Origin of the sequence: Nostoc sp. UHCC 0252 (assembly GCF_034931145.1) — a bacterium.
In the GTDB taxonomy this organism is placed as follows: Bacteria; Cyanobacteriota; Cyanobacteriia; order Cyanobacteriales; family Nostocaceae; genus Nostoc.
Window position 1 is genome coordinate 1 of the sequence record NZ_JAYGHE010000033.1, and the last position, 57671, is coordinate 57671.

Below are 57671 nucleotides of genomic sequence, written 5' to 3' on the forward strand. Positions count from 1 at the left end.
AAAGATTTCGTTCGACTTGCATGTGTTAAGCATACCGCCAGCGTTCATCCTGAGCCAGGATCAAACTCTCCGTTTTGAAGCGTTTGTAAGCTCATTAGCTGCTCTTTTTTAACTTCAGCTTAGTTATTCTTATTTTCTTTGACGCAAACTACTTGCTGTCTTTTCGCTTTCAAACTATAATATTTTCAAGGTTCTGTATCCCAAAAAGCGTTGCTCTTTCGCGCTCCGCTTCCGGCACTTATTCAATATAGCGAACCCAACTCTTTGTGTCAACTATTTTTTCCAAAATTATTTTGGACTGCGTTTTCGTCCCCTTGAAACTCCCCACAGTACCGGGTTGTAGGCAACAATGGTTTATAAACTGTGCCAACCAATGAAGGGGGAAGTATGAATTTTCAATCCGTTATAGCTTTATTGCATCACTTCTGGGGCAAGCGGGTCTTCCCGAAATGAGTGAAGCTCCTATCTATGCTGTTATGACTCGTGTTATTTTACGTAGTCTTGTTGTCTAAAGATTTACTTTATAAATGGCTTTTTAGCATTTATGTCATCCGATATATATGCATGAGCCGTAGTAGCGATTAACTTAAACATTAGGAAAATACGCGAATTAGCTGGGTTTAGGTTAAAGGGAACTATAAAACCCCTTTGACTTATTTTTGAATGTATTTATGTACAGCCTCACTGCCTGCGTTTCTTAGTATTAGGAGTTTTTAACAAGCTCACTAAGCTATTATGCTGCCGTCTTCAGGCAAAAATTTTTAGTAAAAATCAACCTGTATTAGGAAGTGGGCGATGCACATTGGATTTCTCAACCCTCAAGGCAATTTTGATTCAGGCAACAGTCACATAACGAAACACCCAGATTTTGGGGGTCAGCTGATCTATGTTAAGCAAGTCGCCATAGCTATAGCTCAAAAGGGACACAAAGTTGATATTCTCACTCGTCAAATCATTGACCCGGAGTGGCCGGAGTTTGCCCAAACGTTTGACACTTATCCAGGGATCGATAATGTCCGCATTATTCGTTTACCAGCTGGGCCAAAAGAATTTCTCTCTAAAGAGTTGTTATGGCCTCATCTGGTTATTGATTGGGTACCTAACATCTTGAACTTTTATCAACAGCAAGGTGGCTTACCTGATGCTATGACTGCTCACTATGGCGATGGAGGACTGTGTGGCGTTCTAATTGAAGAGGAGACAGGCATACCTTTTACCTTTACCGCTCATTCTCTGGGTGCCCAAAAGATGGACAAACTGGAAGTGACCCCAGAAAATCTCACAGAAATGGACGAGCAATTCCGTTTCAAATATCGCATTTTAGCCGAACGCCTGAGCATGAATCGCTCGGCCATCAATATCACCAGTACACGACAAGAACGCTTTGAACAGTATTCTCATCGAGTCTATGGTGGTGCAGTGGATGTAGACAACGATAATTCCTTTGCAGTGATTCCACCAGGAGCAGATTTCTCAGTTTTTGGTGCAAAGGCGCATTCCGAAAATGAGGAGGCTATCGAAGAACTCATTCAAAAGCGATTTACACGGGATATTGCAGAAGCCCGTCGAAATTTACCTGTCATCCTAGCATCCAGTCGATTAGAGCTTAAAAAAAATATATTAGGGCTGGTGCAAGCCTTCGCAATGAGTCCAACACTTCAAGAACGAGCTAACTTGATGCTAATTACAGGTGGGCTGGACGCTCCTTTACGAGAAGAGGCTAGTGACGGCATAGCTGAAGAGGTGTTGGCTCCGATTCGAGAGGTGGTCAAAGAAAACGACTTGTGGGGTAAGATCGCTGCATTTGGTTTGTTAGATCAATCTCAAGAGTCACTGGCAGCAGCTTATCGGTTTATGGTTAAACGCCGCTCAATATTTGCACTGACTGCACTCTATGAACCCTTTGGGCTTGCTCCTTTAGAAGCAGCTGTTGCAGGTTTACCAGTGGTAGCAACTAAGAACGGTGGCCCTAGCGAGAGCTTGCGAGAGAAAAATAAGGAATATGGCGTACTTGTTAATCCAGAAGATCCTGCTGATATTGCACGAGGTTTGGAGCGGTTGCTATGTGATGCTCACGAGTGGGAGTATTTTGCCCAAGCTGGTCAACAACGAGTCCTGAAAACGTACACTTGGGAATCTACTGCCGAAAACTACCTGACTTTGCTTGAGCAGATTTTATCTTCACCAAAAGCAGATTATGGGGCAGAACTCCTTCCCATCCATCCGTACTTTCGTAATCCAGAATCGCAGACCGATGTTTTTTTGGAAGAATTGAGCGACCTCTACTTTGGATCTAACCAAAGGTTACTAAGTAAATATAGCCTTTGAAGAAGCTTCAGGTAGTCATCCCAAAATAGCGATCTCAGCTATGAGCAGCCAGCACAAAACGTACTAACTGGTTCGGCAAACTGCTGGTTTTGCTCCATCAATGTAATTCTCAATTGTTTATCACTGATATCAAGTTCGGGTGATTACTTATAATAAAACTTATCAATGTAGGTTGGGTTGTAGCAAGATCCCCGTAGGGGTAGGGCAGTGAAACCCAACATGAACAAGGATCAAGCGTTGGGTTTCGTTCCTCAACCCAACCTACAGATGTTATAAGTATTTAACCGAGCCGGATATGATATCATACATGGTTAAATAATTGTCATTGCGAGTGCAACAAAGCAATCCTAAAAGCCTTGCGATTGCTTTGTTGCACTCGCAATGACGTATCACAAGTAATTTGCCAGACATGATATGACTATACGGCAGTATGTCGAGGACTATCGAGGGTTTTGGCTGGTATTATCGCTCAGGGCGAACATCTTCAAATCTAAATCAGCGATCGCATTGTTCATCAGATATTAATAACCCGCGATCGCACTATTGATACAATAGGTGAGCATTTCAAATTTACAAGCTAGCAAGATAGCTGCGCCAGCCACCATACTGGGAAATGTTTTGTGCATCAGGAATCACATAGGATTCACATAAAAATCCTTTAACCGAAGAACCGTCTTCTAGGTCTAAGGTTCCAATTACCAGGGGTGGCGGGACTGCGGCGACAAAAGTACCAAAGCCTTCTGCACTCAGTTGCCAAACTTCTACTTCAATACCTACCTCAGAACCATCAAGAACTTTTATTAATCCAGGTTTGGCTGGTTGGGTATTGGCAAGGGCATAAAAGCAGTATGTGGGGGCGGTTTTGCAGGTTTTTAGTAAGGTGGCATGGCGTTCTTGCAGTTGGTAGTTTAAGGGCTGCCCGGTGAGATGAGCGCCAACAACAGCAATATTAATCATGTTAGTGGATGCAGTTGTCATGGAGAGATCCTTACAGAAGTTGTTTTGCCATAAGTAACGCCCATCTGATGGTGATAGCGGATACCTAATTCACACAGTGCTGCGTCTTGAAATGCTTGCCCGATTAAGGTAATGCCAAAGGGTAAACCATTCGCACGAAAGCCACAGGGAAGGGCGATCGCACACAAGTCCATCAAGTTGACAAAATTGGTGTAGTAGCCCAAGTTGGTGTTGAGAGCGATCGCATCAGCTTCTACTTCCGCTTTGGTGTAGATAGTCCCTGTGGTAGGCAATGCCAGAATGTTGACTTTTTGCCACTGCTGTGCAGCTTGTTGTTTGAGTGCTTCTAAAGCGTAAAAACTCTTGAAAGTATCTACTGCTGTGTAGCGCAAACCATTGCTAATGATTTGGCGGACAACGGGATGAATGGCATCCGCTTGAGTTTCAAAGAAAGATTGAATAGCTGCTAGCCGTTCTGCCACCCAAGCACCGGAGTAGAGTAAATTAGCAGCTTGGTGGAAGGGCTGAAAATCAATTTCTACAAGATTCCCGCCGATCGCTTTTAACCTCTGCAATCCTTGTTCATATAAATCTGCTGCGGCTGCATCACCGAAGAACTGCAATTGCTCTGCCTTGGGAACTCCAAAGGAAAATGATGATGGAATTGCTGGGGTTTGTGGTGGAATTTGGCGGGAATAACTATCGCTGAAATCAAAGCCACGGGCAACTTGCCATAATATTGCAGCATCTTGGCAATTCAATGTGAAAATGGAAACGCAATCGAGCGAACGACAAGCAGGTACTACGCCGGACGTACTTAATACACCTCTGGTAGGCTTGAGTCCGACAATATTGTTAAATGCTGCTGGAACTCGTCCAGAACCGGCTGTGTCAGTGCCTAGTGAAAAGCTCACCAATCCTGCCGCGACTGCCACGGCGGAACCAGAACTAGAGCCACCGGAAATATAATCGTCATGGAAAACACTGCTACAGGCTCCATAAGGCGATCGCACTCCGACTAATCCTGTGGCAAACTGATCGAGATTGGTTTTACCGATCAAAATTGCCCCAGATTGGAGTAAGCGATCAACTACCGTTGCCGTTTTTTCTGGGATGTAGCTGTAGGCTGGACAGGCAGCAGTCGTAGGCATTTTTGCCACATCAATGTTATCTTTCACAGCGAAAGGGATGCCGTAGAGGGGCAAGTCATCAATATTCCTGTTAGCAAGAACTTGAGCTTGAGCGATCGCTTCTGCTTGTGGTAATAGATGAATCCAGACGGCATCGTTTCCTCGTGCAGCAATCCGGCGGTAAATTTCTGCAATAAGATCACTGGGTTGCAATTGCGCCGTTCGGTAAGCTGTAAGTAGTGATGCAATATCCAGGCTGATCGATGTCATCATGTTTCTCCTCGGACGATCGCTAATATCTGACCGGCAGTGACAAGTTGCCCCGGTTCGCAGAGGACTTCTACCACCGTTCCTGGATCGTCGGGTAACAGAGTCATTTCCTGCTTCATCGCTTCCAACACGATCGCACCTGTATCTTCGGTAATGCGATCGCCCACTTTGATTAACACCTGCCAGACGTTTGCTGTCGTTGGGGCGCTGAGAGCGTAGCAATCATCGGGAATAGTCGTTGCTGCTGCTGGTGGAAGATCGGCTGTAACAACACCGCTTTCATCTTCGGCTGTAACTTTCCAGCGATCGCGTTCTTCTCGAAAGGCAATTCGCTGACGGGTTTGGCATATCGTCGTCTCTTCGGTAATTTCTTGCAAGAACTGTTGATAGTCGCGGAATTTAAAGGTGGTTTCTTCAACTTTTAGTTTGAACTTGCCTTCAAGAAAATCCTCTCGATGGCGCATTAACTCCTCGTGGGAAACTGGATAAAATCGAATTTGATCGAAGAATCGCAACAGCCAAGGTTTACCATCTTGAAAATCTACGGTTTGTTTATAGCGGTTCCACATTTGTACAGTGCGTCCGACAAACTGATAGCCACCCGGCCCTTCCATCCCATAAACGCAGAGATATGCACCACCGATGCCGACTGCATTCTCAGGAGTCCAGGTACGCGCCGGATTGTATTTTGTGGTGACGAGACGATGACGCGGATCAAGGGGCACTGCTACTGGCGCACCGAGATAAACATCGCCTAAGCCCATCACTAAGTAACTCGCATTAAAGAGAATTTCCTTAACCTCTGCGATACTGCCCAATCCATTAATCCGCCGAATAAATTCAATATTGCTAGGACACCACGGTGCATCTTTTCGCACCGACTGCATATATTTTTGAATTGCTAGTTGAGTAGATTCATCATCCCAGGACAAGGGTAGATGTACAATTCGGGTTGGTACTTCCAACTCAGAAATATCTGGTAGATAAGATTCAATCTTTTGTAATGCAGTAACTAAATTTGATTGCGAAATCACACGACTATCATAGTGAATTTGTAGCGATCGCATTCCCGGCGTTAATTCCAAAACCCCATCAATCGAGTGCGTTTGCAGATGAGTCATTAACTCATGCACTCGGAAACGCAATTTCAAATCCAGTACCAAATCTCCGTATTCAATCAGCAAGTATTTATCACTCGCTTGGCGATAGGTAACGGCAATTTGCTCATCAGTTGCGAGAATTTCTGCCACAATTGCCTTGTACTGGGAACTGGGAACTGGGGACTGGGTAAGAAATTCTTTTGAGATTTGGTTAGGGTTTGAATCCACAAACTGATCTTCCCAGTACCCAATCCCTAGTCCCCAATCCCCAGTCCCCACTTCCAACGTTTCGATTTGCCGATCTAACTGGAATTCTTGTTGCAATGCTTGCTCAAAGGTGAGGCGACAGAACTGAATCGTGTTCCCCGGTTTGAGTTGCCCAATTTTCCAGAGTTCTGCTTCTGCGATCGCAGCAGGACATACAAAACCGCCCAAACTCGGCCCATCCAAACCCAGGATAATTGGCATATCTCCGGTGAAATCCACTGTCCCAACGGCATAAGCATTATCGTGAATATTAGAAGGATGTAGCCCCGCTTCACCGCCATCTTGCCGTGCCCATGTCGGTTTTGGCCCAATCAACCGAATACCTGTCCGCGCCGAGTTGTAATGTACTTCCCAATGAGTATTGAAAAAAGTCTCGATGTCTGCATCAGTGAAGAAATCCGGCGCACCGTGAGGCCCATACAAAACGCCAATTTCCCAATGATTGGAGTAGGTGGGAATCAATTCGGGGGCAATAGACTGCGACTCTTGGAATGCAGAAGGATTCAATTTGAGGACATCGCCCACCTGTAACGCTCTCCCACCGTGTCCACCAAACCCGCCCAGAGTAAAAGTTGCTTTACTGCCTAAATAGTCGGGTACATCAAATCCGCCTTGCACGCTAATATATGTGCGGAAACCATCGCCCTGAATATTGCCCAACCGTAGCGTACTTCCTGCTTTCACCGGAACTGCTGCCCAATAAGGAATCGGCTGTTTATCTAGAGTAGCTTTCATCTGCGCTCCCGTGAGGCAAATCACAGTGTCGCAATTGAAGCGCACAGAGGGGCCAGTTAGTGTACACTCTAACCCGGCTGCCGATTCAGGATTGCTTAAAATCCGGTTGCCCAACCGAAACGCTAGAGAATCCATTGGGCCAGAAGGCGGGACACCAACATTCCAATAACCCACCCGTCCCGGATAATCTTGAATGGTGGTCATTGTACCTGGAACCAGCACATCAATTGTATGCGGGTGATAGGTAAAGTTATTAGTAAATTTAGTGGTAATATTACCTTCGCTAAACGTAGAATCGGCAATAATTTGGCGCAGGTATTCCAAGTTAGTTTCAATGCCGTCGATGCGAGATTGAGCTAGAGCAGTTTGCAAAGTAGCGATCGCATCTTCTCTAGATTCACCATGCACAATTATCTTCGCCAACAATGGATCGTAAAACGGCGAAACTTTTGTGCCAGTAGCAATCCAGGTATCGCAGCGAATATCAGGCGCAAACTGCACTTGAGTTAACTCACCCGAACTCGGCTGAAAATTTTTATTTGCATCTTCGGCATACACCCGCACCTGAATTGAATGTCCTTGCGGTTGGTACTGATAGGATGGCAACTCTAGCGATTCACCCGCCGCTTGGCGCACCATCCACTCTACTAAATCTACACCTGTAATAGTTTCTGTTACACCATGTTCTACCTGTAGGCGGGTATTTACCTCTAAGAAGTAGAACTGTTGGGTATCCACATCGTAGATAAACTCAACCGTACCCGCCGACTGATAGCGAATTTCCTGACCGAGTTTGACGGCAGACTCATACAAACGCTGCCGCAAACTATCATTAATATTCGGTGCAGGGGCTTCTTCAATTACTTTTTGATTGCGTCGCTGCGTTGAACAATCACGTTCACCAAGGGCGACGACATTTCCTTTACCATCGCCAAAGATTTGCACTTCTATGTGCCGCGCCCGTTCGATGTATTTTTCTAAAAATACTCCACTTTGATTAAAGTTATTGCGACTTAAACGTTGCACATTGTCAAACAAGTCGGGCAAAGTGTCTTCACTGCGGCACAACTGCATTCCAATGCCGCCACCCCCGGCGGTACTTTTGATCATCACAGGATAGCCAATTTCCGCCGCCGCCTGTTTCACCTGTTGCAAATTATCTAGCAACAAACTACCGGGAACGAGTGGTACTCCGGCAGCTTGTGCGATCGCTCGTGCTTCATGTTTGAGTCCAAATTGCCGCAGTTGATCGGGTGTGGGGCCAATAAACACAATTCCTGCTACGGCACAAGCTTCGGCAAATGCGACATTCTCGCTCAAAAAGCCATAGCCAGGATGAATCGCCTCAACACCAGTTGCTTTTGCTGCTGCTAAAATCGCCTCTGTGCGAAGATAACTTTGCGCCGCCGCCGCTTCTCCCACACACACCGCTTCTCCAGCCGCCGCAACATGGGCAGCATGGGCATCAGCTTGGGAGTAAACTGCAACTGAGGCAATACCCAAGCGATCGAGGGTGCGAATAATCCGGCAAGCAATTTCGCCGCGATTGGCAATCAAAACTTTGTTGAACATCAGCGCTAAATCAATTAAGGGACTTCCAGTTAAAAAAACATCCCATCTTTCTTAGAGGTGCAAGTCCTTGCACCCCTATAAATCTACAAAATAATTTGGGATAATTTATTTTTTGCTAGTCCCTAAGAACTGAACCAGCAACTAACAAGCACAGGCAATATCCTATTTTTGCAGAAATAGTCTCTACCATTCATCGTCGTTCTTTTAGAATTTTGAAAATTCCGAGTTTAGAGGCTCAAGTTCCGAGTTCAGAGGTTTAAGTTCCGAGTTCAGAGGCTCAAGTTCCGAGTTCAGAGGTTTAAGTTCCGAGTTCAGAGGTTCAAGTTCCGAGTTCAAAGGCTCAAGTTCCGAGTTCAGAGGCTCAAGTTCCGAGTTCAGAGGTTCAAGTTCCGAGTTCAAAGGTTCAAGTTCCGAGTTCAAAGGTACAACTTCCGAGTTCAAAGGCTCAAGTTCCGAGTTCAGAGGCTCAAGTTCCGAGTTCAGAGGTTCAACTTCCGAGTTCAAAGGTTCAACTTCCGAGTTCAGAGGTTCAAGTTCCAAGTTTAAAGCTGGTAAGAGACTTCCAAAAAAATAAATTATCCCAAATTATTTGTAAATTTGTAGGGGCGCACATCTGTCAACATCTGTCATTAGTATCATGTTCGGTTAAGGCAAGAGACGCGATAAATCGCCGTCTCTACAAAGGACTAATTATTGTAGAGACGGCGATTTATCGCGTCTTCATGACCATCAAACAGCGTCCCAAACAATCAACCGGATTGGTGTGGGATTATAAGCATTGCAAGGATTGTTGATTTGTGGACAGTTAGAAATCAATACCATCACATCCATCTCTGCTTGGAGATCGATGATCTTTCCGGCTTCTGAAATCCCATCGACAATTTCCAATGTGCCGTCTTCGCTAACGGGAACATTCATGTAGAAATTTATATTGCTGACGAGATCGCGTTTGTTCATCTCATACTTGCTTAGTTCCAGCAAGTAATTCTCGACACAAGCGTGCAAATGTTTTTTGTGCAACCCATAACGAACTGAGTTGCTTTCCATACTACAAGCTCCGCCCAATGTATCGTGTTTGCCACACTCATCACGGATGACGGTCATCATCACATTTCCTTCATTGGAAATCAACTGAGTGCCTGTGGTAATGAAAATATTGCCTTGACGGACAATGGTATCAGGAGCGCTATAACGTTCTGAGGTATCGTAGGGGTTGTAAAACAATGTATCAACGGCTTGATTACCTAATAGATCGATAATCCGTAAAATTTGCCCTTTTTTAATTACTCTCGACCAAGGCTGACGGGCAACCAACTCCTGATCGTAAATTGCTTTTGCTGGATCGAGTTCAATGGGTAATGTTGCGACCATAATAAAACTCCTGTTCTATTCAGATATTAAGAAATTAAGTTACAGATTCCAGCCCAACTACTCCTGAGCAAACAAAGCATCAGTGTTAATGAAACCACGAATCACTTCTTCATTTGCAGTGCGACAAAGATCGTCTGGTGCAGGTGCAGGCGATTTCCAAACAGTAAGTTGAATTGGCTTAGGCTTGTAGACTGTATCGGGGTGTAATACATGGGGACAGTTTGAAATAATCACCAACACATTCATTTCCGCCCGCAAATCAATAAAACTGCCCGGTTTCTCATCGCCTGCAATATATTCCAAGTCTCCATTGGGACGCACTACCACCCGGCTGAACAAATTGAGGTTAGGCATTAGGTCTTTGCGGGTTAAACCACGCTTGCCCAACGCTTTAAGAAAATTGTTGCGGGAGTTGTTGTAATCGCTTTGGCCATATTTGTTGTAAGCCGCTTCGCCATACTTTGCAGCGTTGCTGGCAGTATTGCTACAACCACAAATTAGATCGTGATAGCCGCAGGTATCCTCGGTAATGGAGAAAAGAATCCGCCCCATATCAGAGTAAATTACCATACCCTTTTTGAGGAAAGCGTTGAACTGAATCTTGGCGGTATCTGCCACGTTCAGGCGCTCAATCGGGCTATCTGCGTTGTAGCAAATCATCGAAACACCTTGAGAACTTTCCAAATCAGTCACACGCAAAGTATTTCCCCGTTTGATAACGTAATGCCAATAAGCGCCACCAGGCAGCTTTTCATCGAGCAAAATTAGGTTTGGATCAATTGACCCCAAATTCGGCAGAATAGATGTTTGCACCATAAAATTCTCCTTTAACCAATAATCTGCCCAAAGTTGGGTTTTCCAATATTTTATATCCCTCTTCTGTCACTCTCTGAAAACATTTGTCATTTCTGACTTCCAGAGCTTTTGTACAGGAAGCGATCGCCAGATTTTTTCCTAATAACAAATACAATACCAATTTTTTTTCTAATAGTATAGCTTGTATTGATTGCCTCATGGGGCTTCTAGTGATCGCCCTCCCAGAAAGTGACAGAAGCCCTCAAGCAGATCGATAGTAGTCCTACTTTAAAAGCGTGAGTGATTGGTGCAGAAGAAATCAAACGTGAATGTTTAGAGATGTAGGTCAAAAAAAAACAAGATTTGGTTGTGGACGGCAGTTAAATTTTCAATCAGCAACGCCTAATTTTTAGCTCTTGTTGTAAAACAGCTTCAGACATCTGGGAATACTAAATCTGGAAATACTAAGGATTTAGCAGTATGGTCGGCATTCTTGTTAGAGTTCCCGGATATCACATAACTGAAGAACTTTACAACGGTTCCAGAACCCTAGTTTATCGAGGATATAGAGAGACTGACTCATTACCTGTAGTAATCAAACTGCTGAAAAATCCTTATCCCAGCTTCTCTGAACTCTTGTCGTTTCGCAACCAGTACACTATTGCTAAAAATCTCAACTCACCGCTAATCATCCAAACCTACAGCCTCCAAGCGTACCAAAATGGCTATGCGCTGGTGATGGAAGACTTTAGGGGGATTTCTCTAAAAGATTATATTACCTCTGACCAGAGGCAATATATCGCCTCTCTACAAGAGTTTTTACAAATTGCGATCGCACTGTGCAATACCTTAGATATATTATATCGAGAGCGGATTATTCATAAAGATATTAAACCCGCCAATATTTTAATTAATCCCAAAACAAAAGAAGTTAAATTAATTGACTTCAGTATCGCCTCGCTGTTACCACGGGAAACCCAAAATATACAAAACGCCAATACTCTAGAAGGAACTCTTGCCTATCTTTCACCAGAACAAACTGGACGGATGAATCGGGGAATTGACTATCGCAGCGACTTCTATTCATTAGGTGTCACCTTTTATGAATTACTTACGGGACAATTACCATTTATCTCCGACGAACCAATGGAATTGCTGCATTGTCATCTGGCAAAAACTCCCATTGCAGTGCATCAGATAAATCCTAATATTCCATTCATTTTATCTGAAATTATCAGCAACTTGATGGCTAAGAATGCCGAAAATCGCTATCAAAGTGCATTAGGAATCAAGCACGATCTGGAGATTTGTCTAAGTCAATTACAAGCCACTGGTAACATTGAATATTTTCCATTGGGAGAGCGAGATATTAGCGATCGCTTTACCATCCCAGAAAAACTCTACGGTCGAGAAAAAGAAGTTGCTCAACTATTAGCTGCCTTTGAAAAAGTCAGTACAGGTAGTACAGAAATGATGCTAGTGGCAGGTTTTTCTGGCATTGGGAAAACTGCCGTTGTAAATGAAGTTCATAAACCCATTGTTCGCCAACGAGGCTACTTTATTAAAGGCAAATACGACCAGTTTGGGCGCAATATTCCCTTTAGCGCCTTTGTCCAAGCCTTCCGAGATTTAATGGGGCAATTCCTTTCGGAGTCAGACGCACAACTACAAATCTGGAAAACCAAGATTCTCGAAGCCGTCGGAGAAAACGGACAAGTCTTAATTGATGTTATTCCATCGCTAGAGTGCATTATCGGCAAACAACCCCCAGCCACAGAACTATCGGGAACTGCTGCCCAAAATCGCTTCAATCTGCTGATGCAGAAATTTGTGCAAATCTTCACTAGCATTGAACATCCCTTAGTAATATTTTTAGATGATTTACAGTGGGCCGATTCTGCATCGCTGAAATTGCTGCAATTGTTGATGTCAGGAACAGGGCATTTATTAATTTTAGGTGCATATCGGGATAATGAAATATCATCGGCTCACCCATTCATCCTGACTGTAGATGAGATCGTCAAAATAGGGGCAGTGGTTAATACTATTACACTGCGATCGCTAAGTTTAACTGATATGAATCAATTGGTGGCCGATACGCTAAATTCCGAGTTATCTCTAGCTCAACCATTAACAGAATTACTATTGCAAAAAACCAAAGGTAATCCTTTTTTTACCACGCAATTTCTCAAAGCATTATATGAAGGTGGACAGATTAGTTTTGACTTAAAAACACGATATTGGCAGTGTGATATCGCTCAAGTCAGAGCCTTAGCACTCACCGGTGATGTGGTGGAGTTTATGGGGCTGCAATTGCAAAAGTTGCCAAAGGAAACTCAGAATGTTCTCAAACTTGCGGCTTGTATTGGGGCACAGTTTGATTTGAATACGCTGGCGATCGTTTCTGAACAATCATTAGAAGCAACGGCGGCTGATTTATGGAAAGCTTTGCAAGAAGGGTTGATTATTCCGAATACGGAAATTTATAAGTTTTTTATTCAGTTTGATAGTGCATCGGTTTCTAATGCCGCAGCAAATCCGACTTATCGGTTTTTGCACGATCGCATTCAACAAGCCGCCTATTCCCTGATTCCCAACTCTGAGCAACAAATTACCCATCTAGAAATCGGTAGATTACTAGTTTGCAACAGTAGCGAAACCCAGCGTCAGGAAAAAATCTTTGATATTGTAGGTCATTTTAACTTAGCCGCCGAGCTAATTACCCTGCCTCAAGCCCGCTATGAATTTGCCACCCTAAACTTGCAGGCAGGCAAAGCTGCCAAAGCTTCCGCCGCCTTTGATGCTGCCTTCATGTTTGTTAGCAAAGGCATTGATCGGCTGCCAGATGGACAATGGCAAGATAACTATCCCTTGACTTTGGCACTGTATGATTTAGGCGCTGGAGTCGCTTACTTATGCAGCCAATTTGAGCAAACAGATCGACTAATTGCCTCAATTTTGCAAAATGCGAGAAACTTACTCGATAAAGTTACTGCCTACGAAACTAAAATATTGGCTGAAATTGCTCAAAATCAGATGCCAGATGCTATTTGTACTGCCCTAGATGTGCTAAAGCAGTTGGGAATTCAGCTTCCTAAACAACCTACTAAAATTGATGTCTTGCTGGGATTAACCAAAACTAAGCTGATATTGGGGACTAAAAAAACAGCGCAGTTAATCGATTTGCCCAAGATGAACAATCCCCAAGCACTAGCAGCTATGCGAATTTTATCGAGTGCGACATCTGCGACTTTTTTCTGTGCCCCACAATTGATGCCACTATTCGTATTTGAGCGGATTAACTTATCGGTTCGCTACGGTAATACCGCCCTCTCAGCCGTTGCCTACGCTTGGTATGGACTGATTCTTTGTGCGGTGGTGATGGATGTTGAAGCGGGTTATCAGTTTGGACAATTAACTCTGCAAGTATTAGAGCGTTTTAATGCTACTGATTCAAAAGCACAAGCTCTCTTCATAAACTGTACCGCAATCAGCCATTGGCGCGAACCTCTGAGAGACACCATTCCACCCCTGTTAGAGGCTTACCAAACAGGGCTGGAAACAGGAGATTTAGAATATGCGACTTGGGCGGCGTTTATGTATTCTTACAGCCAGTATTGGGCAGGAAAACACTTGAGCGAGATGGAACCAATAATCCGATCGCTGATGGTAGCGATCGCCCCATTGAACCAGAAAAAGGGCTTAATTTACCTGCAACTTATTCATCAACTTGTCTTAAATCTTCTGGGTAATATCAAGAATCCCAGCATCTTATCGGGGGAAAGTTATCAAGCCGCCAAGGTAATTCCTGGACAACAAGCCAGCAAAGATAACTTAGGGTTGTTCATGAGCTATGTTAATCAACAATACTTACATTATTTGTTTGAAGAGTATGCACAAGCCGTTGAAAAAGCGAAGGTAGCAAAACTTTATCTTGACGGTGGTGTATCAACAGTTTTCACAGTCCTGTATTACTTTTATGAATCCCTAGCGCAGTTGGCTGTTTATCCCCAAGTCCCATCTTCAGAACGTCAGCAAATTCTCAAGCAGGTTAAAGGGAATCAAAAAAAACTGAAGAAGTGGGCATTTCACGCCCCAAGTAATTACCAACATAAGTTTTTACTGGTAGAAGCAGAACAATATCGGATACTGAAGAAATATCCAGAGGCGATCGCTCTTTACGATCGCGCCATCGCCCTCGCCAAAGAAAATCAATACCTCAACGAAGAAGCATTAGCCAACGAACTTGCCGCCAAATTCTATCTCGATTGGGGCAAAGAAAAAATCGCTCAAGTCTACATGGCTGAAGCCTATTATTGTTACACCCGTTGGGGAGCCAAAGCCAAAGTGGTTGATTTAGAAACGCGCTATCTTCAGCTACTCGCCACAGTTTTGCAAAAACAGCAACCATCTTTCATGCCCAAGGAAACAATAATTCCTATCTCCTCTTACACGCTGCAAATTTCCACCCACAGTAGTACTAGCTTCTCAGAAGCCTTCGATCTAGCGACTATTCTCAAAGCTTCTCAATCGCTCTCCAGTGAAATTGAGTTAGAGAAATTACTCTCAACTCTACTTGAGATCGTACTCGAAAGTGCAGGGGCTGATAAATGTGCGTTGCTGATGCCTTCATCCAATCGCTGGGTAATTGAGGCATTCTCTCAACTCGAACAGCCTGCCATTATTTTGCGTTCGCTACCCGATGATAATGGTCAAAGAGTACCCGTTACCTTAATCAATCGAGTCAAAAATACCCTCTCCTTGGCTGTAATTGAGAATGCAGTAGTTGATCCAACCCTAGCGGCTGACCCTTATATTATTCGTTTTTCACCTAAGAGTATTCTGTGTGCGCCAATTCTCAACCAAGGCAAATTGATTGGCATTTTGTACCTAGAAAATAACCTGACAGTGGGAGCGTTTACTAGCGATCGCCTACAAGTTCTCAAACTTATAACTACTCAAGCAGCTATTTCTCTTGAAAACGCCCGATTATATCACAAATTAGAGAATTATTCCCATACTCTGGAGCAAAAAGTAGAAGAACGCACCCAGGAAATAACAGAAAAAGCTACTCAGCTAGAATTAACACTGGAGAAGCTTTACTCGACTCAAGCCCAACTTATTCAATCAGAAAAAATGTCCAGTTTAGGACAGCTAGTTGCGGGAATTGCTCATGAAATTAATAATCCAATTAATTTCATCTATGGCAACTTACAGCCAGCGAGTGAATACGTTGTATCCTTAATTGAATTAAATAATTTATATCAACAACTTTATCCGCAACCATTGCCAGAGATTGCCGAGAAAATCGCCGATATTGAATTAGAATTTATGGTGGATGATTTACAAAAGCTCCTGTCATCGATGAGGGTAGGAGCAGATCGCATCCGTCAAATTGTGCTGTCACTGCGAAATTTTTCCCGCTTGGATGAATCAGAAATCAAACCAGTAGACATTCACTCTGGTATTGATAGCACGCTGTTAATTTTGCAGCATCGACTTCAAAATAATAGTAAACATCCAGAAATTACAGTTATTCAAAAATATGGTCAAATTCCTTTTGTTAATTGTTATGCATCTGCTCTCAATCAAGTATTTCTAAATATTATAAATAATGCTATTGATGCTTTAGAAGAATCAGATACAAATTCCCAGCCGACTATTATTATTCAGACGGAATCAAAAGAAACTAAAAAGATACTTATCCGCATTATAGACAATGGTGTAGGGATGAGCAAGTCTGTGCAAAATAAGATATTTAATCCCTTTTTTACGACTAAACCCATAGGCAGTGGTACAGGGTTGGGATTATCAACTAGCTATTCGATTGTCGTAGAAAAACATGGAGGTCAGTTAAGCTGTATTTCCGCACCAGGAGAGGGTACAGAATTTATCATTGAAATTCCGGTGTAATTTTTTATATATACTAAAAATATCTATAGTAAATGCGCCCATCGCTGTGCTTACCTCAATGGATTATTGTCGGTTTGAGCCACTTTAAAAAGTGAGATGCTCCCGGATTAGTAATACCCGGATTTCTCACCACACCTCTTAAAGCCTGCGCTTGTGCAGGGTAGAAGTAATGAGTAAGAAGTAAGAAGTTTTTACTCATTACTCATTACTCATTACTTCTCCCCTGCTCCATCAAACGCCTCGAGCTTGTGAGAAATGCGGGTAATAGCGATCGCCACAGACAAAGCTCTATGGTAAATATGTTAAGAACAAGAATCAGTCAGCAAGTGAAAGTTAATAAGCGAAAATTGCCAGTTTGAACTTGGCAGAAGTTAGATAAAGTTAGTTGATTGTAGATTAAAGGTGAAAATTAAGATTTACTGGCTGAACCGTTACACTAAAACAATTTTACGAGATGTAGGCTTATTACTCCATGTACCAGGTGTAATGGCGCTGCTATCATTACCCGTGTGCTTGATATTTGGTGAGTATTATGCCATTTGGCCGTTTGTATTCACAGCAATAATTTCTTTTAGTTTAGGACAGTTGCTTTATCAAGTATTTCGCCAAGCTGAAGCCGCAGAGATCCAACACGCAATGTTAATCGTGGCTTTGAGTTGGGGAGTAATTCCTCTATTGGGGACGATTCCGTTTGTGGCGATCGCTTCTTATCTGGCTGCATTTCCCGAAACCTCGCAAACTATCCGTGAGTTTCAGCATCCTTTAAACGCTATCTTTGAAGCTGTTTCTGGGTATACCAGTACAGGATTAACAATGGCTCTTGATGCGAGTCAGCTACCTCACACGCTGCAATGGTGGCGATCGTTCACCGAGTGGATAGGTGGTGTGGGAATAATTGTACTCATGCTGTCGGTGCTTGAACCCAATGCAGATCCCGATCAACTCTACCAAGCCGCAGGACGACAGAAAAAAATTGCTCCCACGATTGCTGGAACTGCGCGTAAAATTTGGAAAATTTACCTGCTATACACGGTATTTAGCGTACTGGTATTAGGTTTATTAGGTATGCCTTGGTGGGAAGCTGTTAATCACGCCATGACTGGCATTTCTACGGGTGGTTTTTCCATTACTAGCGATAGCTTGACTGTGTATACACCAATTTTAAAGTTAGCTGCGATCGCAATTATGATTGCTGGAGCAATTAGCTTTTCGGTACACGCACAATTTCTCAGTCAGCGCCGACTCTCTCCCCTGTGGAGAAATCCTTCACATCGGGCGCTATGGCTACTACTAGTATTAGGAACAATATTACTGCTACTTACACATTACTCGTTTACAGGGTCACTTAGTTGGCTCGACAGTTTATTTCAATGGGTTTCAGCCTTAACAACCTGTGGTTTTAATACCGTTAAAATCCAAGATTGGAGTCCCAGTGCCAGATTGTTGATGAGTCTGGGAATGATTTTTGGTGCGGCTTCTGGTTCCACCTGTGGCGGACTCAAACTTAGTCGCATTGTTACTCTATATAAAGCTGTAGTGTGGCATTTACAGCAGATATTTCTCAAATCTGACCAGCATATTAAATACAAGCTTGATGGTCAAGAACTTACGGAAATTGAAGCTCATCGTCAAATTAGAACAGCTACAGTTTTGACAACACTTTGGCTAGGATTTTTAGGAGTGGGAGTATTTGTTTTGCTCCACGTTGTACAACCGCAATATACAGTTCCCGATGTCATTTTAGAGGCAGCTTCCGCAATGGGAACTTCAGGATTATCAGTAGGAATTACCAACCCAGACTTGCATTGGATAGGTAAACTAATTTTAATTTTGTTTATGTGGATGGGACGAGTGGAAATTATTCCGGTGCTAGTGCTGTTTGCTTCCTTTTTACGTCCAGTACGGCAAGTAGTTAAGATTAAAACTGGGCAATAATTATTAATGGGCATTAGGTATAGAACATCTACCTATCGAGTTCAATGGCTCTTATGCCAATTTAATACGATATCTATGTATCTGGTAACGATCGCCAACACTAAATGAATTGCCAATTTACCCTGAAGCGGTTTTGAACTATATATTTTGTGATGCACCTTATGACAAATAAATATAATATTCTTTGCTGGTTAATCTGCGGAATGTGGGATTTAAGTGCGAAGTTTGAAAAAGGTGCGATCGCATCATCAGAAAATCCACACCAAGAAGGTTATTTAGTTGGTACTAATCATTTACCTAGAATGGGAGTAATTTAAGATTCATCTAGTGAATCGCCACCAATAAACAATCTTTTTTTACTGCGCTTCAACTGTTTCCAAAGTGCTTTAATTTGTTTGTAAGCATCTTCTGGTTTAAGCTTTCCAGATGTTTCTAAGCTGGCAATGTAGCCAACTTTGTGAGCAAATTCTTGAAGGTTGGCATTAAATACTAAATTCTCTGGCTTAACTTGACCGTAATAGCGACTACGAACGTAAAGAAATTTGTTTTTGCTGTCAAGATTAGGCTCATCCATTACTTCACCCCCAATTAAGTGACTTTTAGCAACGATAATCACAACAAAGATTAATTGCTTCAATGAAGAAATTGCCGCAATTATTGTTGAACCATGAGCGAGTCTAAAAGGGAACACAAAAATAAGTATACAGCAACTAGCCAGTTGTTAGTTATCTGGGCTAAGTATTTTTTCCTTCGCTCTATATCTGACCACCTCGAACCAAGAGTTTATAGTCTGCACTAGTTTTTCAGTTTTTCAGACTTTACAACTACCCATTGTGTTACACCCGCCATTCCTCGCCAGCCCAAAAATTTACCAATAGGTTCCGCCCTCTGAATGGCAACGCGAATTAAATCTCCACCGACTCGTTCATGCCATTGAAATAAAGTTTGCTCACCCTTTACCGTCACTACATTTGCTACCAAACGTCCACCCGGCGGCAGTGCTTCCCAGCAAACATCAAAAAGTCCCGTTGCTGTAACCCCACCACCAATAAAAATGGCATCTGGTGCTGGTAGATTTTTCAGGGCATGGGGCGCTTTTCCTTCAATAATTTGCAGATTTGGAGTACCGAGAGTGGCGGCATTATCGGCAATATAGAGTAGTCTAGATGAGTTTTGCTCGATCGCGATCGCTCGACACCGAGGATTACTCCGCATCCATTCGATGGAAATTGAGCCACAACCCGCCCCAACATCCCACAACAGTGCGCCTGGTGTAGGTGCTAAAGCTGCTAAGGTAATTGCCCTAACTTCACGCTTTGTTAACTGTCCATCGTGGTGGTAAGCGTTATCTGGTAATCCTGGTAATCTTGGCAAAGGGATAACCCCAGCATCAGCAATACAATAAACTGCGATCGCATTCAACGCAGCAATTTCAGTTTCACTCCAAGATGCAGCCGTCCCTTCTACAATTCTCTCATGAGTGCCGCCCATACGCTCCAGCACGGTAATTTTGCTGCTACCATAGCCGCGATTTGTCAAAATCTCTGCAACAATGGCGGGTGTGTCCTTTCCTTCACTCAAAATCAACAGCCGCGCTTTTGGGTAAATATAAGACTGGAGTAGAGAGGATGGACGACCATTCAAACTCAAGGTTTCCACCTCAGTTAAAGACCATCCCATCCTGGCACAGGCGAGGCTAAAGGTTGAAGGTGCGGGGATAATTGTCATTTCAGAGACGGGAATTCGCCGCATCAAGGTGACACCAATGCCGTAACACATCGGATCGCCGCTTGCGAGTACGCAAATTGACTCACCTCGACGCTGAGTGATTTCGTCTATAGATGCGCTAATAGGGGATGTCCAGACTAGTTTTTCACGTTGATCGTCTGTAGAAAGCATAGCTAAATGGCGATCGCCTCCCACAATTACTTTAGCTTGATCGAGTAAAGAACGAGCGATCGGGCTTAACCCTTGTAATCCATCTTCCCCAATGCCGACGATAGAAAGCCATTTCCCTGTCATGCTAATTCATGATTAATAACTAACTCTTTCTTCTTTCTTTTCTTTGCGTCCTGCCCTGCGGGAAGCCACTCCGTGTCTATGCGTCCTTCTCTAACGAGACGCAGCGCGATAACGGTTCGTTTCTTAATCTATGTTTTTCACAACTTAAATAGGATTGCTATGTAATGTCTAAACTAGTTTTGAAAGTTCGTAGTAAGGACTTTAGCGCTGAAAAAATAAGGACTAAAGTCTTTACTACGAACTTGCTTACTTGATAACTTTTAAACCAACGCTGCTGTTGCTTTCAATGCAAAAATTTTCTCAATCACATCTTCTACAACCTTATCTGGCGTGGAAGCACCAGAAGTAATTCCCACGACAATTTCACCGTCTGGCAACCACTTTTCTGTAGTTATTAACTGCCCATTTAATTGCCGATGTTCTATAGAATCTCCTGATTTAATCCGTTCAACAGTATCAATATGATAAGAAGGAATTCCTCGCTCAAAAGCAATTTGTTGCAATTGCGTAGTATTGGATGAATTAAAGCCACCAATTACTACCATCAAATCTAATTTATGTTCCACCAATTCCAACATTGCATCTTGGCGTTCTTGGGTGGCATCACAAATAGTATTGAAGCTTTGGAAATGCTGATTTAACTCGGTGGGGCCATACTTCTGTAACATAGTCCGCTCAAAAAGCTTGCCGATTTGCTCAGTTTCGCCTTTTAGCATCGTAGTTTGGTTAGCAATACCAACTCTTGCTAAATCTTGATCGGGGTCAAATCCTGCTGAACAAGCTTTAGCAAATTTTGTCAGGAATTCTTCACGGTCGCCACCATTGATAATATAGTCAGCAACATATTGCGCTTCTTGCAAATTCAACACAATCAAATACTTGCCAGCAAAGGAACTAGTTGCAACTGTTTCTTCGTGCTTATATTTACCGTGAATTATTGATGTATAATCGATTTTTTTGTGCTTTTCTACTGTATTCCAAACTTTAGATACCCAAGGACAAGTCGTATCAACAATTTTGCAGCCTTTATCGTGAAGGATCTGCATTTCTTGAACGCTAGCTCCAAAAGCGGGTAATATCACTACATCACCAATACCAACAACAGAAAAGTCTTTATTCTTTCCTTCAATGGGGATGAATTCTACTTCCATCTCCTGCATTCGCCGATTTACAGAAGGGTTGTGGATAATCTCGTTAGTAATCCAGATATGTTCTGTGGGGAAGTGCTGACGAGTTTCGTAGGCCATAGCCACAGCCCGTTCTACACCCCAGCAAAACCCAAAGGCTTGTGCTAGTCGGATGGTAACATCACCTCGTTGCAAGATGTAATTGCGATCGCGGATTTCCTGAATCAAGTTACTCTGATATTCAGATTGCAATTGGGTAGCAACTTCTGCTTGATGGCCAAAGCCCTTGCGATTGTAATTCTCTGAATGTTGCAGGCTGCGCTTAAAAGCTTTTGTATCCATTAGATTTGTCTACTTAAACCACTATTTCTTATTTTCTCGCGCCAAGACGCGATTTATACGGTGTTGTATTCAAAGATATTACTTCTTTTTGTCCTTTAGCCTTTTTCTTGCCAAGGATTTAACGCTGGGGTTTTAATTCGATATTGCTATAAATCTGCAATGCAGAACGCCAAACTATATACCCTTCGGGACTTAAATGTAAGCCATCAGTAGTAAATTCGCGGCGGAGATTTCCTTGCTTGTTGGTAAACAGGGGATATAAATCAAGATATTTGACACCTCTTTTGGTAGATATGCTTTGCAGTTGCTGATTCAACCTCCGAATGCGACTATTGGCAACAGCTAGAAGCTTATCTCGGCCTTTCCAGGTTGCTTCCTGTGCCCCATGTGGCAAAATCGATTGAACAACAATTTGTGCGGTGGGATGCGTCTTTCGGAGGTAATTGATAATTTGTCGTTGATTATCTAAAATTACCTGGTCACTCACCCCCCGAATTAGGTCATTAATGCCAATCATCACAAAAATTACCTCTGGCTTAGTGCGATCAAATATCTTCAATCTTCTCAAGAGTCCATTGCTGGTTTCGCCAGAAATCCCTTGATTAAGCCAATTTTTACCTTCGGGTAATAATTCAGGGGGAAACCACAAACTCAGAGAATCTCCCGCCAGGATGGTTAAATTTGGGGGACGTTGGTCAGCAGCTACCTTGGCTTCTTGTTGGAGGATGTTTACCCACTCTTGGTAAGTGAGTTGGTGACGGCGACCCAAATCAGGTGTAGCAATTTGGGTTGAGTTGTTGAGATTGATTGCTTCTGGGGATGTTACTATCCCAAAAAAAGCGGCTAATTTCTGCTGTTGCCAGATTAGCAGAATGACCGCCAACATTAGGATGCCGTTGGTTAACAGCGAGAAAAATGCCCAGATAGGAAAGGTTTTAAGAGAAGTAGACACGACTAGCGAAATTTACCAATTATTTGAATCAAATTTTAACGCTAGCGATCGCAAATCAGCCCCATTTTGGATTTTAGATTTTTCTTCCAATCCAAAACCCGTCATTGCGAGCGAAGCGAAGCAATCGCAAGGGCTGGGATTGCTTCGCTTCGCTCGCAATGACAATTGAGCATTTTTTTACTTGGAGTACTCTTACCTATTTTATTTAAGTTCTCGGTGCAAACATAATAATGAGAACACTTACTAAAGCTAAACATGCCCCGATGAGGTCGTAGCGGTCTGGAGTTACCCCGTCTATCTTCCAACTCCAAAGCATTGCTATTGCAATGAATACACCACCGTAAGCGGCGTACACTCTGCCAAAATTTGCCGATTGAAAAGTTGCAATAACCCCATAGAAAGCTAAAGCAACTCCTCCCAATACGCCCCACCAGAACGGCTTACCTTCTCGCAACCACAACCAGATTAGGTATCCGCCCCCAATTTCAAATAAACTAGCCCACAAAAAATACAACAGAGACTTAATCATTTAACTGATTTGTTCATAAGGTCGAACTCAGTGAAATTACGCTAACGCTTTTAACTAAAGTGTTGTCATTAATTAAAGTAAGTGTTGAACTGGGCATTGGGCATTGGGCATTGGACATCGGGCATTGGGCATTGGGCATGGTAATCTCCTTGTCTCTCCTTATCTGCCTCATTACCTTGCCTCTTCCCCAGGCTCCAGAATGTAGATAAGGCTTAAGGATGAAAGCACCATTACCTAATAACGAAGCACAGAGAATCGAGACACTTTTGGAGTATAAAATTCTCGACACGCCCTCTGAAGCTGCCTTTGATGACCTCACTCGTTTAGCCTCGTATATTTGTCAGACTCCTATTGCCTTAATTAGCTTAATTGATACAAATCGCCAGTGGTTCAAGTCAAGAGTCGGTTTAGATACCCTAGAAACACATCGAGATTTAGCATTCTGTAGCCATGCTATTTTACAGCCTGACGTTTTTGTTGTATCTGATGCAAAAAATGACGAAAGGTTTGCCACCAACTCACTGGTTACATCTGACCCAAATATTCGATTTTATGCTGGTGTACCTCTGACTAACCCTGAAGGATACGCTTTAGGAACTTTGTGTGTGATTGATTACATCCCACGGGAACTTACTCCAGATCAGATAGAGGCATTACAAGCATTAGGCCGTCAAGTCATCAAGCAACTGGAATTGCGCCGAAATTTAGCAAGTTTGGTACTTGTTACCAAGAAAAGCAAACAGGCACAAAAAGTAAGCAAACAATTTTTCAAAAAGATTGCAGCAGGTTTTGGTGTAGCGTCATTAATTTTAGTTTTGATTGGTGTGGTTTCCTATCAAAATACAACAATATCTACTAACAACCGCAGTGTCCTAAAAAATACTTATAAAACAATTAACAGTTTAGAAGTACTACTATCTCAAATAAAGGATGCGGAGACTGGGCAACGTAATTACATTATTACTGGAAAACAAACTTATTTAAAACCTTATCAAGCATCGCTTACTAACATCGATCAAGCAATTGTCAAATTAAAGAATTTAAGCACAGATCAACCAAAGCAACAAAAGCAGATTGCCAGGCTTGAATTCTTGATTGCAGCTAAATTTACTGAGCTAAACCAGACTATCAACTTACGCCAGAACAAGGGAGAAGAGGCGGCGTTGCAGGCATTAGTGACAAATAAAAGTCAAAATCTCATGGATGATATCCGTAAGGCAGTCAATGAGATAGAGAACGAGGAAAGGACGCGGCGGCAGCAACTTTCACAAACAGCACAAGCCTGGACTCGCAAAACAACTGTGACAATTGCGATCGCAATTTGCCTAAGTTTGATCGTTCTTGCTGTAGTCTACTATTTCATCTATCGTGAGGTGACAGAGCGCAAAAGGACAGAGGAAACCCTAGATCAAGAACGCAACTTTATTTCAGCAGTCCTTGATACAGCCAGCGCGTTGGTGATAGTTCTCGATTCTCAAGGACAAATCGTTCGCTTCAATCAAGCTTGTGAGCAAATAACGGGTTACTCCTTCGAGGAAGTGAGGGGTAGGTATTTTTGGAACTTGTTCTTACTTCCTGAAGAAGTGGAGTCAGCCAAAGCAGTTTTTAAGCAATTGCTAACTGGTAGAGATTTTCTGGAGAACGAAAACCATTGGGTAATGAAGGATGGCAGCCGTAGACTGATTGCCTGGTCAAATACCTTTTTAAAAGACTATGAAGGGTCAGTGGAATATATTGTTGCCACTGGCACTGATATCACCGATCGCAAACGAGTACAACAGCATTTAACTGCACAATACGCTGTAACTCGTGTTTTGGCAGATTCTACCACAATCAACGAGGCTAACCCCCGAATCCTGCAAGGAATCTGTGAGAGTTTGGCATGGGATTTAGGCGAAATTTGGATGGTCGATCAGCAAGCAAATGTGCTGCGTTTTCTTTCTTTTTGGCATCAAGCATCCCTGGAAGTGCAAGAATTTGAGGCACTGAAGAGGCAAACCACATTTATAGAAGGAATTGGGCTACCTGGGCGTGTCTGGGCTAGTTCTGAAGCTGTTTGGCTCACCGATATCGTTAACGATCTGAATTTTCCTCACTTTAAAATCGCGGCTCAAATAGGACTACACACAGCTTTCGGTTTTCCAATTCGCACTGGTAACAAAATCCTGGGCGTGATTACCTGCTTCAATCGTGAAATTAAACCGCCTGACCAAGATTTAATCAACACGATGAATTCTATTGGTGAGCAAGTGGGCCAATTTATTCAGCGTAAGCGGGCTGAAGAGGAATTACAACGCCAAAACTTGCGATCGCAACTTTTTACCGAAATCACCCTCAAAATTCGCCAGTCTTTGCAAATCGAAGAAATTCTTGAAATCACTGTCAAGGAAGTACAAAAAATTCTCCAAACTGACCGAGTTTTGATCTATCAGTTTTTACCAGATGAGTCTGCAACCAGCGTTGTTGAAGCAGTAGTTTCTGGCTTACCAACAATCAAAGAGCAAAATATAACCGCCCCTTACTTGCGAGCAGAATACCTACAACAATACTATCTACAGCAGTACCGTCAAGGACATATTTTAGGACTAGCTGAATTAAATTTACTCGAAGTCCAACAAAGTGACCTGGAATTAATCCAACAGTTTGGGGTCAAAGTCAACTTTGTTGTACCTATTCTAGTAAAAGAAGAACTTCGCGGTTTGCTCATAGTCCATCAGTGTGATGATTCTCACCAATGGTCTAGTTTTGAAACTCATCTCTTGCGGCAAATAGCCGACCAAGTAGGTATTGCTTTAGCCCAAGCTCAACTTCTAAAAGCAGAAACTCGTCAGCGACAAGAACTTGAAATTGCCCGTCACCAAGCTGAATTAGCTTCTCAGACTAAAAGTGCTTTTTTGGCAAATATGAGTCATGAAATTCGCACTCCCATGAATGCTGTATTAGGGATGACGAGTTTGATGTTGGATACTCCTTTAAATCCAGAACAACGAGATTTTATTGAAACAATTCGTATTAGTGGAGATGCCCTTTTAAGTTTAATCAACGAGATTTTGGATCTTTCTAAACTTGAGGCTGGAGAGATGACTCTCGAAACTCTAAATTTTGACTTATCGATTTGTGTTGAAGAAGTGGTGGAATTATTGGCTTCATCAGCCCATAGTAAAGGATTAGAAATTGCTGCACTAATCGATCGCAATGTCCCTACCCATCTTCAAGGCGATGCTAGTAGGTTACGGCAAATTCTGATGAACCTAATCAGCAACGCTATCAAATTCACTAGTGTTGGTGAAGTCGTAGTCCAAGTAGAATTGCGATCGCCTTTGGGAAAACCGTTACTTTCCTCCACTACAGCCACCATTCATTTTGCCATCACAGATACAGGTCTAGGTATTAGCCCTGAAGATCAACGCAAACTCTTTACACCATTTACTCAAGTAGATGCTTCTACCACTCGCAAGTATGGTGGTACTGGTTTGGGATTAGCCATCTGCAAACAATTGGTGACTTTGATGGGAGGAGTTATCGGGGTAGAAAGTCAGATGGGAAAAGGATCTAAGTTTTGGTTTGAGGTTCCCTTTACCAAACAACCTCAGCCTGTTTTACCAAAATGCGATGACTTGTCTGTGGTATCTTCCGCTAACGACGACACCAAGGGCGATCGCAGGCTTTTGAACAATCGCCGCTTATTAGTGGTGGATAAAAATGCTACTAATTACAAAATTATTTACCATCAAGCTACTGGTTGGGGAATGCAGGTAGATCAAGCTGACAGTGTTGAAGCTGCACTCATTGCTATTCAGGAAGCTTGTGAACAGGGAAATTCTTATGATGTGGTCTTGATGGATATAGAAATGCCTCAAACTGGCACAACTTTAGAAGAACAAATTAAAGCCAATTCTGCAATTGCTCACATCCCTTTGATTGTACTTACTTCTATTAATCAACGTGCCCAATTGCAAAGGGCAGCCAAAATAGGGTTTTCTGCTTATTTAGTCAAACCTGTTAAATCCTCTCGGCTCCTCGATACCATCATGACTATTCTAAAAACTCAGCCGAAACCAGGAGAGGCTACCAAAGAAATCCTAAGTACAGATTCCAGTATTCTTACTTCCTCTTACCCTAATCCCTCTACTCAATCTAAGTTAAGAATCCTCTTAGCCGAAGATAATTTGGTGAATCAAAAAGTCGCTCTCAAGCAACTCCAGACTTTGGGTTACAAAGCCGATGTCGTTGCCAATGGAAAGGAAGTATTGCAGCAATTAGAAAAAATTCCTTACGATTTGATTCTCATGGATTGCCAAATGCCAATTCTCGACGGTTTAGAAACCACAAAAGAAATTCATCGTTGGCAAGAGGACGCTTTTGCTTTGCGTCGTCGGCCTGTGGTGATTGCGATGACGGCTAATGCGATGAAAGAAGATGAGCAAATGTGTCTCAATGCAGGAATGGATGACTATCTGAGTAAGCCAGTATTTAAAGAAAAATTGGCTGCAACACTAGAGCATTGGACAGGCGTTATCCTCTCAAAACAGGAGCCAATTGTTGATGAACAGACAGTCACCACAAACAACGACACATCTAACCTAGCAATTGATTGGGAACACTTGCATCGGATATCAGGGAATGACTCAGAATTTGAATTAAGTCTATTGCAAGTATGTGTTAAAGATATTAAACCCCGTTTAGAGATCATTATTGCTGCGATCGCATCTGATGACTTTGGGCAAATTGTGCGAGAAACTCATCATATCAAAGGTGCTACTGCCAACATTGGAGCCACAGCTATGTATGTAGTAGCTGACAAACTAGAAAAGTTAGCTTACCATCAAGACCTTAGAGATGCTACCAACTTAGTTTTAGAGTTAAAAGAATTTGTTAACTCTATTCAAGAATTTTTAGAAAGAAAGAGTTCAGTAGGACTTACGCAAAACTACACAATTCATTAAAATTATTCTTTTCCTTATAAGGCGATAACTCTTTGCCAAAGTCAATTTTTTAATGTAGACGCATTCGCGGAGCGTCTCGTAGAGAAGCGGCTTGTCGCAGGCTACCGCGCAAGGAAGCAAAGAGAAAAAAGAAATAAAAAAATGCTCAACTGAACCGTATTGAGCAATAATCTGGATTTGAGACAAAGTTCTCTACCTTATCAAGTTGTAAACTGCTATAGTTTCCATTGGAGATTTTGGATAATGCGTTCATTTCGCAAGTACCACCGGACTTTGGCGATTATTCTGGCTTTACCACTTGCTGTAACATTATTAACTGGTATTGCAGCTACCTTATTGACACTCCCCACGGCTTTTAGCCGGGGGATTCTTGCTTCAAAGGGATTCCAATGAATTTACCCTCGGCAAGCATCTTGACCGTATGCCCTACGGCTGCAAGTCCCCGATTGAGAACTACTTGAAAAGACCAAAATCTGAATAAGGATTAGTCAAAAGCGATCGCACTCTCTGCAAATAAGATTTAATACCTCACCCTTCCTCTAACCACTCCAAAATACTATCTTTGCTCTCTACTAGACCCTTGTATACTAAAGATTCTGGTGTCATGGACTGAATTGCAGCATACAGTTTAGACCGTAACACTGAGTCTTTTTTAACAAAGCTACAGTCTCTAAAATAAGTACGAATACTAAATAGTGCCGCTTCATACTCCGGTAGCCCCCAAATTACTTGGCGCTCAATTCGCAGATAAAGCCTGGGATGCTGTAAATCAAAGCTTCTACCTTGCCATTGGCTAACTGACACACCAGACGGTGGTTTGGGATGGTGGTTAAGGCGGGTGTCGGTACTTAAACCCCAAGCAAAGCGCACCATTGGTTTATGGGTAATCATTGTATTAGCGATCGCACCTGCACGCCGATTAATTTTTTCCATCCCAGCCACAGGTGCATGGATTGTGGCAAAGTCCTTGCCAATTTTCTCCTCAGCTGACCAATGGTTAGGATAGCAGAGATGAACTGCACCCAACCAGTTGCTAGCATCAGCACGGCAGATAATTGTCAGGTCTTCTTGTACCTGTGTTGCAAGTGCATCAAGGGTAGAGGCGTAAGCTGGAACAACAGTCCCCTCAACTTGCTGTAACTGCAACTCTGAATCTAAATAGAGAGTTTCTTTGGTAAGCTGGCTGTGGAATTTCAGAGTGTTATCTCTTGACCTTTGGCAATGAAAATGCTGTGGGTGTTCTTGGATGAGGCGATTAATTATTAAACGAGCGATCGCACCTGCCACGGCCTGAGAATAATTGCAGGTTTGGTAGTACTTGCTCAAACGTTCCCCACGCGCTAAAAGTTTAATCTGACGGTAGTGGGCAAAATTATCATCAATTTGAAATACCTGCCGATCAGCCTGAGTATTACCACAGGAGCCAAAAGCCATCATCCCCGGCTTTACTTCGTAGCGTCCACTCATCAGAGGGAAATAGCAAGCCGCACTATTAGAGGCTTCGACTGTCCTAGCTTCCTGGAGCAAGTTGTCTAAAGACACAGGTATTACTATCCGTCTTTACATACCCATTTCTAACATACATAAAGATATGAGGGAGAAATAACCCATACCCAATAACCAATGACAAATGACCAATGACTAATACTCAATTTCTTTCCACCCATGCATCGATGCTATACCTTTTGTAATCAATTCGATCAAAATTGGCGGAGCTTCTGATATCAAGATGCTAGGATAAACTGCTGCACCCCATTCAGGATGCACTAGTACACGGCATTGATTTTTAATCACTGGATAGTTGAGTAAAGCTTGGACAACTGCTGTGTCATCGTGGGGAATTGCTCCGGGATGAGACAGTAAAGGATAGCCTGTACGAGGGTCAATTAGGTCTGTTAAATAGCCGCGATCGCGCAGATTAAATGCTAAATCACAGCCAAATCGCATGAATTTTTCTCGTAAGCGTTCTTTCTCTGACTCTACTTTTGCCGTCTTTTTGACTAATTGATAACGCGATTGCTGTAAGACAATCACTACTCTTAAAAATGGCTGCCGTTTCCAATCTGGTAATATCCGTTCGCAGTTGGCACAGATATATTGGCTGGGAGCGTGAATTGAAATTTGAACCGCTTGCCCTGTTTCGCCAACTAAATTAATAGGACAGGCTTGATCCGAAGTGTAAACTTTGGGATAGTTCACTAAATTGATTCGGCTTATACAAGTTTTTTAATTTAATCTCCGGTATAGATGATAGCTCTTAAAAGTTCAGAAAAATCATCGATTTCTTCTTTTATGTTACTTTTTTTAGAAGTATTTGCTAATAATTTGATACTTTTAATCCGAATTTTATCCTTTATTAACCTGTTCTCATCTAATTTGGTGCGATCGCTGTAGGCATTGGCAGAGATGAAGCGTATGGTAGACAAGCGATGCATCTGGCGGGCTACGCCTACGCTCCTGAAATCTGCTCGATCAAAACTTTAAAAAATGAACTCCATTTCACCCAATTAATTGAGTTTTAAAGAATTCACCGGTACTTCATCCCAAGAATCTACCGTCCGCAATTGCGCTATCCAGCCTGCTTCCTTTTGCGCCTCAGTCAAATTATTCTGGAAGGAATCATGACACTCTTTAGCTTGAGATTCATTACAAGTAGCAATACAGGCATGAATCATCCCAGACGGATCAATTTGCTCATTTACCCAAATAGTCATGGAATATTCCCTCAAAAACTGTATTGAAAAAAGCTATTAGTTATTTTAGAACACTATTAGAGATGAAAATTGTAGAGCAAAATCGGTAACAAGTATTAAATTAATCTCAATTACCGATTGCCAATTTACAATTATCTAGTTCCGCTTCATCGTGTAGGCGCATAAGATTTATCGCCTCTTTCGTAGCGACGGCGGTAGAGTAATTCGAACTGTCCACCATATTCTTGAATCCAAGCAATCTGGCGCTGATAGAGTCCCCGGAAGGTATTGGCAAATAATAGTGTAAAGATTGCTACTACTAAACCTGATGCTGTGGATACTAAAGCTTCACTAATTCCAGATGTGACACCTGTTGTTTTAGTACCTCCCACATCTCCAATATTTAGAGAGGCAAAGGAGTTAATTAATCCTAAGACAGTGCCGAGAAGTCCCAACAACGGCGCAAGACCAATAATTGTCTCAAAAATATTTTGCGATCGCTTAAGTAAGGGGATTTCGGCTTGGGCTTCGCTTTCTAATGCCAAACGAAATTCTTCTGGTGTCGGCTCCTCTAATTCTAAAGCTGCTAAAAAAATCCGAGCAATGGGTAAATCAGCATTTTTTTGCAATTTATCTAAAGCACCAACTACATTATCAAGGCGATAAAGCTGTAGCACCTCTCGCACTACCTTGTTTTGCCGATTATTTATCCTTACCCAAAAGATGATCCGTTCGATAATCAGCGCCACCCCTAACAAGGAAAACGCCAGCAGAGGCCACATTACGATGCCACCCGCCGTAAACAGATTACTAATTTCCATCTACTCTTTTTTAACTCTTCAACAACGCTAGGTTAACAGATTGTTGTTTTGGCGAAGCTGATATCAGTAAACCAAAAGGAATTGCTCGTAAGTTTTAAAGTGTGAGCAGCCAGTACGGGTTGCCGAAATTGCATATATGTTTTACAGCAATTATCAAATTTATAAGATACGCTGGATTTAAGATAAAAGTCTTGCTGCTCCGTTAGAGGAGTCGTAACAGCGAGTAGGCTTGTTGCCCTATAACAAGGGTCGTAACAACGAGAAATGTCTAAACACACATGGCGTCAAAGATGGGTAACAAAAATGACAAAAGTTGCAAGTCAAACACTTAACAAAGGTTCAACCAATGCCCAAGTTTCACCACGAGAAGAAATCGTATTGCTTGCACTCTACAACAAAGAACTCTATGGTCTCCAAATTCCGCAGGCTATGGAAGAGGCTAGCGGCGGTAATACTAAGATGGGGATTGGCACCCTTTACCCTGTTCTCCATTCTCTGGAAAAGAAAGGGCTTGTCGAATCCCGTTGGGGAGATGAAGGGCGTGAAGAAAGAGGTGGAGCAAGACGGCGCTATTACAAACTTACAGGTAGCGGCGTTGCGACTCTCGAAGCCGTCCAGTCTTTCCGCTCTAACCTACTTACTTGGCAGCCCAGTTAGTGGAACAGCAGGTATTCAACTTGAAGATAACGATTGGGAATTTACTATAAAAGAAATTCAACTCAAGACACAACACCTGGAAGCCATAACATCTTTAAAATCAGAGGAAGTTATCAAAGTTGTGGAAGAGTTGATAGTTCAGAAAGTGGTGAACGATTTAGAAGACTCAGTAGAAAATCTAGAGAAGCTCTCTAAGTTAAAGAAGAGATTACGCAAGTATAAAAAATCTGATCCTGCTGAAACTTGGGCTAGTAGGTGGATAGCTTGCCCAATTGCTTACCTCTTCCCCTCCGAACGACGTGAAGAATGGCTAGGGGATTTGTACGAAGTGAATTGGGAGATGCTGCACAAAGACTATCCTCGTTGGGTGGTTAATCTTAATAATGTCTGGAAAACTGTCATCCTGGTAATTTCTGCTTTAAAAATCAGGCTGTCAGATTTCTTCTCACTAGGTAAAGTCAGGAGCGAGTAGAGGAAAATCGATTTTTAAGGATGGCGTAGAGTAATTTACCACTACGCCATTTCCCTTTTATCTATTTTGTTCTCTTGGAGATGTCCATCGCGGTGCATCGCAGGTTATTGAGAATTTATTTATAGCAGTAACTTTAACAAATGTTAAGGAGTTCAGATTATTCCTACACCAGAACAAAAAACACAGTGCTACATATTGTGCTGCTGGTTTACTAAGCTTTACTTGCCGATTAATATCGTTCGTATGGATGAACGGACAAAAAATCTATTCTTCTTGGCAGGTGAGGAAAATATTATAGAAATATACCCTAACGGTAAATGGAGATACATAGGATGAGCAAGCCTAATTTTCATGCAATGAGTCAGAAAGAGCTACATGATTACGTTCTTGCTCATCGGGAAGATCAAGAAGCCTTCTACGCTTATGTCGATAAGTTGCATCTCGAAGGTAATTGGATTGAAATGCCGCCGTTACAGTCAGAACAAGATTTAGAAAATTATCCTAACTTCATTGAGCGTATTCGCAGCAGTTCCGAGCCACAAGATGGAGCAGCTTAAGGCTTACAGCAGCTTTTCTGCTATCCTTAATTTTGCCGATCGCGATCGCGGATTTTTCCCAATTTCCTCTTCTTGAGCAATAATCGGTTTTTTTGTCAATACTTTTAATAAAGGTGAATTTCTTAAACCATGTTTCACCGGACGGTCTTCTAAACTGTGAAAACTGATAATTGCAATTCTGCCGCCAGGGACAAGGGCATTTGGGGCTTTATCCAAAAAGGTTTCTAGGGATTTTAACTCATCGTTGACGACAATTCGCAGAGCTTGAAATACACGGGTAGCGGGGTGAATTCTCCCATAACGGTATTTAGGGGGAACTGAAGAAGCGATCGCATCAGCCAATTCTGTAGTCGTGTGTAACGGTCGGCGTTCTACAATACGTCTGGCAATGCGCCGTGATAATCTCTCTTCGCCGTACTTAAAGAAAATATCCGCTAATTCTGCCTCATCCCAATTATTAATCACATCAGCAGCAGTTAGCGATCGCCCTCGATCCATTCGCATATCCAAATTCGCAGCTTGGCGAAAGCTGAAACCCCTCTCTGCTTGGTCTAAATGGTAAGAACTCACCCCCAAATCAGCGAGAATACCATTGAAAGTATTGGGGGTAAATTGGTAGTCAGCAAAATTGCTGTAAATAAATTGTATGCGATCGCCAAACTCTGCTAATTCTTTCCTTGCTGCTGCTAAAGCATCTTCATCTTGGTCAACAGCCGTTACCCGCACATCTTCAGCAGCTTCTAATATTAGGCGACTGTGACCACCACCACCTACCGTTACATCTAAATAATGTCCGCCTGGACGAACCGCCAAACCCTCAATTACCTCTCTTCCCAACACGGAAATATGAGAAAAAGCCAGTTCTTCTAAATCTAGCGGTGTTTGTAAATCTGATTTCATCTTTAAATTTTAATTTTATTTTTGTTTCTATTTAGTAAGACTTACACCAAAAACCTCTTAAACTCCTATTCCTCTGTGTCCTCTGCGTCCTCTGTGGTTCGATTTAAGTCCTATTTAACACTCAATCCCAATACTCAACATCAAGATTTTAAATGCAAAAAGAGATTACATGAAAAAAAACCTGTGCCTCAATCCCTTGCATATCAAGCTTCCCTATAATAATTGAAGAGGTGCAACGAAATGAAACAATTACAACTCCTGCGCTGCTATCCTCTCTCCAACATAACCCTGTAGAGTCAAAATTATATAGATTGCCCCTACAAACCTCATTTTGGCAGACTAGATAAATCGGCTGTGGTTGGCATCTAGGCGGTTCAATTCAAAATTTTCACGAACGGAGAACACGAAATCTATGACCAGACTAGAAACCCGCACTGAACCAATGGTGCTAAACATGGGGCCACACCACCCCTCAATGCACGGGGTTCTGCGGCTAATCATGACTCTGGATGGCGAGGATGTCGTTGACTGTGAACCAGTTATCGGCTATTTGCACCGGGGAATGGAAAAAATCGCCGAGAACCGTACTAATGTAATGTACGTTCCTTACGTTAGTCGCTGGGACTACGCGGCGGGAATGTTCAACGAAGCGGTTACTGTTAACGCCCCAGAAAAACTTGCAGGTGTTGCTGTCCCTAAACGCGCTAGCTACATCCGCGTCATTATGCTGGAGTTGAACCGCATTGCTAACCACTTGCTATGGTTTGGCCCCTTCCTTGCTGACGTAGGCGCACAAACTCCCTTCTTCTACCAGTTCCGCGAACGGGAGATGATTTATGATTTGTGGGAAGCAGCCACAGGTTATCGGATGGTAAATAATAACTACTTCCGCGTTGGTGGAGTAGCGGCTGATTTACCTTACGGTTGGGTAGATAAGTGTCTGGAATTCTGCGACTATTTATTGCCTAAAGTTGATGAGTATGAACGTTTAGTAACCGATAACCCCATCTTCCGGCGACGTGTTGAGGGTATTGGTACTATCACCCGTGAAGAAGCAATCAACTGGGGACTTTCTGGCCCAATGTTACGCGCATCTGGTGTGCAATGGGATTTGCGGAAAGTTGACCATTACGAGTGTTACGACGATTTCGACTGGGATGTACAGTGGGAAACCGCCGGTGATTGCTTTGCGCGTTATGTAGTGCGGATGCGGGAAATGCGCGAATCTGTGAAGATTATTCGCCAAGCAGTTAAAGGACTTCCTGGCGGCCCTTACGAAAATCTGGAAGCCAAGCGTTTAGCCGCAGGTAAAAAATCCGAGTGGGACGCATTTGATTACCAATTCATCGGCAAAAAAGTTTCCCCCACTTTCAAGATACCCAAGGGTGAAATCTATGCCCGTGTAGAAAGTGGTAAAGGTGAATTGGGGATTTATTTAGTTGGCGATGATAATGTCTTCCCTGCACGTTGGAAGATTCGCGCCGCAGATTTCAACAATCTCCAAATTGTTCCACATTTACTGCGCGGCATGAAGGTTGCAGATATTGTGGTGATTCTCGGTAGTGTTGATGTAATTATGGGGTCTGTGGATAGGTAGAAAATATCTATCTAAGTATTTTAGAGCAGTTGTATTACAGTGCAACTGCTCTTTTTTTATGGCATTAAAAATTTCTTCCTTCTCTTCCTTGGCGTACTTGGCGGCTTGGCGGTTCGTTCAAAAATTTATCGAACCGCCAAGTCGCCAAGAACGCCAAGAAGAATGCACCCTTCACTAATCTAGCTAGAAAAATTTTTTACTCATATAACATAAGTACAAAATATTTATCGAGTTTTAAATAATGCCCCGCATTTTTGACAACATTGATTTACAACTGCTGCCGATTTTACGAGAAACCCTCAAAGTCTCTTATCGCGCAGACTTTTGCGTTGGCTACTTTAATCTCAGAGGTTGGCGAAGAATTGATGATTTAGTCGAACAGTATGTTGGTAGTGAAAATGCTTGTTGTCGTTTGCTAATTGGGATGCAAAGCTTACCCAGTGATGAAGTTCATGCAGCATTTAGCCTTGTTAGTGGTGATGGACGGATTGATAACAGTAGCATTGTGCGGTTTAAAAAACGGATGGCGGCGGAATTTCGCCAGCAGTTGACTATCGGTGCGCCGACTAATCAGGATGAAGCGGGGTTACGGCGGTTAAGTCATCAGTTAAAAACTCAGAAACTAATTATTAAACTGTTTTTGCGGCATTCTCTCCACGCTAAGTTATATCTTGTGCATCGCAATGACCCTAATACCCCAACAGTGGGATTCTTGGGTAGTAGTAATTTAACCCTTCCCGGACTGGCAAAACAAGGGGAGTTGAATGTTGATATTTTAGACCATGATGCTTGTAATAAACTGCAAAAGTGGTTTAGCGATCGCTGGCAAGATTACGGTTGTGTAGATATTTCCCAAGAGTTGGCTGAAATTATTGACCAGAGTTGGGCTAGGCAAGAGTTGGTTTCGCCTTACTACATCTACCTCAAGATAGCTTACCACTTATCCCATGAAGCGATCGCAGGACTTTCTGAATTTCGTATCCCCCGCGAATTTAATAACTTATTTGATTTCCAGAAAGCTGCCGTACAGCTAGCAGCGCGTCATGTAACTAGGCGTGGTGGCGTATTAGTAGGTGATGTGGTCGGTTTGGGTAAAACTTTAGTTGGAACCGCCCTGGCCAAAATATTACAAGAAGATTGTTTTTTAGAAACACTAATTATTTGCCCAAAAAACCTAGTTTCAATGTGGCAAGAATATAAAGATAACTATCGATTACTTGCCGAAATTATGCCAATTAGTCAAGTACAAAATAAATTACCAAAACTCCGGCGTTATCGAGTTGTGTTAATTGATGAAAGTCATAATTTACGGAACCGCGAAGGTAAACGTTATCGAACAATAATAGAATATATTGCAGCTAACGAAAGTAAATGTATTTTATTGTCTGCTACTCCTTACAATAAAAGTTATCTTGACCTTTCTGCTCAACTGCGGCTATTCGTGCCAGAAGACCAAGATTTAGGATTAAGACCAGAAGCTTTAATTAATGAACTTGGTGGCAGTTCCATAGGAGAATTAGAGTTTATTAGAAAACATCAATGTTCTGTCCGTTCTTTAGCGGCTTTTGAAAAAAGCGAACATCCTGATGACTGGCGAGAATTGATGAAGCGTTACATGGTACGACGCACTCGTTCATTTATTAAAGATAATTATGCCCACACAGATGAAACAGGGCGGAAATATTTAGAATTTTCTGATGGAGGACGCTCTTATTTTCCCCAGCGTGTGCCTCGTAGTCTCAAGTTTCCTCTAGAAGGTTCTAGCACTGACTTTTATGCTCGTCTTTACTCTGAGTTAGTCGTAGAAGTAATTAATAAACTTAATTTACCGCGTTATGGGCTAGGGAATTACATTATTGCTAAACCCAAACAGCCGCCTACAGACACCGAACAACGTTTTATTAATAGCTTATTTCGTGGTGGTAGGAGATTAATGGGATTTTCGCGCACCAATTTATTTAAACGTTTAGAAAGTAGTGGTGTTGCTTTTATTCAATCAATTGAACGCCATATATTACGAAATTTCATTTATTTATATGCTTTAGAACATGGGCTTGATATTCCTATTGGAACTCAAGAGGCTGAGTTATTAGATACAAGTAATAATGATGAAGATGCCGATTCTGTTGTAGCAGCCTTGTTTGATACTGAAACGGAAGAAGATGATTCTGACCTAACCCCCCAGCCCCTTTCCCTAGTAGGGAAGGAGGAGAATTCAAAGCCTCTCTCTTTGCAGGAGAGAGGTCTTCCAAATTATGTGAAAAGTCAAGAAAATATTTTTCGTCAAAGAGCAGAATCAATTTATCAAGAATATACAACTCGATATCAACGGCGATTTAAGTGGTTGCGTTCTACGCTTTTTGATATTAAAAAACTGAAACGGGATTTGTTAGAAGATGCCAAAGCACTGATTAATATACTGCAAGAGTGTGGCGAGTGGAATCCCCAAAAAGATGAAAAACTTGCAGCCTTAATTAAACTGCTAACAGAAACTCACCCCAAAGACAAAGTACTAATTTTCACCCAGTTTGCTGATTCAGTCCGCTATCTTGTAGACAATTTGCAGTTGAGTCAAATTACTCATGTAGCAGGAGTGACAGGACAAGCTAAAGACCCAACAGTAATGACGGGAAAATTTAGCCCTGTGAGTAATGGAAAACGTGAGCAAATTTCATCATCAGATGAGTTGCGGATTTTAATAGCTACCGATGTTTTGAGTGAAGGCCATAATTTGCAAGACTGTGCAATTATCGTCAATTGGGATTTACCTTGGGCGATTATTCGCTTAATTCAACGCGCCGGACGAGTAGACCGCATTGGACAAAATGCAGAACAAATCCTCTGTTATTCTTTTTTACCAGCCGAGGGAGTGGAACGGATTATTAACTTGCGGGGACGACTTCGTAAACGATTGCAAGAAAATGCTGAAGTAGTGGGAACTGATGAAGCTTTTTTTGAAGATGATGATGCACGGGTAATTCTTGATTTATACAACGAGAAATCTGGAGTTTTAGATGGCGAAGAAGATACAGAAGTTGATTTGACATCAGAAGCATTTCAAATTTGGAAAAAAGCCACAGATGGTAATCCGGGTTTAAAAAAAACGATTGAAGAAATGGAAAATGTAGTTTATTCTACTCGCGCCCATACTCCGCAACCTGTGCAACCAGAGGGGGTATTGCTTTATATGAAAACCACCGAGGGAAATGATTCTTTAATTTATGTTGACCGCAATGGAAATAGCGTTACTCAATCACAATTAGCAGTTCTTCGAGTAGCAGCGTGTGAAGAATCTACCCCAGCGATACCGAGAGATAAACAGCATCACGAGTTAGTAAACAAGGGTGCTGAATTGATTGCTGAAGAAGAGAAAAATGCAGGGGGTCAATTAGGACGGCCATCAGGTGCAAGGTTCCGTACTTACGAACGATTGAAAAGTTATGTTCAAGAAATGAAGGGAACATTATTTGTTAGTGAAGAACTTTTAAAAGCAATTGATGAAATTTACCGTCATCCTTTGCGACAGTCAGCCATTGATACTCTGAATCGTCAACTGAGAAGTGGTATTAATAATCAGGTGTTGGCTGATTTAGTTGTATCGTTACGGATGGATGACCGTTTGTGTATTGTCACAGAAGAACTGGATAAGCGAGAACCTCAGATTATTTGTTCTTTGGGGTTATTTGATAATTTGTAATTTCTCATTAAGGCAATAGACGCGATAAATCGCCGTCTCTACAAGGGGTTAATTATTGTAGAGACGGCGATTTATCGCGTCTTATTTATCGCGTTTTTATTTTCCACAACACACCCTACAAAGCTTTAAAGATATAATTAAACTATTTTAAGAGTAAATTTTATGGTTATATTATCATCTAATGTTTCTCTAACAGAGTTTCTGCAATTACCAGAAACTAAACCGGCTAGTGAATATATTGATGCAAAAATCTACCAAAAACCAATGCCGCAGGGAAAACATAGCAGAATCCAAACTCGTTTATCAACCGAGATTAATCAGGAAAGCGAGCCTGAGCAAAAAGCTTTAGCATTAACTGAATTACGCTGCACATTTGGAGGACGTTCTTTAGTTCCAGATATTGCTGTATTTGAGTGGTCACGGCTTATCGTTGATGAAGATGGGGAAATTGCCAATAAATTTGAAACTTATCCAGATTGGATAATTGAAATTTTATCACCTGATCAATTTCCTAACCGTGTAATTGATAAAATTATTTTCTGCATTAATCATGGTACAAAATTAGGTTGGTTTATTGACTCTAACGATAAATCGGTGATGGTATTTCAACCTAATAAATTGCCAGAGGTAAAATATAATAATGATAAGTTGACTGTTCTTGATGTATTAACAGATTGGCAAATTACGCCAGCAGATATATTTAGTTGGTTAAAGGTTAAATAGTAAAAAAAATTGTAGGTTGGGGAGCCACTGCGTTGCGCGGGTTTCCCGCGTTGTAGCAAGTGGCGTTGGAGGCTTTGCGTAACCCAACATCCTGATATTTGTTGGGTTGCGCTCCGCTTCACCCAACCTACGTTTAATGCACTATTTGATTTGCTTCCAACCAGTTAAGTAAATCCTGAATGGCTGTAAAATCCAATAAAGCCTCGCCAAGTGCTTCTAATTGCTCTAAAGAAAGAGTTTGAATGCGCCCCCGAACCTCTTGTGGTAACTCTCCTACCCGTTTTTGTAGTAGGCGTAACACGAGGGTTTGTCCTTGTTCTTGTTTTCCTCGCTCGTAACCAATGCGCTCGCCTGTGGTAATGTAGCTCATAGTTCGCTCCTGCTCAAACTGCTTAAAGGATGTTTAAAAAGTCATAATTTATTTGTCTCAAATATTTTTTACCCCACCCTAACCCTCCCCTTGTAAAGGGGAGGGAACAAGATTTTCCGGTTTCCCCCCTTTACAAGGGGGGATTAAGGGGGGTAATAATTCAATTCAAATCACTACATACCACTTTTTAAACATCCTCTAAGGCTTTTGGTAAAATCATAACCCAATCAATAAATCGATAAAAGTCAATGTCTATGGACTTTGCCTTTGTCGCTGCAAAATACTTTTACTCCTCAACCTACGCTTACACCCAATGGCAAGAGACGCGATGAATCGCCGTCTCTACAATAATTAACCCTTTGTAGAGACGGCGATTTATCGCGTCTTTCTTTCTTATATTACGTAAAATACCGAAATGAGAAAGCAAACTGGGGTTTGAATAAGTAAAAGCTCATTTTGCTTACGTAAAACACCAAAATGAGAAAGCAAACTGGGGTTTGAATAAGTAAAAGCTTCTTTTGCTTGCGGAAAACACCAAAATGAGAAAGCAAACTGGGGTTTGAATAAGTAAAAGCTTATTTTACTTGCGGAAAACACCGAAATGAGAAAGCAAACTGGGGCTTGAATAAGTAAAAGCTTCTTTTTAGAAAGCATTTCAGTGTTTTGAGAAAGTAAACAGACCTTTTTATAAAGCAATTAGGCGTTTTGATAAAGTAATCAGCAAATATACTTGGCAATAAAAAATTACGGACGGACAAATAAAGCCGACTTTTAGAGAAATTGATAACTTTTCCGTATAATTTCTCAGCCTAATTAAATGTAAAGGATTTATAAAGTATAAAAAGCATGGTAAAAATTTAACTCCTATAAACAGGGTTTCTTAAAGTCCGCCAGCGCAGACTTAATTTTTAAAGCCACAGATTTATTTTCTGAATGGCAAATTTACCATGCTTGCTTTTTATTTTTCAAGCATGGTAAATTATGTCGCTTAATTTTCAACGAACACGCGATTTACTTTCTAACTTCCAATTTAGTAATTTATTTATAGAAGAATTAGGTTGGTCTAAACCTTCCAGACAAAAACCTGTAACCTTAAAATTTGATAATAAAACCTATCAATACCAAAAAATTGCTGAACTTTCAGGTGTTGCAATCTTTGAAGTCACCGCAGCAGATGGGAACATACCAGAAGCTAAAGTTAGAGTTGTTATTCATCAAGAAGTTACTAAACTAATAGCTGAAAATCTACTCATCTTTGTTACGGAAGAACGCACACGTAGTCTTTGGTATTGGGTAAAAAGAGAAGGAAGTAAAACTTTCGTTCGTGACCATTTATATGTGAAGGGTCAACCAGGAGACTTATTTTTAAGTAAGCTTGGTTCTTTAGTCATTGATATTACTGAATTAGAGCATGGGGAACCGACTGTCGTCGAAATTGCTTATAAACTACAACGTGGTTTTGATGTTGAGCCAGTAACTAAGAAGTTTTACAAAGAATTTCAAGAGCAACACCAGAAGTTTTTGCTGTTTGTGAAAGGAATTGATAATGAGATAGATAGACGTTGGTATACATCGGTAATTCTCAATCGCTTGATGTTTGTTTATTTTCTCCAGCGTAAGGGTTTTATTGATAACAAGGATTTAAATTATCTGCAAAATAAGCTTGAGCAAAGCAAACAAAAAGCTGAAGATCATTTTTATGGTGAATTTCTCAAGGCTTTATTTTTTGAAAGCTTTGCTAAACCTGAAATTGAACGCGATTTATCTGTAAAAGAATTGGTAGGAAAGGTTAAATACCTGAATGGTGGATTATTTCTCAAGCATCATATTGAAGATAAATATCAAATCTCTATAGTTGATGAGGCGTTTGAGCAAGTTCTAGATTTATTTGGGCGTTATTCTTGGAATTTAGATGATACGCCGGAAGGGAAAGATGACGAAATAAATCCTGATGTTTTAGGATATATATTTGAGAAATACATTAATCAAAAGGCTTTTGGAGCCTATTATACTAGACCGCAAATTACAGAATATCTCTGTGATAGAACTATCCACAAGTTAATTGTAGACCGCGTGAATGATGCGCTGTCTGATCAGTATAAACCATTTGGGGATATCAACGAACTTCTCATTAAGCTGGATACAAATGTTTGTCGTCTACTAATGGATGATATTCTTCCTAATTTATCAATTCTTGACCCGGCTTGCGGTTCTGGCGCTTTTCTTGTTGCAGCGATGAAGACGCTAATCCAAGTTTACAGCGCAGTATTCGGGACAATTAAATTGATGGGTGATGACACTCTCAAAAATAAGCTTGAAGATATAGAAAGTTCCCATCCATCAATACCTTATTTTATCAAAAAGCGGATTGTTTCTGATAACCTCTATGGTATAGATATTATGGAGGAAGCAACAGAAATTGCGAAACTACGTCTTTTCTTAGCTTTGGTTTCTTCTGCTAACGATGTGGAAGAGTTAGAGCCTTTGCCTAATATTGATTTTAATATTATGGCGGGTAATTCGCTGATTGGTTTAATTAAAGTAGATGATACTGCTTTTGATGCGGTGGGTAATTCACTACAAGGAAATCTATTACAGTCTTTAGCCGCAGATAATTATAAGAAAATTTTAGAAGAAAAGAATAAATCTGTTGAGTTGTACAAAAAACACGCTTTTTTACCGAAAGCTTTACCCGATACAGATACACCTCAAGATACTCGATTGAAACACCTCCGCAAAAATATTGAACAACTCAATAAAAAATCGCAAGAAAAGTTAAATCTTTTGCTGTTGGATGAGTTTAGTAAGCGTTTGGGTATCAAGTATGAAGAGGTTCAGTTAACTGGAAAATCACAGAAGCGGGTTTTGAAGGTTGAGGATATTGCAGCTTTGAAGCCGTTTCACTGGGGTTATCATTTTGACAAGGTTTTAGAACGCGGTGGTTTTGATGCGATTATTACTAATCCGCCGTGGGAAATATTTAAGCCACAGGCGAAAGAGTTCTTTGCACAGCATAATGATTTGGTGACGAAGAACAAAATGGATATTAAGGATTTTGAGAAAGAACAGAATAAACTATTACAAAACCCAATAATTGCAAGTGCTTGGTTAGAATATCAAAGTCAATATCCTTATGTCAGCGCTTATTATCGTTCATCTGAACAGTATAAAAATCAGATTTCTGTAGTGAATGGTAAAAAAGCAGGTACGGATATTAATCTCTATAAGCTGTTTACAGAACAGTGTTTTAATCTTTTGCGTTCAGGCGGTGAGTGCGGAATTGTAATTCCTAGTGGTATTTACACGGATTTGGGGACTAAGCAATTGCGCGAGATGTTGTTTAGTCAAACTAAAGTGACTGGTTTATTCTGTCTTGAGAATCGTAAGACAATTTTTGAAGAAGTTGATAGTCGTTTTAAATTTGTTGTTCTGACTTTTCTTAAAGGTAGTAGAACAATAGAATTTCCATCTGCTTTTATGCGTTTGGATGTGCAAGAACTTCAAATGTTTCCTAGTGAAGATAGCTTGCAGATTAATGTAGATATGATACGTAAGCTATCGCCTGATTCACTATCTGTAATGGAGTTTAAGAATGAAGTAGATATCCGCATAGCTGAGAAAATGGGTAAGTTCCCTTTACTGAGCGAAAAAATTAAAGATAAATGGAATTTAATTCTTAGTAACGAATTTCACATGACTAATGATAGTCATTTATTCTACCAAGAGTACAAACCAGGAAGGCTACCACTTTTTACAGGAAAGTTGTTTAACCAATTTGAGCAAACAGGAGAAAAGCCTCTTTATTGGATTGATGAAAAAGAAGGTAGAAAAGCTCTTATTGGACGTACTGAAGATAAAGGACAGTTGATGAACTACCAGGGGTATCGCTGGGTGCATCGGCGCATTGCTCGAAATACTGATTCACGAACACTGATTTGTTATATAACGCCAAAAAATGTGTTTACTGAGGTTAACAGTACTACGCTTAAAGTTGTTGAAACTGGAATTTCTAATCAAGAAATGTTGTTTCTTTGTACTATCACCAATAGCTTTACGCTTGATTGGATGATACGCCAAAAGGTAACTACAACCCTTAATATGTTTTACATTTACCAATTACCCGTCCCACGTTTAACAAAAAACGATCGCAACTTTAACGATATTGTACAACGCGCCGCCAAACTCATCTGCACTACACCAGAATTTGACGAACTCGCGCAAGAAGTCGGTCTAGGTTCTCATCAACAAGGCGTTACCGACGAAGCAGAACGCGCCAAACTCCGCGCCGAACTCGATGGAATGGTAGCACATCTCTATGGCTTAACCGAAGATGAATTTAGCTACATCCTCACTACCTTTCCGATTGTGAATGCAACTGTTAAAGAAGCAGCATTAGAAGCTTACCGTAACTTTGTCCCAATGTTTGGAAACTCAGAATTAGTTTCTGCTTAGTTTCTCGTTCTCATACAGAACAAGGAAACGAGGAATACTAACAGCATCACAAATAAGCAGATGGGCGTTAATAAAATAAATATAATATGTTCCGTCATTGCGAGCGGAGCGAAGCAATCCCAGAGACTTTGCGATTGCTTCGCTCCGCTCGCAATGACATTTTGTATTTAATTATGCGTACATACTTATCTGTAACTATGAATACAAACTGACTTGTTACATTACAGTTTGAAGTATATTTATTACCTCAACTTATAGAAAAACAGAACACATTATTTGTAAATATCCAAAATTCTTAACTTTAAATTTATAATGTTAAATTTTCTCTGTGCAGATTATTAAGAATTTATTTTAAATTCACGGAGAGGTTTACTAGTATTCAGTTTCGTTAAAATTAAATTGCTGCTATCAATACAAAAATATATTTAGATAAAGTGTAATAAATTACTATATAAATCCGGCAGCATTTACTTAGTTGTAATTTTAGAACCGTGCAAATTTATCCTCACTCCGAATTTAACCATAGCCGCGATCGCTCTGAACAAGGCTTACAAAATTTGCTCGACCGCCTTGTTAAAACTATGCAGCGCGATGAGTTAGTCCGGCAAACAACCAATCAACTCAGAGAATCGCTTCAGGTTGATCGGGTGGTGTTGTATTATTTTTACAATCAGTGGGAAGGACAAGTGACTTTTGAATCTTTGAGTTCTCAAGAATTTTCAATACTTGGTTCCACTGGCCCAGATGATTGTTTTAACAATGAGTATGCTGCTTTATACTTAGCAGGACGGGTAAAGGCGATCGCTGATATTGAATTAGAGCCAATCGAATCTTGCCACCGAGATTTCCTCCGCAATTTACAGGTTCGTGCCAACCTGGTTGTACCAATTTTAATTCCTAAAGGATTATGGGGATTGCTAGTAGCACATCACTGCCAAGGGCCTCATCATTGGTCGCCATCAGATATGGAAGTAATCCAAGCAGGGGCAAAAATTCTAGCAACAGCCCCTTACATACTAGAAAGTTAAAAAAGGCGTTTAGTTAAAAGGGCGGTTATAAACCGCGTCTACACAGGCAAAACCCACCGACCTTGGTTAGAGGATGTTTGAAAAACTACATCTGGGTAGGGGAAATTCATGAATTGCCCCTACCTGCATTGGTAAGAAGATTAAGAAGTTACATATTTACTAACTTCGTTGAAAACCCTTAGCTGGCTTTTGTTGCCCCTTACCCTTGGGCTTAGATTTGCTAACTTCTCCTAAAGCTTCTTGAAATAAATTATGCAAATGTATGGGTACACTGGCAATGTCTGGTAACTCTGGCTCAATAGGTTTGTGGAATTCTTGCAAAAGTTCATCCAAATCACTTTCAAGGTGAAATGGACGTTGCAAAACTGTTTGCAACACATTTTCTAATTGAGTTGGATACTGTTGTGCTAATCGATGCCAAATAAAAGCATTAATACTTTTATCTTCGAGATAGTAGCGAATTAGTTTTTCCGCCCCTTGAACACTTTGCCAATCCTCTGTTGATAAAATTGTTTGTACCTTACTATATGTTGGTAAAAACATTTGTCCCCAACGAGGATGAGAAAGGGCTGTTACCTGTTCTGCTTTCTTGAGTTCAGCAGGCAAATCAACCTTTGGCATAACCATTTTGCTATTGCCAGCTTTGCTGTTCAACATCTGAGAAACTACGTTAGAATCAGCACCAAATTCTTGGGCTGCTGCTTTGATTTCCTCGTCTCCAATGCCAGCTGCTTCTGCTACTTCCGCTAAAGATTTTGAAGGATCAATTCCTGCTGCTGCAAAGCTTTTTTCAGTAATTATTTCTTGGAATTCTGCTATTTTTTTATTAAGTTGGTATCCAGGTAGAGTGATTTCATCAGTACCAAAAAAGTCCACAAACTGCTGATGATATTTCGTTACTGATTGCCAAGCTTCTTCTAATAAGTCTGGAGCATCGCTGTAAAGATTACTTTTATAGTTTTCTTTGAAATTTCCAATTGCTACAGCCAGTTTTGGTTTGCCTAATTTGCCCATTATTGTGTAGGGGCCAGATAACATCCAGTAGCTATCGGTGACAGGAGAAATACGAGTTAATAAAATTTCTCCTACTTTCAAGCGAGATATCGCTTGTAATGTTTGAGTATTGTTAGGTTTGACAATGTAGCGTTTATCTGTCAACCAGTTCGTCAATTCAAAACCATCATCTAGGATATTACTAATGGCAAATAAGCCAATAAAACTATGATGCCAGCTTTTGATCAGGTTGCGATCGCTCTCTTCTAAATCTGGATGGCTTTCAATAAACAATTCTAATGGTGATTTGTCACCGACTTTGCCGGCTGTTAGAAAGCTATCAATGATTAAGTCCTGCTGTGTACTATCGCCACTTCCACGGCGCATCTGTTCTGCTGCATAAGTTTCCAGTGCTGTTGCCAGTTCACCTTCAGCATCTAAGACAAAATCAACTAAGGCTTGTTTTAATTGGTGCGATCGTTCTAATATGACATCCACAAGTTAATCTCTCGGTGCGACAGATGTAGATTATAGCCTTTGAGAGAATTACAGCATCTAGCAATAGCTAGATTTATGGTGGTGTGTACTTAGCATATTTAGCCGTCAACCTTCTCTTAAACTAGATACAAAGCATCACACAAGGTTATTACAAATGGTTGCAATTTCAAATTCTAGCTATATTTCCCCAGAAGACTATCTCAAAGGAGAAGAAACCAGTCCTATCAAGCATGAATATAGACAGGGACAGGTTTATGCAATGGCAGGAGCAAGTAATGGCCATGTAATTATTTCTCTTAATATTGCTTCAATGCTGAGAAATCATTTGCGTGGGAGTGGTTGTCAAACTTATATCTCAGACACCAAAGCACATATTGAGTCCATTAATATCTATTACTACCCCGATGTGATGGTAAGTTGTGACCAACGAGATAAAGCTTTTAATAACTTTCTGCGTTATCCCAGCTTAATTGTAGAAGTGCTATCTCCGACAACAGAAGCCTTTGACCGAGGTGATAAATTTGCTGACTACCGACAGATAGAGTCACTTCAGGAATATGTACTTGTGAGTCAAACTCGCTTAAATGTTGAGTGTTTTCGCCGCAACTCAGAGAAACAATGGGTACTTTATCCCTATGGAAAAGAAGATATCCTTCATATAGCAAGCGTAGATTTTCGGTGTGCTGTTGCAGATTTATATGAGGATGTTACTTTTGAATCACCGTAATTGACGGATTATATAGATTAAAAGCAAGAAACCTGAATCTTGAAGGTTAAAAATGTGTTTTTATAAAGCAAAATAAAAAGGCAAAAGAAAATATTCTTTTGCCTTTTCAGTTTTTATCTTTTAATCAAGACGCGAGATTTCAAGTCTTTATTCGTCGTCGAAATCATCATCGTCGTCTTCTTCTTCTTCCTCGAAATCGTCGTCATCTACTACTTCATCGGCGATTAATTCGTCTTCTTCATCTAGAATTGACCTTTCTGCACGTCTGCTACCAAAACCAGATTCACCAAGAGTCGGAGAATCTAAATTATAGGCGCGGGCTGTACGGTCATCTAATACCATATCCAGGGGATCGTCAACTTCATCTAAGACACTACTGCTAATTTCAGCAGCATAATCTTCGATCGCACCGGGTTCTTCATAAGTGTTGTACCCAGTACCAGCCGGAATCAATCGCCCGATAATCACGTTTTCCTTCAATCCACGCAGCCAGTCAGATTTACCTTCAATAGCTGCTTCGGTAAGTACCCGTGTTGTCTCTTGGAATGATGCGGCGGAGATAAAGCTGTCGGTGTTCAACGATGCTTTGGTGATCCCCAACAATACTGGGGTATACTGTGCCCTTGCACCGCCTGTAATTGCCATAGCTTCGTTCACCTGCTCAACTTGGCGCAGTTCAACCAATTCGCCAGGAAGCATGGTAGTGTCACCGCCATCATCAATCCTGACTTTGTTGGTCATCTGGCGAACAATCACTTCAATGTGCTTATCGGAAATATCAATCCCTTGAGACTGATACACCATTTGCACTTCATTCACCAAGAATGTCTGTACCTTCTGCAAAGCGATGCTGGCACAAGCATAGATTCCGTCTTCAGAACCCAGGCTAAAGAAGATTTCTAAAATTTCGTGGGGATTGGATGGGCCATCAGTCAACGGTTGTCCCGCTACTACAATTGAGCCATCTGGAACAATCAAGTTTTGTCCAGGGCCTAGATTATAATCTGCGACCACGCCATTTGATTCTATGACCTTAATGGAGATCGCTTCATCACCACTTTCAGCGTAAACTACCTTAACTTCTCCGCCCCGCCGACATAAAATGCAGGCTTCTTTCGGTTTACGAGCTTCAAGTAGTTCCTCAATCCGAGGCAAACCTTGAATGATATCTCCGGTTTTGGCGCGTTCAAACACCAGCAACACCAAGTTATCACCCCGTTGTACCAAATCGCCGTCTTCTATCTGCAACACAGCACCAGGGCTGACTCGATAAGGACGACCAATGCGGGTAGTAATAACGTAGTTTTTAGTACTCAGAGCTGATTCCCCACCAGATGCAGCAGCAGCATTTTTAATATCTACCACTTGCCCTGATTCTGGGGCAAAAACTCCCGGAGCAACTTCTGTACCTTCTACTAGCAAGTCACCCACTTTCACTTTTGGCTGAGTACTAGTATTAATGGTAAGCCTGTCAGCGTCACGCAACACTAAGCAGCGACGCACGTTTTCGGTTCCTTTGCGGACACCCCGCACTTCCCCACCTTCTTTACACAAGATTTGGGTACGTGCGACTACAGAACCTGGGGCGATGGTTAACCCATCGTGTACCTCAAGTGTGGTCTGGGTGCTACCTTGGGTGGCATCGGCGGTAATGTCTCGACGAATTACCAAAGATTCCAAAATTACCAGTTGTAAACGTTGAACTTCTGGGTCTTCAGTATCCTCTACTAATTCAATATCTGCTGCCAGGGGTGAAGCATTATGGTCTTGTTCCCCTTCTTGCTCAATTTCCAGTACTAGCTGGGTTCGCAGCAGTTCTACACCTTCAACAGATTTGACACGTTCTGAATCTTTGTAAGGTAGTCTTTGTACCGCTCTTAATTGAATCGATCGCCCGGTTTGTTGACTTACCGATGTAGTGGATGGCACATCTGGATTATCTGGTACAGCAAACTCCACTACTGGACGGCTCAACAGGGCGGGGCCTTCTGGTGTTTCCACATACTGGATATAACGCAATTCCGTGGCAACATTACCTTGGAATTCTTCACCTGGTTGGATGAAGGTGTTATCTCGCCCGATGACTGATTCTGGATCGTCCACCATCAGCAGTTCCCCTGGCTTCACCACCACTTCCCGCAGGATGTCGTTTTTCTGGGTCACTTCTACCACACCACTGTTTTGGCAGAAGATATCTTTCACGACTTCAGTGCCAGCTTCGACAAACTGACCGTCTTCCACCAACAGTAAGGAGATATCTTTATTAACTTCGTGGCTTTCTTCAGGAATCCACAACAGTGTACCGCCCTGCACGACTTCATAGCCCAGCTTGGCTTTACCTTTTTTCTGGACTTCTACACCAGCAAATTTCAGGAAACCACCAGTGGTTGTGCGATAGCGATCGTCAATTAACTCAGCTACTACTTGACCATTTTGCACTTTTGTGCCTGGTGTAGCGCGGAGGTTAAATACCTGATTGTTGCCAGTAGATACTAAGTAGTTATTACGACCTTGAGAACTTTGGACTGTCACGGTTGCCTGGTCTAAAACCACAGAAGCAGTGATAATCTCAATTTCCCTGGTACTCTTACCTGGGTTAGCTTCGGGCAAGCGCACCACACCGCCGTGCAAACTGGCTAATTTGGTTTCTGCTAAAACTCCATTAGCAGCGATCGCATCACCATTTTTCACCACCAATTCTGCACCAGGCGGCAAGTTGTAAACTTCCCCAGACAAAATCCAAATCAAACCACCGCGTGCGGCTGTGGTTGTGGTGTTGCCTTGACGGTCAGTTTTTTGTTCTGGAACAACTTCGGCAAATTGCACTTCCCCTGCTAAGTCAGAGGCTACGTCTTTAACTGCTTTTTCTGTATTAGTCCGAGTTGTCCGTCCACCAAGGGCAACCTCTGCTAACAGCTGACCTTGTTTTACCTTATTTCCATCAAATACATATAGTGTTGAACCTTGGGTTAGATGAACCTCTTGGTTCTCTGGGGTAACATCACCTACTTTTGTTGGCTCCAAAAGCATGATGCCATTCGCCTCAACATAGAGGGCATCTTCCCCGTGCCGAGTCCGATATGTTCTGGTTTTCAGTTTGCGGGGAAGCTTGACAGTCCCATCAATTTTGGAACGAACTTGTTGTGCCACTTCTCCAGTAAACACCCCACCAGTGTGGAATGTCCGCATGGTTAACTGAGTACCAGGTTCACCGATACTTTGGGCAGCAATAATCCCCACAGCTTCGCCTAAGTCTACCATCTTGGCGTGGGCCAAACTCCAGCCGTAGCAGTGCTGACAGACAGAACGTGCGGCTTCACAAGTTAGTGGCGATCGCACCACAACTTCTCCCACCCCAGATTTTTCAATTTTCTTCGCCAATTCTTCAGGAATTGGTGAATTGCGGGCTGCAATCAATTCTTTTGTTACCGGATGCACCACATCTTCGCCAATTACCCGTCCCATCAAGCGGGTTCCTAAAGGAATCAAGGTTTTGGCACCTTCTGTCATTGGTCGAATGGTAAGACCTCTGGTAGTACCGCAGTCAAATTCCCGAATAATTACATCCTGGGATACGTCTACCAAACGGCGGGTGAGATAACCAGAGTCAGCCGTCCGCAACGCAGTATCCACCAATCCTTTTCTGGCACCGTAAGACGAAATAATGTATTCCGTTACAGTGAGTCCTTCCCGGAAGTTGGTTTTGATCGGTAAATCGATAATTTCCCCTTGAGGATCTGCCATCAGTCCCCGCATTCCCACCAATTGCCGGACTTGAGAGATGTTACCCCGTGCCCCGGAGAATGCCATCATGTATACGGAGTTGAGAGGATTAGTCTTTTTGAAGTGAACGACTACTTCATCTTTCAAGGCTTCACTGGTACCATTCCAAGTATCGATTACCTTTTGGAAGCGTTCTACTTCAGTAATTTCTCCCCGTTGATAACGGGTTTCAGTAGCGCGAATTTCTTCCTCGGCTGCGTCTAAGAGCAATCGTTTAGTTGGTGGTATCATCAAGTCATCTACACTGATGGAAACCCCTGCTTTGGTAGCGTAGCGAAATCCCAAATCTTTCAGTTTATCCGCCATCACTGCGGTTCGCGCCGTACCATAATGAGTAAAGGCCCAAGAAATTAAATTTCTCAGTTGACCCTTATCAACCACCCGATTGCGAAAAATCATTTTTTCGTTAGTCATTAGTCATTAGTCCTGAGTCATTAATAATTAATAATTCGTAATACTCGCCAGAGGCGAGAAGCAAGCTACATAATTCGTAGTTCGTAATTAATTCTTCAATTACGAACTACGTTAGCGAGTCCGCGAGCGTCATTAGAAATTACGAATTAACTAGCCAGTGCTTCCTGAATGGCGTTATTGTAGATAACTCGACCAGGCGTTGTGTATATATACTGGGAAAGTACATTACCCTTAGCGTCTTGTCTGACTCGGCGGAACTTATAGAGTAATGTCCGGCTACCATCCTCGTTTTCCGTCACTTTCACAGGTTCCGTATCCGCTTGGTCTGATTCTATTTCACCGTCAAACCGCACGTAAATATAGGCGTGCAAGTCAACTTGCTCTTGCTGGAAAGCCATAATTACATCCTCTAGCGAAGAAAAGTACTTTCCTGCGCCTTTTGTCGCACCAGGATTTTCTGCTGTTAAGTAATAGGCTCCCAACACCATATCTTGGCTGGGTGTGATGATGGGTTTACCGGTGGCTGGTGACAAAATATTGTTAGAGGCCAACATTAACAACCGCGCCTCAGCCTGACTTTCTAATGACAGAGGTACGTGTACCGCCATTTGATCCCCGTCAAAGTCGGCGTTAAATGCTGGACACACCAGAGGATGCAGTTGAATTGCTCTACCTTCTACCAAAATCGGTTCAAAAGACTGAATACCTAAGCGGTGCAATGTTGGTGCCCGGTTTAGCATTACAGGGTGTCCTTCAATCACCTCTTCCAGCACATCCCAAACACTAGGATCGTTACGTGATATCAGCTTTTTCGCAGCTTTGATGTTATTTACCATCCCACTACGAATCAGGCGGTTAATCACAAATGGTTGAAATAGCTCAATTGCCATTTCTCTAGGCAAACCGCACTGGTGAATTTTCAGCTTTGGCCCGACCACAATGACAGAACGTCCAGAGTAGTCAACCCGTTTACCTAACAAGTTTTGTCGGAAACGTCCTTGCTTACCCTCAATAATGTCGGACAAAGATTTTAGGGGTCGATTATTTGCCCCTACCACAGTGCGTCCCCGACGACCATTATCAATCAAAGCATCCACTGCTTCTTGCAGCATCCGCTTTTCGTTCCGCACAATAATCTCTGGTGCCAAAATTTCTTGCAAGCGTGCCAAACGATTGTTGCGGTTAATTACCCGCCGATACAAATCATTCAAATCGCTGGTGGCAAAGCGTCCGCCATCTAGCTGCACCATTGGGCGCAAGTCGGGGGGAATTACGGGAATAACTGCCATTACCATCCACTCTGGTTTGGAACCAGTAGCGATGAAGTTGTCAATTACCCGTAGTCGCTTAATTAGCTTGGCTCTCTTTTGTCCCTTAGCATTGCCAATTTCTTCGCGTAGGCTTTCGGCTTCTTGTTCTAAATTGATATCGGCAAGCAAACGCAACAGCGCTTCAGCACCAATACCTACCTCTACGCCTTGCAGCACAGAATCTTCGCTATAAATTTGGTCTTCTATTTCCAACCACTGGTCTTCACTCAGCAGTTGTTTGTAACTTAAAGTTTCGGCATTACCAGCACTCAGGACAACATAAGAGTTGAAATAGACAATCTGCTCGACATCCCGCAATGGCATATCTAACAGGATGGAAATATAGCTAGGAATGCCTTTGAGATACCAAACGTGAGCTACTGGTGCAGCGAGTTTAATATAGCCCATGCGGTGGCGACGCACCCGTGACTCGGTGACTTCTACCCCACATCGCTCACAGACAATACCTCTATGACGAACTCTCTTATACTTGCCACAATGGCATTCCCAATCTTTCGCTGGGCCAAAGATGCGCTCACAAAATAAGCCATCCATTTCTGGCTTGAGAGTTCGGTAATTAATCGTTTCTGGCTTGGTAACTTCACCGACTACTTGACCATTAGGCAATGTTCTTTCGCCCCACTGCCGAATGCGTTCGGGGGAAGCCAAGCCGATTTTTACGTAGTCAAACTGATTAGTTTGGGCAGGTCTCATACTTAAGTGCTGAGTTTCGAGTTATGAGTTTTGAGTATATTTAGTTTTAAGGTTTGAATTAAGAGATATCCAAGTGCTAAATGCCAATTACTGAGTTTTTTAATACTCAGCACTCAGCACTCAGCACTCAGCACTCCTTATTCGTCATCTTCCAGCGATTCGCGGGAAAGAGATTCATAGGTGGGTCGAGGAGGTGTCCGACGGGCTGATTGGTCTGCCATCAAATCGACTTCCACATCTAGGGAACTGCCGTCTGCTTGAGTTTCTACCTTATGTACGGCAATGTCCAACCCCAATGATTGCAACTCGCGCATTAACACCTTAAAGGACTCTGGGGTTCCAGGTCGAGGAATTGCCTTACCTTTAACGATCGCATTTAACGCTTCATTCCGTCCTTGCATATCGTCAGATTTAACTGTGAGCAATTCCTGTAAGGTGTAAGCTGCACCAAAGGCTTCCAATGCCCACACTTCCATTTCTCCAAACCGTTGACCACCTTGTTGTGCTTTACCACCCAAGGGTTGCTGAGTCACCAGTGAGTATGGGCCTGTGGAACGGGCGTGGATCTTATCATCCACCAAATGCACCAGTTTCAGCATGTAAGCCACACCGATGGTAATTGCTCGGTCAAAGGGTTCGCCTGTACGACCGTCATACACCATGATTTTGCCTGGGTTATCTGGGTTATATACCCAGTCTTTCCCTGTTTCGTCCCGTGCTTCTTGCAATTTGCCATGCACGATTCGGCGAGATGTCTCTTCACCGTACATTTCATCAAAAGGAGTAATCTTAAATCGCACTCCCAAGGTTTGACCAGCCCAACCCAAGAGGCATTCAAATACTTGTCCGACGTTCATCCGACTGGGTACACCCAAGGGGTTAAGTACAATGTCCACTGGTGAACCATCGGGCAAATAAGGCATATCTTCTGCTGGTAATATTCGAGAAATAATCCCTTTATTACCGTGCCGTCCTGCCATTTTGTCGCCAACTTGGATTTTGCGTTTTTGGGCAACGTACACCCGGACTACCATATTGGCTCCTGGTGGTAGTTCATCCCCTTGTTCACGAGTAAACAAGCGCACATCAACTACGCGACCTTTTTCACCGTTCGGTACTCGCAGGGAATTGTCCCGCACATCTCGCGCTTTTTCACCGAAAATTGCCCGCAACAGCTTTTCTTCTGGTGGTTGGTCAGATTCACCTTTGGGTGTTACCTTACCCACCAAGATATCTCCAGCTTCTACCCATGCCCCTATACGAATGATTCCTTGTTCATCCAACTGACGCAAGGCATCTTCCCCGACGTTGGGAATTTCTCTGGTGATTTCTTCTGGCCCTAGTTTGGTTTGTCTCGCTTCAATTTCATATTTTTCAATGTGAATTGACGTGTAAACATCGTCCTGCACCAATCTTTCAGAGATTAAAATCGCATCTTCGTAGTTGTAGCCTTCCCAAGGCATGTAGGCAACGACGATATTTTGTCCTAGCGCCAATTCACCGCCTTCGGTGGAGGAGCCATCAGCCAGCACTTGACCAGCAACGACACGTTCACCAATACGGACAAGAGGTTTCTGATTTAAACAGGTGTCTTGGTTTGAGCGTTGGTATTTGGAAAGGGTGTATCTAATTTCGGAGGTGTTAGCTTTGGGACGGACGCGAATTTCTGTAGCATCCACATAAGTCACATCGCCATCTGTACGCGATACAATTACCATCCCGGAGTCTCTTGCTCCTTGTGCTTCCAAACCAGTACCCACCAAAGGACGTTCTGGCTTCAGTAGCGGTACTGCTTGCCGTTGCATGTTTGATCCCATCAGCGCTCGGTTAGCGTCATCATGCTCCAAGAAGGGAATCATGCTGGTCGCTACCGACACAATCTGTACAGGAGATACTGCTACATAGTCAACCTGTTCTGGCGTTGTGGTGGAAAATTCTTGCCGATAGCGCACTGGCACTTGTGGCCCAATAATATGCCCAGTTTCATCTACAGGAATATCCCCAGGAGCAACCCGTAGATCGTCTTCTTCGTCGGCTGTCATGTAGGCTGGAGGCAGATCAAATCTGACTCGCCCATTTTCCACAGGTCTAAATGGTGTTTCTAAGAATCCGTACAGGTTAACCCGTGCATGGGTTGCCAAGGAACCAATCAATCCGGCGTTGGGGCCTTCTGGTGTCTCAATGGGGCAAATGCGTCCATAGTGACTAGGGTGAATATCCCGCACGGCAAATCCAGCGCGTTCGCGGGTTAAACCACCAGGGCCAAGGGCGCTTAGACGACGTTTGTGGGTCAGTTCTGCCAGAGGATTGGTTTGATCCATGAACTGACTTAATTGGCTGGAACCAAAGAATTCTTTAATTGCTGCTACCAATGGTTTGGGGTTTACCAAGGAAGCGGGGGTTAGAACTTCGGCATCAGATACGGTCATCCGTTCCCGAATGATTCTTTCTAAACGGTTTAAGCCCACCCGCACTTGGTTTTGCAGCAATTCCCCGACGCTTCTCACCCGACGGTTGCCTAAGTGGTCAATGTCATCGATATTACCGATGTCATATTCTAGGTTGATTAGGTAATCTACGGCTGCCAAGATATCGCCAGGAGTCAACACCCGCATTGTGTCTGGGACTGAAAGGCGCAATTTCTTGTTGAGTTTGTACCGTCCAACGCGACCAAGGTCATAACGTTTCGGGTCAAAGAATCGGGAGTCTAAGAGTTGTTGTCCACCTAAGACTGTGGGGGGTTCACCAGGACGCAGTTTCCGATATAACTCCATCAGGGCTTCTTCTTCAGAAAACTGCCCTTCTTTTTCGATGGTTTTTTGGAAATACTCTGGATGGCGTAAAGCATCAAAGATTTCGTTGTCTGATAAGCCTAAAGCTTTTAGGAGTACCTGCGCTGACAGTTTGCGGGTTTTGTCGATACGTACCCACACCAAATCGTTACGGTCTGTTTCAAATTTCAGCCATGCTCCCC

General features: G+C 42.3%; 39 protein-coding genes, 1 rRNA gene and 2 pseudogenes (1 of these 42 running past the window's edge). 17 read left to right on the forward strand and 25 right to left on the reverse strand.

Annotation, left to right across the window (positions count from 1 at the left end; translation table 11 throughout):
• Window positions 1-76, reverse strand: a 16S ribosomal RNA gene (locus VB732_RS18690); the annotation flags it as partial.
• A gap of 719 nt (window positions 77-795) precedes the next feature.
• Between VB732_RS18690 and VB732_RS18695 the strand changes: the two genes are divergently transcribed.
• Window positions 796-2328, forward strand: coding sequence for a glycosyltransferase (locus VB732_RS18695; RefSeq protein WP_323232406.1), 1533 nt, complete (start codon window positions 796-798; stop codon window positions 2326-2328).
• Between the two features lie 570 nt (window positions 2329-2898).
• Here VB732_RS18695 and VB732_RS18700 read toward each other — a convergent pair.
• The 7 genes from VB732_RS18700 to VB732_RS18730 form a co-directional block, all read right to left on the reverse strand.
• Window positions 2899-3306, reverse strand: a complete 408-nt coding sequence (locus tag VB732_RS18700) for a hypothetical protein (protein WP_323232407.1) — start codon at window positions 3304-3306, stop codon at window positions 2899-2901.
• Window positions 3303-4688 (reverse strand): allophanate hydrolase, encoded by a 1386-nt coding sequence (gene atzF, locus VB732_RS18705; protein ID WP_323232408.1) that lies wholly within the window; start codon window positions 4686-4688, stop codon window positions 3303-3305. Before atzF ends, VB732_RS18700 begins: the two co-directional genes overlap by 4 nt.
• Window positions 4685-8359 (reverse strand): urea carboxylase, encoded by a 3675-nt coding sequence (uca, locus tag VB732_RS18710; protein WP_323232409.1) that lies wholly within the window; start codon window positions 8357-8359, stop codon window positions 4685-4687. Before uca ends, atzF begins: the two co-directional genes overlap by 4 nt.
• 204 nt (window positions 8360-8563) lie before the next feature.
• Window positions 8564-8899 (reverse strand): hypothetical protein, encoded by a 336-nt coding sequence (locus VB732_RS18715; RefSeq protein ID WP_323232410.1) that lies wholly within the window; start codon window positions 8897-8899, stop codon window positions 8564-8566.
• Between the two features lie 189 nt (window positions 8900-9088).
• Complete coding sequence (locus VB732_RS18720) at window positions 9089-9730, reverse strand: urea amidolyase associated protein UAAP2 (RefSeq protein ID WP_323232411.1); 642 nt, start codon at window positions 9728-9730, stop codon at window positions 9089-9091.
• Window positions 9731-9787: 57 nt separating this feature from the next.
• Window positions 9788-10546, reverse strand: a complete 759-nt coding sequence (locus tag VB732_RS18725) for an urea amidolyase associated protein UAAP1 (protein ID WP_323232412.1) — start codon at window positions 10544-10546, stop codon at window positions 9788-9790.
• The gene (locus VB732_RS18730; protein WP_323232413.1) at window positions 10506-10745 is read right to left on the reverse strand and encodes a hypothetical protein; all 240 of its coding nucleotides are present in this window, start codon (window positions 10743-10745) and stop codon (window positions 10506-10508) included. Before VB732_RS18730 ends, VB732_RS18725 begins: the two co-directional genes overlap by 41 nt.
• Window positions 10746-11005: 260 nt before the next feature.
• Here VB732_RS18730 and VB732_RS18735 point away from each other — a divergent pair, with 260 nt between their 5' ends.
• Window positions 11006-16438 carry an AAA family ATPase gene (locus tag VB732_RS18735; RefSeq protein ID WP_323232414.1) on the forward strand — a complete coding sequence of 1811 codons (5433 nt, stop codon included), beginning with the start codon at window positions 11006-11008 and terminating at the stop codon, window positions 16436-16438.
• A 55-nt stretch (window positions 16439-16493) separates the two neighbouring features.
• On the opposite strand, the gene VB732_RS18740 is transcribed toward VB732_RS18735, so the two are convergent.
• Window positions 16494-16637, reverse strand: a complete 144-nt coding sequence (locus VB732_RS18740; protein WP_323232415.1) for a hypothetical protein — start codon at window positions 16635-16637, stop codon at window positions 16494-16496.
• 203 nt (window positions 16638-16840) lie between these two features.
• Between VB732_RS18740 and VB732_RS18745 the strand changes: the two genes are divergently transcribed.
• A complete protein-coding gene (locus VB732_RS18745; RefSeq protein WP_323232416.1) occupies window positions 16841-18373 on the forward strand; it encodes a TrkH family potassium uptake protein in 1533 nt (510 codons plus the stop codon).
• Between the two features lie 161 nt (window positions 18374-18534).
• Complete coding sequence (locus VB732_RS18750; RefSeq protein ID WP_323232417.1) at window positions 18535-18690, forward strand: hypothetical protein; 156 nt, start codon at window positions 18535-18537, stop codon at window positions 18688-18690.
• On the opposite strand, the gene VB732_RS18755 is transcribed toward VB732_RS18750, so the two are convergent.
• The 4 genes from VB732_RS18755 to VB732_RS18770 form a co-directional block, all read right to left on the reverse strand.
• Window positions 18687-18947: a hypothetical protein gene (locus VB732_RS18755; RefSeq protein WP_323232462.1), complete on the reverse strand. Its 261-nt coding sequence runs from the start codon at window positions 18945-18947 to the stop codon at window positions 18687-18689. The genes VB732_RS18750 and VB732_RS18755 overlap by 4 nt on opposite strands.
• Before the next feature lie 221 nt (window positions 18948-19168).
• A complete protein-coding gene (cbiE, locus tag VB732_RS18760) occupies window positions 19169-20395 on the reverse strand; it encodes a precorrin-6y C5,15-methyltransferase (decarboxylating) subunit CbiE (RefSeq protein ID WP_323232418.1) in 1227 nt (408 codons plus the stop codon).
• Between the two features lie 260 nt (window positions 20396-20655).
• Window positions 20656-21864, reverse strand: coding sequence for a 4-hydroxy-3-methylbut-2-enyl diphosphate reductase (locus VB732_RS18765; RefSeq protein WP_323232419.1), 1209 nt, complete (start codon window positions 21862-21864; stop codon window positions 20656-20658).
• Between the two features lie 118 nt (window positions 21865-21982).
• Window positions 21983-22816, reverse strand: a complete 834-nt coding sequence (locus VB732_RS18770; RefSeq protein WP_323232420.1) for an SGNH/GDSL hydrolase family protein — start codon at window positions 22814-22816, stop codon at window positions 21983-21985.
• Here VB732_RS18770 and VB732_RS18775 point away from each other — a divergent pair.
• Complete coding sequence (locus VB732_RS18775) at window positions 22737-22985, forward strand: hypothetical protein (protein WP_323232466.1); 249 nt, start codon at window positions 22737-22739, stop codon at window positions 22983-22985. The genes VB732_RS18770 and VB732_RS18775 overlap by 80 nt on opposite strands.
• A 36-nt stretch (window positions 22986-23021) precedes the next feature.
• Here the strand turns inward: VB732_RS18775 and VB732_RS18780 are convergent, their stop codons facing one another.
• Window positions 23022-23345: a YnfA family protein gene (locus tag VB732_RS18780; protein ID WP_323232421.1), complete on the reverse strand. Its 324-nt coding sequence runs from the start codon at window positions 23343-23345 to the stop codon at window positions 23022-23024.
• Window positions 23346-23563: 218 nt separating this feature from the next.
• Between VB732_RS18780 and VB732_RS18785 the strand changes: the two genes are divergently transcribed.
• Together VB732_RS18785 and VB732_RS18790 are read left to right on the forward strand one after the other, a co-directional pair.
• Window positions 23564-28291 (forward strand): GAF domain-containing protein, encoded by a 4728-nt coding sequence (locus tag VB732_RS18785; RefSeq protein ID WP_323232423.1) that lies wholly within the window; start codon window positions 23564-23566, stop codon window positions 28289-28291.
• A 243-nt stretch (window positions 28292-28534) separates the two neighbouring features.
• Window positions 28535-28630 (forward strand): annotated as a pseudogene (locus tag VB732_RS18790) (peptidase); the annotation flags it as partial.
• 189 nt (window positions 28631-28819) lie between these two features.
• On the opposite strand, the gene VB732_RS18795 reads toward VB732_RS18790, so the two are convergent.
• The 5 genes from VB732_RS18795 to VB732_RS18815 form a co-directional block, all read right to left on the reverse strand.
• Window positions 28820-29758: a DUF3445 domain-containing protein gene (locus tag VB732_RS18795; protein WP_323232463.1), complete on the reverse strand. Its 939-nt coding sequence runs from the start codon at window positions 29756-29758 to the stop codon at window positions 28820-28822.
• Between the two features lie 174 nt (window positions 29759-29932).
• Window positions 29933-30490 carry a methylmalonic aciduria and homocystinuria type D protein gene (locus VB732_RS18800; protein WP_323232425.1) on the reverse strand — a complete coding sequence of 186 codons (558 nt, stop codon included), beginning with the start codon at window positions 30488-30490 and terminating at the stop codon, window positions 29933-29935.
• Window positions 30491-30522: 32 nt separating this feature from the next.
• Window positions 30523-30717 (reverse strand): hypothetical protein, encoded by a 195-nt coding sequence (locus tag VB732_RS18805; protein WP_323232426.1) that lies wholly within the window; start codon window positions 30715-30717, stop codon window positions 30523-30525.
• A gap of 81 nt (window positions 30718-30798) precedes the next feature.
• Entirely contained in the window at window positions 30799-31005 is a 207-nt protein-coding gene (locus VB732_RS18810; RefSeq protein WP_322643091.1) for a glycogen debranching protein, read from the reverse strand.
• Between the two features lie 146 nt (window positions 31006-31151).
• Window positions 31152-31805 carry a MotA/TolQ/ExbB proton channel family protein gene (locus VB732_RS18815; RefSeq protein ID WP_323232428.1) on the reverse strand — a complete coding sequence of 218 codons (654 nt, stop codon included), beginning with the start codon at window positions 31803-31805 and terminating at the stop codon, window positions 31152-31154.
• Window positions 31806-32108: 303 nt separating this feature from the next.
• Here VB732_RS18815 and VB732_RS18820 point away from each other — a divergent pair, with 303 nt between their 5' ends.
• From VB732_RS18820 to VB732_RS18830, 4 genes are all read left to right on the forward strand, one after another.
• The gene (locus VB732_RS18820; RefSeq protein ID WP_323232429.1) at window positions 32109-32462 is read left to right on the forward strand and encodes a PadR family transcriptional regulator; all 354 of its coding nucleotides are present in this window, start codon (window positions 32109-32111) and stop codon (window positions 32460-32462) included.
• The gene (locus VB732_RS18825) at window positions 32347-32934 is read left to right on the forward strand and encodes a hypothetical protein (protein ID WP_323232430.1); all 588 of its coding nucleotides are present in this window, start codon (window positions 32347-32349) and stop codon (window positions 32932-32934) included. The genes VB732_RS18820 and VB732_RS18825 overlap by 116 nt, the downstream gene beginning before the upstream one ends.
• Window positions 32935-33093: 159 nt before the next feature.
• Window positions 33094-33270, forward strand: a complete 177-nt coding sequence (locus VB732_RS35995; protein ID WP_409339947.1) for a DUF6888 family protein — start codon at window positions 33094-33096, stop codon at window positions 33268-33270.
• Window positions 33267-33491 carry a DUF6887 family protein gene (locus VB732_RS18830; RefSeq protein WP_229562225.1) on the forward strand — a complete coding sequence of 75 codons (225 nt, stop codon included), beginning with the start codon at window positions 33267-33269 and terminating at the stop codon, window positions 33489-33491. Before VB732_RS35995 ends, VB732_RS18830 begins: the two co-directional genes overlap by 4 nt.
• A gap of 3 nt (window positions 33492-33494) precedes the next feature.
• On the opposite strand, the gene rsmH is transcribed toward VB732_RS18830, so the two are convergent.
• Window positions 33495-34391: a 16S rRNA (cytosine(1402)-N(4))-methyltransferase RsmH gene (gene rsmH / locus VB732_RS18835; protein ID WP_323232431.1), complete on the reverse strand. Its 897-nt coding sequence runs from the start codon at window positions 34389-34391 to the stop codon at window positions 33495-33497.
• A 412-nt stretch (window positions 34392-34803) separates the two neighbouring features.
• On the opposite strand from rsmH, the gene VB732_RS18840 reads away from it, so the two are divergent.
• From VB732_RS18840 to VB732_RS18850, 3 genes are all read left to right on the forward strand, one after another.
• On the forward strand, window positions 34804-35988 hold the full coding sequence (locus VB732_RS18840; protein ID WP_323232432.1) for an NAD(P)H-quinone oxidoreductase subunit H: 1185 nt from the start codon (window positions 34804-34806) through the stop codon (window positions 35986-35988).
• Between the two features lie 241 nt (window positions 35989-36229).
• A complete protein-coding gene (locus tag VB732_RS18845) occupies window positions 36230-39685 on the forward strand; it encodes a helicase-related protein (RefSeq protein ID WP_323232433.1) in 3456 nt (1151 codons plus the stop codon).
• Between the two features lie 162 nt (window positions 39686-39847).
• Entirely contained in the window at window positions 39848-40408 is a 561-nt protein-coding gene (locus VB732_RS18850) for a Uma2 family endonuclease (protein ID WP_323232434.1), read from the forward strand.
• Window positions 40409-40541: 133 nt separating this feature from the next.
• Here the strand turns inward: VB732_RS18850 and VB732_RS18855 are convergent.
• Window positions 40542-40805, reverse strand: a pseudogene (locus VB732_RS18855) (DUF4351 domain-containing protein); the annotation flags it as partial.
• A 954-nt stretch (window positions 40806-41759) separates the two neighbouring features.
• On the opposite strand from VB732_RS18855, the gene VB732_RS18860 reads away from it, so the two are divergent.
• Window positions 41760-45230, forward strand: coding sequence for an Eco57I restriction-modification methylase domain-containing protein (locus VB732_RS18860; RefSeq protein WP_323232435.1), 3471 nt, complete (start codon window positions 41760-41762; stop codon window positions 45228-45230).
• A 491-nt stretch (window positions 45231-45721) separates the two neighbouring features.
• Window positions 45722-46258, forward strand: a complete 537-nt coding sequence (locus tag VB732_RS18865) for a GAF domain-containing protein (RefSeq protein ID WP_323232436.1) — start codon at window positions 45722-45724, stop codon at window positions 46256-46258.
• A 159-nt stretch (window positions 46259-46417) separates the two neighbouring features.
• Here VB732_RS18865 and VB732_RS18870 read toward each other — a convergent pair whose 3' ends face one another.
• Entirely contained in the window at window positions 46418-47749 is a 1332-nt protein-coding gene (locus VB732_RS18870; protein WP_323232437.1) for a hypothetical protein, read from the reverse strand.
• 154 nt (window positions 47750-47903) lie between these two features.
• Here VB732_RS18870 and VB732_RS18875 point away from each other — a divergent pair, with 154 nt between their 5' ends.
• Entirely contained in the window at window positions 47904-48476 is a 573-nt protein-coding gene (locus VB732_RS18875; RefSeq protein WP_323232438.1) for a Uma2 family endonuclease, read from the forward strand.
• A 147-nt stretch (window positions 48477-48623) separates the two neighbouring features.
• On the opposite strand, the gene VB732_RS18880 is transcribed toward VB732_RS18875, so the two are convergent.
• The 3 genes from VB732_RS18880 to rpoB all read right to left on the reverse strand — a co-directional run.
• On the reverse strand, window positions 48624-52673 hold the full coding sequence (locus tag VB732_RS18880; protein WP_323232439.1) for a DNA-directed RNA polymerase subunit beta'': 4050 nt from the start codon (window positions 52671-52673) through the stop codon (window positions 48624-48626).
• Between the two features lie 146 nt (window positions 52674-52819).
• Entirely contained in the window at window positions 52820-54697 is a 1878-nt protein-coding gene (locus VB732_RS18885; RefSeq protein ID WP_323232440.1) for a DNA-directed RNA polymerase subunit gamma, read from the reverse strand.
• A gap of 137 nt (window positions 54698-54834) precedes the next feature.
• Window positions 54835-57671, reverse strand: the 3' portion of a protein-coding gene (gene rpoB, locus VB732_RS18890; protein ID WP_323232441.1) for a DNA-directed RNA polymerase subunit beta. The gene runs 463 nt beyond the window's last position; the window shows 2837 of its 3300 coding nt (coding positions 464-3300); its start codon lies off the right edge, out of view; it ends in the stop codon at window positions 54835-54837.

Bases quoted from the DNA above. Each gene is read 5' to 3' on its own strand.
- atzF (WP_323232408.1), bottom strand. From the start codon at position 4,688: ATGATGACATCGATCAGCCTGGATATTGCATCACTACTTACAGCTTAC.
- VB732_RS18810 (WP_322643091.1), bottom strand. From the start codon at position 31,005: ATGACTATTTGGGTAAATGAGCAAATTGATCCGTCTGGGATGATTCAT.
- VB732_RS18750 (WP_323232417.1), top strand. From the start codon at position 18,535: ATGACAAATAAATATAATATTCTTTGCTGGTTAATCTGCGGAATGTGG.
- VB732_RS18735 (WP_323232414.1), top strand. From the start codon at position 11,006: ATGGTCGGCATTCTTGTTAGAGTTCCCGGATATCACATAACTGAAGAA.
- VB732_RS18720 (WP_323232411.1), bottom strand. From the start codon at position 9,730: ATGGTCGCAACATTACCCATTGAACTCGATCCAGCAAAAGCAATTTAC.
- VB732_RS18755 (WP_323232462.1), bottom strand. From the start codon at position 18,947: ATGGATGAGCCTAATCTTGACAGCAAAAACAAATTTCTTTACGTTCGT.
- cbiE (WP_323232418.1), bottom strand. From the start codon at position 20,395: ATGACAGGGAAATGGCTTTCTATCGTCGGCATTGGGGAAGATGGATTA.
- VB732_RS18850 (WP_323232434.1), top strand. From the start codon at position 39,848: ATGGTTATATTATCATCTAATGTTTCTCTAACAGAGTTTCTGCAATTA.
- VB732_RS18875 (WP_323232438.1), top strand. From the start codon at position 47,904: ATGGTTGCAATTTCAAATTCTAGCTATATTTCCCCAGAAGACTATCTC.
- rsmH (WP_323232431.1), bottom strand. From the start codon at position 34,391: ATGAAATCAGATTTACAAACACCGCTAGATTTAGAAGAACTGGCTTTT.
- VB732_RS18785 (WP_323232423.1), top strand. From the start codon at position 23,564: ATGAAAGCACCATTACCTAATAACGAAGCACAGAGAATCGAGACACTT.
- VB732_RS18860 (WP_323232435.1), top strand. From the start codon at position 41,760: ATGTCGCTTAATTTTCAACGAACACGCGATTTACTTTCTAACTTCCAA.
- VB732_RS18845 (WP_323232433.1), top strand. From the start codon at position 36,230: ATGCCCCGCATTTTTGACAACATTGATTTACAACTGCTGCCGATTTTA.
- VB732_RS18695 (WP_323232406.1), top strand. From the start codon at position 796: ATGCACATTGGATTTCTCAACCCTCAAGGCAATTTTGATTCAGGCAAC.
- VB732_RS18730 (WP_323232413.1), bottom strand. From the start codon at position 10,745: ATGAGGCAATCAATACAAGCTATACTATTAGAAAAAAAATTGGTATTG.
- uca (WP_323232409.1), bottom strand. From the start codon at position 8,359: ATGTTCAACAAAGTTTTGATTGCCAATCGCGGCGAAATTGCTTGCCGG.
- VB732_RS18775 (WP_323232466.1), top strand. From the start codon at position 22,737: ATGACCGCCAACATTAGGATGCCGTTGGTTAACAGCGAGAAAAATGCC.
- VB732_RS18795 (WP_323232463.1), bottom strand. From the start codon at position 29,758: ATGAGTGGACGCTACGAAGTAAAGCCGGGGATGATGGCTTTTGGCTCC.
- VB732_RS18780 (WP_323232421.1), bottom strand. From the start codon at position 23,345: ATGATTAAGTCTCTGTTGTATTTTTTGTGGGCTAGTTTATTTGAAATT.
- VB732_RS18700 (WP_323232407.1), bottom strand. From the start codon at position 3,306: ATGACAACTGCATCCACTAACATGATTAATATTGCTGTTGTTGGCGCT.
- VB732_RS18830 (WP_229562225.1), top strand. From the start codon at position 33,267: ATGAGCAAGCCTAATTTTCATGCAATGAGTCAGAAAGAGCTACATGAT.
- VB732_RS18820 (WP_323232429.1), top strand. From the start codon at position 32,109: ATGACAAAAGTTGCAAGTCAAACACTTAACAAAGGTTCAACCAATGCC.
- VB732_RS18840 (WP_323232432.1), top strand. From the start codon at position 34,804: ATGACCAGACTAGAAACCCGCACTGAACCAATGGTGCTAAACATGGGG.
- VB732_RS18815 (WP_323232428.1), bottom strand. From the start codon at position 31,805: ATGGAAATTAGTAATCTGTTTACGGCGGGTGGCATCGTAATGTGGCCT.
- VB732_RS18765 (WP_323232419.1), bottom strand. From the start codon at position 21,864: ATGGATACAAAAGCTTTTAAGCGCAGCCTGCAACATTCAGAGAATTAC.
- VB732_RS18725 (WP_323232412.1), bottom strand. From the start codon at position 10,546: ATGGTGCAAACATCTATTCTGCCGAATTTGGGGTCAATTGATCCAAAC.
- VB732_RS18885 (WP_323232440.1), bottom strand. From the start codon at position 54,697: ATGAGACCTGCCCAAACTAATCAGTTTGACTACGTAAAAATCGGCTTG.
- VB732_RS18740 (WP_323232415.1), bottom strand. From the start codon at position 16,637: ATGAGTAAAAACTTCTTACTTCTTACTCATTACTTCTACCCTGCACAA.
- VB732_RS18880 (WP_323232439.1), bottom strand. From the start codon at position 52,673: ATGACTAACGAAAAAATGATTTTTCGCAATCGGGTGGTTGATAAGGGT.